Here is a 57,671-nt window from a genome sequence, read left to right as displayed (position 1 = left end):
AACCAAGCATCTAGTTCAATGTATAACGAGGAATTTCAAACCTTAAAAAATCTAGAAATTGCTAATGCCAATACAATGCATATTAGACTAAGCGTAATTAACTTAGTTGAAGCAAGAGACAAATCAAAGGTTTCTTCAACACAAGAAAATATTGCTTCATATAGACAAGAAAATAATAAAATTTTTGATGAATTTTCAAAGACCATCCTAACTGTTGATGAAAAGACCGAGTTTTCAAAATTAGAGAGTGAATTGTCAGATTATAGAGCAGCTTGTGATAAGATAATAGCTCTTGTATCAGAAGGAAAATATGATGAAGCAGCTACACTTAGTACAAGTTCTGCTGATATTAGAAATAAACTTACAACTTCTATAGAAAAATTAGTAAGTGATGTAGATAAAAGTGCTGTGATTAAAGAAACTAATAATAATACTATATATAAAAATTCTTTAATAACCGTAGTATCTATTTCAGTTGTAGCTATACTAATTGGAATCATACTTTCTACAACTTTAACACTCACAATCTCTCGCCAAATAAAGAGAATATTAAATTTCGCACACTATTTAGGCGAAGGCGACTTGTCTCATGCTATGACAATTGATAGTAAAGATGAATTTGGTAATCTTGCTGTTGAATTAAACAAAGCCAGCAGCAATGTGAAAGAATTAATCTCTAAGGTTATTAACGATTCAGAAACCTTAAGTGCATCTAGTGAAGAACTGGCGGCTTCAACACAAGAAATTTCTGCAGTAATGCAATCCATAAGTCAATCTACTGATGAAATAGCTAAAGGAGCTCAAAATCTCAGCATGGTATTTGAGACTGTAAGCTCTTCTTCTGAAGAAGTAACTGCAACTACAAATGAATTAGCAAATAGAGCTGAAGATTCTCTGAAATCAGTTAGAGAAATTGATAAAAGAGCGATTTCAATTAAAGAAACCGCTTCAAAAAACATTAAAGAAAGTGCAGAAATCTATGAAGAAAAAAAATCTGGGTTACTATCAGCTATTGAAGAAGGCAAGGTAGTTGAAAAAGTTAAAATTGCAGCTGATTCTATCGGAGCAATCGCAGAACAAACTAACCTTTTAGCCCTTAATGCTGCTATAGAAGCAGCAAGAGCAGGTGAGCAAGGCAAAGGCTTTGCCGTTGTTGCCGATGAAGTGAGAAAATTAGCAGAACAATCTTCAGAAGCTGTAGTCAGCATACAAGCTATGGTTAATCAAGTGCAATCAGCCTTCAGTAAACTTTCCGAAACAGGGTCAGGTATGTTAGATTACATGAACGATGTAGTAAAGCCAACTTATGAATTTCTAATGAGTACAGGTATCCAATATGAAAAAGATGCAGCTTTTGTAAATGATATGTCTGAAGAGATTGCCTCTTCCTCAAAACAAATGAATACAGTTATGGATCAGGTAAGTGAATCAATACAAAATCTTTCAGCTACAGCAGAAGAATCTGCTGCAAGCTCTGAGGAGATACTTAGCAGCATTACTGAAGTTACTGAATCAATTGACGATGTATCAACAGCAGTTCAGAATCAAGCAATATTAGTTCAAAACCTTAATAATATGGTTCAAAAATTTAAAATATAAAAATGTATTAATCTAAGAGTATTATATGGAGCATTAATTCCAGATAATACTCTTTCTTATTTATATAAATTTTAAAATCTTCACACTATTTTCTTTATTTTTTATGCATTTATTAGTAATAACTAGTAGATACTATGAAAGTACGCATATTCAGATCGATATTAAAGGAGGTACTTTCTGTGACTAAAGTTATGAAAACAATGGATGGAAATCAAGCTGCTGCTGAAGCATCTTATGCTTTTACAGACGTTGCAGCTATATATCCAATTACTCCATCAACACCTATGGCAGAAGGAGTTGATGAATGGGCTGCTCATGGAAAAAAGAACTTATTTGGTCAGCCAGTTAGAGTAGTGGAAATGCAATCAGAAGCTGGAGCTGCTGGAGCAGTACATGGTTCATTAGCTTCTGGAGCTTTAACCACTACATATACAGCTTCTCAAGGACTACTTCTAATGATACCTGTACTTTATAAAGTAGCTGGTGAATTATTACCTGGAGTATTTCATGTAACAGCTAGAGCTATAGCCACTCATGCTCTATCTATATTCGGTGATCATCAGGACGTAATGGCTGCTAGACAAACAGGGGTTGCATTACTCGCATCTTCAAATGTTCAAGAAGTTATGGATTTAACAAATGTATCGCATCTAGCCTCAATTAAAAGTAGAATTCCATTCTTACACTTTTTTGATGGATTTAGAACATCTCACGAATATCAAAAGATAGAACCAATAGCTTATGAGGATGTTGCGAAACTAGTTGATTACGACGCGATAAAGCAATTTAGATCTAGAGCTCTTAATCCTGAGCATCCAACAATAAGAGGAACTGCTCAAAATCCAGACATATACTTCCAAGAAAGAGAAGCTGCAAATAAATTCTACGAGCAAGTTCCTGATATAGTAGAAAACTATATGAGAGAAATAGAAAAAATTACTGGAAGAGCTTATCATCCATTTGATTATTATGGCGACCCTAATGCAGAAAACATAATAGTCGCTATGGGCTCAGTTTGCGATACCATAGAGGAAACAATTGACTATCTTAAAGAAAAAGGTGAAAAAGTAGGGGTTGTAAAAGTTCATCTTTATAGACCATTCTGTCAAAATTACTTTATGAATGCTGTTCCTAAAACCGTAAAGAAAATTTCAGTTTTAGATAGAACTAAAGAGCCAGGTGCTCCAGGTGAACCTTTATATCTTGATGTATGTAATATTTTCTATAACAATGATATGAAACCTACTATAGTTGGTGGTAGATATGGATTAGCATCAAAAGATACTACACCATCTCAAATACTGGCAGTATTCAATAACTTAAAACAAGATCAACCTAAAAATGGATTTACTATTGGTATAGTTGACGATGTCACAAACACTTCTCTTAAAGAAGAAGATATTATAGATACTACACCAGAAGGAACCATTAGCTGTAAATTCTGGGGCTTAGGCTCTGATGGTACTGTAGGTGCAAATAAAACTGCTGTAAAGATTATAGGAGATAATTCTGATTTATTTGCTCAAGCATATTTCTCATATGATAGTAAAAAATCCGGAGGAAGCACTATATCTCACTTAAGATTTGGAAAACAAAGAATCAAATCTCCATATCTTATATACAATGCTGACTATATTGCATGCCACAACAAATCATTTATATATAATTTTGATGTATTAAAAGGATTAAAAAAGAATGGTTCTTTCGTGCTTAATTGTCCATGGACTGGCGAAGAATTAGAAAAAAGATTACCTGCTACAATGAAAAAATACATAGCAGAAAACAATATAAACTTCTATGTTATAGATGCTATTGCTATCGCCCAATCAATAGGGCTAGGCGGAAGAATAAATATGATAATGCAATCTGCTTTCTTCAAACTAGCTAACGTAATTCCTGTAGAACAGGCTGTTGATTTACTAAAGAAATCAGTTGAAAAATCTTATGGCAAAAAAGGCGAAAAAGTAGTAAAAATGAATCAAGCTGCTATCGATCAAGGTATTGGAGCACTTAATAAAATTAATATTCCTGACTCTTGGAAGACAGCCACTGATGACTTAGGTCCTATAAAAGAGGAACCTGATTTTGTTAAGAACCTTCAAAGACCTATGGCTAGAAATGAAGGTGATTCGCTTCCTGTAAGTGCGTTTAAAGGTATGGAAGATGGAACCTTCCCTGTTGGGACTACTAAATATGAAAAACGTGGTATAGCCATTACTATTCCTGAATGGCAGATAGATAAGTGTATTCAATGTAATCAATGCGCTTATGTATGTCCTCATGCTGTAATAAGAGCTAGTCTTTTAGATGAAAATGAAAAGCAAAAAGCTTTAGATACCTTTGAGACCAAGAAGGCTGCAGGTAAAGGACTTGAAGGCTTAGAATTCCGTATACAGGTAAGTCCTCTTGATTGTACTGGTTGCGGAAACTGTGCAGATATTTGCCCTGCACCAGGAAAAGCATTAATTATGAAACCTGCTGATGAACAAATCAAAATGCAGTCTGAAAACTGGGAATTCTTTCTAACAGTTACAAGTAAAGAAGGCTTAATGGATAAAAAGACTGTAAAAGGAAGTCAATTTGTAAGACCTCTATTAGAATTCCATGGCGCATGCCCAGGTTGCGGAGAAACTCCATATATAAGACTTTTAACTCAATTGTTTGGTGATAGAATGATGATAGCAAATGCTACAGGATGCTCATCAATTTGGGGTGGAAGTGCTCCGGCAATGCCTTATACAACAAATGCTTTGGGAAAAGGTCCATCTTGGGGTAACTCCTTATTTGAAAATAATGCTGAATATGGTTTTGGTATGTATTTAGCTGTAAAACAAATGAGATCTAGAATAGCTCAACTTATGGATGAGTATTTAAAGAACGGAAAAAGTGAAAATATTAAGTCCTCTTTCAATGCTTGGTTAGAAGCAATGGAAGATGGTGATAAGTCTAGAGAAGTTTCAGAAAAGGTTCTAGAAGCTATAGGATCAGAAGACTTTAATAGCGATCCAGCACTTAAAGAAATCTTAGATAAAAAAGACTATCTGGTTAAAAAATCTCACTGGTTCATGGGCGGAGATGGATGGGCTTATGATATAGGTTATGGCGGTCTAGATCAAGTAATTTCTAGTGGTGAAGATGTTAATATATTTGTAATGGACACAGAAATTTACTCAAATACAGGAGGTCAATCTTCTAAGTCTACGCCAACTGGTGCAGTTGCTAAGTTCGCTGCTGGTGGAAAGAAATCTAAGAAAAAAGACCTTGGTGCAATGGCTATGACTTATGGTAACGTGTATGTAACACAAATAGCCATGGGTGCAAATATGAATCAAACTATAAAAGCTATAGCTGAAGCTGAAGCTTATAAAGGGCCTTCTCTTATAATAGCTTATGCCCCATGTATAAGTCATGGTATAAAGACAGGTATGGGAACAAGTATGGCTCAAGAGAAGAAAGCTGTCGAAGCAGGTTATTGGCATCTTTATAGATATAATCCTCTTCTCAAAGAAGATGGAAAAAATCCATTCGTATTGGATTCTAAAGAACCAACAAAACCTTACAAAGAATTCCTAAGTAGTGAAGTTCGTTATACATCATTGATGAGCGTATTCCCTGATGCTGTTGATCATGCATGGGAAACAGCTGAGAAGGATGCTAGAGAACGTTATGAGACTTATAAACGTTTAGCAGAGCAGACTTATTAAACGTCTTTAATAAATTAAGCTCTGATACCAATAAAATTAAAAAGAGAGAACCTTAGGTTCTCTCTTTTTAATTACTATTTTTGATTTGTATCTACCCACTCTTTAGCATTTCTAACATCTAATTCACTTGGAATTTCAACATTAGAAACTTCTTTAGTCTCTGCTATATTAGCCCATGCAGCTGTGTCATGTCTTTCTATAGGTTTTGCCATATCATGTTCCTTATATCTATTATCAGCCATATTAATCAATCCTCCTGTAAAGATTTAATTTTTAGACGCACTAACCTTAATTAATACGTCTATAAACATTGTTTTAATCTAACTTAGCTTAAGAAAGTTTTAAGTTATAATATATTTCAATATATTATATATTGTTGCTTAAAAAAAATTTAGTATTCATTTACGTATTGGCTACTTTACACGTAATTACCTATTACCACAATTTTAATTCTAAATTATTATTTCAAGAAACTTCCAATCCATAAAATTTACTCTATAAAACTATTAAAAGCCTTAATAAGAAACAGATACCTAGTCGAATGTTTCCACTTAAAATCAATAAAAAAAAGTTATCCATATCTTAGTATGAATAACCTTTTAACTAAAAAATTACATTTAATTTTAAAATAGTGTTTAAATATAAATTTAATAGAAACTATAACTAGTTTATTACTCTTCTTACTTTTCCAATCTTATTCCATGGTACATCTACGACTCTCACAAAGCTCTTAGAATTTGGAGCCTCAATCCATTTTCCGTCGCCCACATACATACCTACATGACTTATATCTGAATAGAATAATAAATCTCCAGGTTTAACCTCATCTTTGCTTACTTCTTTACCATCATTAATTTGATCGTAGGTGGTTCTTCCTATATTTATTCCTGCCTGTTTAAATCCCCATTGCATAAGCCCAGAACAATCAAAAGCTTTGTAACCTTTATTAATAAATTGCACCGGTATATTATCATATATTCCATTATCAGCCTGGCTAGGAAATGCTTTTTTTAGCAAGTCAATAAGACTTGAAGTAATTTCTTGTCCATAGCCTCCATATATATAAGGAGTTCCTATTTGAGTCTTTAATACATTATATACTTCTTGGAATGCATTACTTGTAGTTTCATTTCCTGATGTATTTGTTTCTGCTACTACCTTTACATAAGCCTTGCTTACATATCCAGTCTTTCCATTAAAATCTATATTGAACCAGTCACCTGAACTGCTTAATATCTTAAACGTCTGATTAGGAAGTATATATGCTATTGCACTTGAGTCACTGCTTGCTTTACTTCTTAATCTAAGATTTGTTGTAACATTATAAACCATACCAGTCTGGACTGTTACTTGCGGTGCTTGTGGTTGCTGTGTTGTAGGAACCTGAGTTGTTGGTTGTTGTACTACAGGTGTATTTTGAGAATCAGCTGGTTTTTGCTCAACAACACTATTAGAGGTCTCTGTAACTTTTACATACTGCTTACTTACATAACCAGTTCGGTTAGCAACCTGTATATAGTACCACTCTCCACTAATATCTTTAATATCAATAGCTTGTCCATTGTATAAATAGCCAATAATTGCTGAACTTGTGTTAGCGCTTTGTCTTATTCTTAGAGTAGTACTTATATTTATAACTTGTCCTTTAGAAGGTTTCTCTACAGTTTTTGTAGGTTGATTATTTTGTTGGTTTGTATTTGATTGATTAGCATTATTACTTGTATTTTGATTATTGCTAGTTGGTGTACTTGTCTCAGTAGAAGCACTAATTTCCTTAACATAATCTTTATGAACGTATCCAAGTTTATCATTAAACTTTATATAGTACCAATCTCCACTTTTTTCTTTTATATCAAATGTCTGACCATTACTCAAATAACCTATTACTGCTGAACCTATATTAGCTAACTGTCTTATTCTCAAACTAGTGCTTACATTTATAACTTGTCCTTTAGATTGAGTAGTAGTTGCCTGCACTGTTGAAGTTTGAGTAACTACTTGAGTACTGCTACTAGTAGAAGCTGGAGCCAATAATACAACAGTTGTACTTGGCGTTTCTTTTACATAATCCTTATGGATATATCCTACTTTTCCATTTATACTTATGTAGTACCAGTCACCTGCTATACCTTTTATATCAAATGTCTGACCGTTATTTAAATATGATATAACCGGAGAATCTGTCGAAGCGCTTTGCCTCATTCTAAGGTTAGTGCTTATATTTACAACTTGTCCTTTTTCTGAACCAGACTGCTTTATTTGAGTAATATTCGTACTACTTTTAGTTGTATTGCTTACTCCAATTGCTCTCTCAATAATAGAGTAAATTCTCTGACCATATGTATCTCCAGAACTTAATGCTTGATCAAAGGAACTGTAAGCTGTGGTATCATATCCTGGGTAAGCCCACTTACCACCTAGTTCTTCTAAACTCTTTGCGCTGCCTCTTGCAACAAGCTGGAACCTTGGATCTGCTTTTTCATTTTTTAATGGCTCTGTTGATGCATAAGCCTTTAGATGTTGAACTTGCGCTCTAAGTCCTTCTCTTACATCCTTGAACTTACTGCGACTTTGATCTATTCCTATAGCACCTATTCCAGCAAAATTATTATCTTCCGCAGTAACTATTCCTTTTCCATCATTATATCTAAAGTATCCAGTCTCTAAAAAAGCCTGCGATACTACTATATCTCCTCTTACACCTTCTGCTTGAGCTTCTTCGTACGCAATGTTAACAAAATCATCTATAGAAATAGATAATTGATAATTACTTATCTTCAAAGACTTAAAGTAATTTATCATTTGTTCTTTGCTTGCCTCTGAGCTTCCCATAATATTATGGTAGCTTACGGAATTAACTTGAGTTGTTTGAACTTGAGTTTGTTCTGTAGCATGAACGTATTGATTTGTAAATCCAATCGTAGATGCAATTGCAGATGTAGCTAATAACAACTGTAATATCTTTTTTCTATTCAACTGATTATCCCCCCACTAAAAACATTTATTACCCTTTATATATGTGCCAAAATACCACTAATTATGAAATTTTCGAGCATATATAAAGATAAATATGCTGCAAAACTATGATGAATTTTACTACTTCTTATTTAATTATAACTTATAAAAAAATATTTGTGTCCAATTTATGAAAAAAAGTAGTAAATTTAACCACAAAATTTCATATTTAACTTTAATCTTCATTAAAAAAGAACTCTTTATCAAGCTTAAATTTCTTTTTAACTTGTTTTAAGCTAATTTTATCAGCAATATTTACTTTATATAAGATATATTGAGCTAGTAGTATTTCAAAAGGTAACCAGCTTCCATGTGTCATAGGTAGTATATATCTAGATGCTCCCTTCATTTCTCTAAAAAGCGACATTCTGCTACCAATGGGAATAACTTCATCTAACAATGCATCTATAATAGTTACTCTTTCCTTTTTCAAATTGCTTGCATAAGACAATGGATCAATTTTAAAAAGCGGATGTATTTCATCATTGTTAATTAACTCATTTAAAGACATAGCTCTAACACTTGGCAATTGCCTTTCATAAGTTTCAAACAATCTTTCTTTATCATATAAATAGTGTATATCCCTATGATCCTCTTTAAATAATTTTCTTGCAAAACCAGCCGCTGGTGATTGATGTATTATCTTAGGAAAATACCCTCCCGTAGTCATAAACATAGCTTGATCTATTCTTTTGTCTAAGGAAGCTACAATTGATGAAAGCATTCCACCAAGACAATATCCCATTATACAATTATTTTTCGTCCACACCTTTTTTTGTTCGAGATAATCAATCGTACTCATAACATCCACTACAGCATGTTGCCAAAACTTATACATTACCCTTATCTCAGGATACAAAAAACTTCTTCCACTCACTGAATCATTTTCAACTCTTGTATAGTTTCCAGGTATTACTGGAATTGAGCAGTAAACACCTGCAGAGGCTAAATGAGCACCCATCCAAAGTAAAAACTTTATATTCCTGCTACCAAGTCCATGCAAAAGAATAGCAGATGCTTTAACTTCTTTCTTAGGCTCAAAATTATATACCTCTACAGTTTCTGTTCCAGGTGCTGGAGAACTATATAAAGTCCTAAATCTTGTATAGTTAGCTCTATAGTTACTTCCTTTTAATATATATCCTTCAACACATTTTATAGTTTTTTTATTATACTCAAAATCTATCCTCATAATAAAATCAACTCTGATTAACAAATATTCTACATACCATTTATATGAATGATCATGAAAATAGGTTCATTTATATGTGAATAAATGAGCCTATTTTTGATGAGCAAATATATTATTTAATTGCTATTATAGATGTACCACTTCGAACCGCAATCTATTTTTAAAACTCTCACGGGTTCTGGTGAGAGAATTTAAAAATAATAAGTTTTATTACGAAGTGGTACATCCTACGTGTCTTTAATAATGAACTCTTACTAGCCAGTATTTTATCTTTTTATCACTCCAGCCTAAATCCCAAGGAACATTGTTTCTATCGGTATTATGACAAGTGACCAAGGCATATCCTTTAGAATCAGCTCCAGTAACAACTGAAATGTGGTTTATGTCTCCCTTTTTCTCATATGCAACGAAATCTCCTGGAAGCAATTTATAAGATGCTTTATAAACTTTTTCATAACTTCCATAGGCTATAACTGAAGCTCTTCCGCTTCCAACCATATAGTTTTTAAACCCATCAGCATTCAACCAAGCCCTTGTAGCACCACTATTATCATATCCCCAAGCTCCATTCTTTTTAAACTTGCCACCTTCATATAGTATCTGTGATGCAAAGTTCGCACAATCTCCGCCTTCTGGGTTGTAGTCTCTATATTTTTTATTATATTTAAATTCAAAAGTTTCTTCACTTGCTGCTCCACAGTATCTAAATGCATACTCGATAGCACCTTTTCTTCTCTCATTCAGAGTGGAAAAATCTCTTGGGGGCTGGGAAAGTATATGTGTTTTTATAGAGTCTACTTTAAGCTTTTCTAAATCCAAAGAATCTCCAAAAGGATCCTTATACCATTCTTTATTTATAATCCACTTATCTTCCAACTTCGCTAAACTCATTATGTGATACGTCCCTATTCTAAAGCTATTTACTATATCAGGTTCATTGTCATAAATATATCTGTATTCAGTAGAACAAATAAAGTTAATAGAAGCTTTAGACTGATCACCTCTTACTTTTCTTACAACAACCTTAGGAACTATTTCTATAAATTTAGCGCCTTGTTTTTCTTGCCAATTGTGAAGGTATTGATCTTTCTTTTGCTCATACTCATAAGCCCAAGTTCCAAACTTGGTTTTTGTATCATATAATTCTTTAACTAAATTCATATTTCCATCTATTATTGCTTTGTTTCTATTATTAAAGATATCCTGTACTATTGTAGTAGCCTCTTCTTTTGTAATTGGCTTAGCACTCTCGTTAGCAATAGGCTCAGCATTAACTCGCTTTATATCAAAACAAGAACTAAGAATTGTAAGAATTAAAAATACGCTGGATATCTTTATAATCATTTGTTTTTCATAACATATTTTCTTTAGCATAATAAAACCACCTTTTGCACTAATATTTAAGTGATTTAAAAATATAGATTTATCATTCCGTCCTTAGTTCTTATCATAAGACTTGATGATACTTTTTATACATTGTAAAATACATTAATATACTTATAGGTTTTTTTCTATTGTATCTATGAAGGACTTTATGTTTTCATCACTAATTGGTACCTTGCCCCACCAGTTATCAAACTTCTCATCTTTATTACCAAAATATTTAGCTTTAATTATAATTTCTGGTCTATACTCGTAGTGAAGTATATCAAAATGTATCCATTTTCCTCCCCATATAAAATTGTTAGCTTCAAATACCTTAGGTATCTCTTTTGTATATCCTTTTATTCTCTTATCTCCTTGTTCTAAAGAAGCCCATTGCCAATAGTCTCTTGAGTCTCTGTTAAGGTCTATTGCAATACCAAAAGCATGAGGACTTAACCTTCCTGTTCCAGATATTATCCTATAATTATAAGTGCCATTGAATGGATATATATCCGAACCAGCCTTACCATTAGACTTTGTTAATTCATTAAGTGACTTTATAACTGTATTTAGATTGCCTGCAGCCGCATTTTGTCCATTAAACTGCATTCCTCCTGCCACTAACTTTAAGTTTTTTTCTATTTCACCTTTACTATGCCCATATACATCATGTAATAATTCATAAACTCTCATTCTTCCAGGGTCAAATTTATCTGCTACAACTCCATCTATTGATTCAAGAGGATAAATCTGTTCCAGCATATCTTGAAGATCTGGATTGGCTAACTTTTGTTCAAAAGTTTTTTGCTTTTTATCGTCATAAATTATTTTTTTTCCTGATTTCATAACGATATATACATTTTCATTATTTTTTTCCACTCCAGTTATATAAGAAGGATATGCCATCATAAGGGTTAATAAATCCTGTTTCATTGTTATATTGTAATCGGGTTCTTTTGTTTTAGCTCTAGCCTCATAAGAAAACATTAAACACATTATTAGTATTACTGGTATTACCTTTCTTTTCATAAGTATCATCACCCTTTACTAGTATTTAAAATAACCATAACAACTTTATTTAAGCTTATTTTTAAGAGTCTTATTGAAATATAGTCTTTACTACAAATAAGCTATTAAAATTCGTAAATATAGAAAAAAGCCTTAATGTTATAGTTTCTAACATTAAGACTTTCATTTATATATTTTCCACTTATTAAATTCGTATGTGTAGATATATTTACCACCACTTCCAACACCATATTTACAATTCTTTAAGCATTTAATTAAAGTATCAGATAGAGTGACATATAAACTTCAACATATTGTTAATTGAAGTTAATTATTTAAAAATTTATTTAAAATATTTATAGTATAATCTATATCTTCTTTTGAAACCCAATAATGAGTAACAAATCTTAGCTTTCCGCCTTCTTGTCCATTTATTTTTATATTGCTATCATTAAAATATTTAACTATTTTATCTGATATTTCTTCAACATTATCAATAGTAAAGAAAACCATATTTATATCTAAATTATCTCTATCAACCTTAATTCCTTCAATTTTCTCAAGCTCATCTGCTAGATACACAGCATTCACATGATCTTCACCAAGTCTTTTAGTCATATCCTTTAAAGCAATTAAACCAGCTGATGCTAAGAAACCAGCTTGTCTAAGTCCACCACCCATCAACTTTCTCTTTTTTCTAGCCTTATCTATAAATTCCTTACTACCTGCTAGCATAGATCCTACTGGCGCACAAAGACCTTTTGATAAACAGAACATTACTGAGTCACAATACTTTGTTATTTCTTTAGCTTCAACCCTCAAGAAGGAAGCTGCATTAAACAATCTAGCTCCATCTAGATGAACTTTAAGATTATTTTCTTTAGCTATATTACTTATCTCTCTCATATAATCTACGTCTACTACAGCTCCATTTGAATAAGCATTTTCAACGCAAATCAATGATGTTTCTGGAAAATGAATATCTTCAGTTCTTATAGTAGCTCTTATTTTATATAAATTCATTCTTCCTCTCTCTGTAGGAAGAGCTCTTAATTGAACACCTGCTATAACAGCTGCAGCTCCAACTTCATGAGCTACTATATGGCAATCCTCTCCGAGAATAACCTCTTCACCTCTTCTACAATGAGTAAAAAGTGCTAATTGATTACCAAAAGTTCCACTTGGTACAAATAATGCTGCTTCCATTCCTACTAGCTCTGCAGCATATTTTTCAAGCTCATTTATTGTAGGGTCATCACCATATACATCATCCCCAACCATTGCATTGAACATAGCCTCTCTCATTGCTTCTGTTGGCTGTGTTACTGTATCACTTCTTAAATCAATAAATCTCTTTGACATAACTTGCCTCCCCAAATACAAAATTAAATATTATTATAGCGTTTTTAAAGCGTTGTATAGAAATTAATTGTAGGTTTAAAGTTGTACATATTTAATAATAACACACTATAATATTGATAAAAACTTAAATAGAGAGGTATAATATATAAAAATTACTTATTAAGGTGGTGAAATTTTATGAGACCAGTACTATTTTTTATGATGAAGTCATGTCCTTACTGCAAACAAGCAATAAACTGGATGAAAGAGCTTGAACAAGAGAATCCAGCATATTCTGATATAGAAATAAAAACTATTGATGAAAACTTAGAGCCAGATGTAGCAGATCAGTACGATTATTATTATGTACCAACTTACTACATTAACGGAGAAAAGGTACATGAGGGCGTTGCTACAAAAGAAAAAATAAAGCAAGTATTCGATACTGCATTATTATAGAACATACGATTATCTTTATAAATGAAAAATTACCTTTCAGCAGAACAAGCTTGAAGGGTATTTTTTTATTGAAATCCATTAACCTATGGCTTCTAACTTAAACTTATATTTTCAAATTCTCCTTTTATAACCCAGAGAAGTTTTGAAAATAAATGTAGATTAAAGTGATACATCTTTAATCTACATTAGCATATGTAAAGTATATACTTTATATATTTATAATGGTATAATGTAAACATTATCAATATATCGTACATGTTTATAAAAAATTACTTTTTATAAAGATTCATATTAAAGGAGGAAAATTCATGGCACATACTCCATCAAACTCAAGATACAATAATATGAAATATAATAGATGTGGGAAAAGCGGTCTAAAGCTGCCTGCAATATCTCTTGGTTTATGGCATAACTTCGGTGGCGTAGACACCTTAGAAAACCAAAAAAGATTAATAACCACATCTTTTGACTTAGGAATAACACATTTTGATTTAGCAAACAACTACGGACCACCTCCAGGATCTGCAGAAGAGAACTTTGGAAGAATTCTTCACTCCGAGCTTTCTGGATATAGAGATGAACTAGTTATCTCTACAAAAGCAGGCTATGGAATGTGGCCAGGCCCTTATGGTGACTGGGGATCAAGAAAATATTTGATATCAAGCTTAGATCAAAGCTTGAAAAGAATGAATTTAGATTATGTAGATATATTCTATTCTCACAGACCAGATCCAAATACTCCTGTTGAAGAAACTATGATGGCTTTAGATCAAGTAGTTAGACAAGGTAAGGCATTATATGTAGGTATATCAAACTACAGTGCTGAACAAACAGCAAAGGCTTCTAAGATATTGAAGGAGCTTGGAACTCCTTGCCTTATTCATCAGCCAAGGTATTCAATGTTTGATAGATGGATTGAAGACGGACTTCAAGAAGTCTTAGAAGAAGAAGGAATAGGCTCTATAGCATTTTGCCCTCTTGCTCAAGGCTTACTAACAAATAAATATATCAATGGAGTTCCTCACGATTCTAGAGCCGCTAACCCAACTTCTCCTTTTCTAAATTCTGATGCAATAACAGTAGAAAAGGTTGAAAAGATAAAGAAGCTTAATGACATAGCACAAAATAGAAATCAATCTTTGGCTCAAATGTCACTTGCATGGGTTTTAAGAAATGGTAAAGTTACTTCTGCACTTATAGGTGCAAGTAAGGTTTCTCAAATTATAGAGAATGTTCAGGTAGTAAATAATCTAGATTTCTCTGAAGAAGAGCTTAGATTAATAGATGAAATCACTAAATAACTTATTTAAATAAGCTTTTATTTTTAATTATTATGGATATATTACTCCGTAATAGAATTTATATTAAAAGAACTCTGCTCACAACCCAGCAGAGTTCTTTTAATAACCTTAATACTTAGTTGCATATCTTTTACTATACCAATACAAATTACGCAATTCTCTTAACTTTAAAAGTTCCTGCAGTAAATAATACCAGTGAAAATAACACCACTATCAATGCATATTCTGGTTTCTGAGTGTTTATTGACTGCAATGCCCAGTATTGAGGAGTAAACTTAGAAAATGCAGTAACAGACTTAGGCAAAAAGTCATATGGCATAAAACTTCCACCTACAAAGCATGTCACTCCTACAATTATTTGTAATACTACATTGATATAGTTTTCCCTCTTTACTACCCTAGTAACTAGAATTCCAAGGCTTAATGATACTAGTGCCAAGCAACTTATATTTAGAATAGCTATAGGTGCTTTTGTAAGCATACTATGAGAATTTACTAGAGCACTTAATACATAAATCGAACTATAGGATAATGCAGATATTATAAATAGCGCCCCTAGTATAGCTCCTATTATAACGCCAGGTTTATTAGCTGTAGTAAAACTTCTCACAATTATATTTTGCTCATTTAGGTGAAATAGATCCATCGATATGCCAATAGAACTGAACAGTGCAAAACTTATTATCAAATTAAGTACCATAGCATCCCCAAAATTAGTCTTATCTTTTCCTATAACTGAAATGTTAGCTTCTTTATAACTTAAAGCTTTCAAGCTTATATCTTTTCCGTTACTTTTAAACTCATTTTTTAGTATCATATTATTTATAAGTGAATCAGCATTTAATTGAAAATTTCCTAAATCAGAATTACTTCCAAGCTTATAAGAAATTATTTGAGGCTTTTCACCCCTTCCGATTTTATCAGAGAAATCCTCAGGTATCTCATAAAACACACTTATATTTTTCTTTTTTAGCTTTTCTGTGGCCTTATCTTTATCATATATCTTAATATTAGTATTAGTTTGTATTTCTTGAATAAATTCATTACTATAACTTCCCTTATCACTGTTTACAATAACATTCTCATTATCAGACCCAATTAGATTGTTAAATAAAAATCCTAAGCCTAAAACTACAATAAATGGAACAATAATAGTTGCTATAACAGTGCTTTTACTTTTAGTCAGTCTCTTTAGATTACTTTTCAACAATATTAAAAAACTCATAGTTAATCCTCCCATGCAATATTAACTTTAACAAAGCTTACAACTAGAAACATCACCGCTACTAAAAGCATAAGCATAATTTGGTTTAAGGCACCATAACTGCCTTCAATTATAGCCAAGTTCTTATAAGAATTAAGTATCAATGAATTTGGAGAAAAATTAGATATTATTTTTAGTACACTAGCATCAGTCATATCAACGCTAAAGAAAACTCCTCCAATCATTAGCGGTAAAGCTGTAATAACGGTAATTATTGAGTTACTTACTTTCTCACTTTTTACAAAAGCTATTATCAAACCTATAACAGATGCTTGAAGCAAACTTTGAAAAACAACTGCAACTAATATCCATACTATTGAAGTAGTGAAAGCTATCCCTAATATTTTATTTACCATCACGTATACTATATTTATAAAAAATACTATTATGAAGGAGGAACTTAAATATCCTGCTAAGTAATTAATCTTTTTGTTAGGAGTGGAGAAGCTCCTTCTTAATATTCCAGCTCGCTTATCTTTGTAGAATAATTTTACTAAGGTAAGCATTATCATAACTGATGAGAAACTAAACATTGATATAGTGTAATATTCTCTTGCTCCTAATGATTTGTATCCTTCTATTACCTTTTCCTTAACGGAAGGCACCTTTTGTATCTCCTGAAGTTTTCCAACTACTTTACTAGTAAGTGATTTCTTTTGTTCATCATTTAAACTAATAGAATCTATATTTTTGTAGATAATTTTATATTGATTAATATTTTCAGTAAAAGTTCTCATAAATCCTTGAACCATATCTAAAGCACTATCAGACCCAGATACTTTCTCTATTGTTATATCATTAAAAGATTTATCTATTGTAACTCTACACTTTATATCATCTACAGCATCACTATTTATAAAATTCTTAACTTCTTTTGTATTTAACATTGCTTCTAAAGCTTTTCCTTCTTGTGAAGTTTTATCATATTTAAATTCAACTTTTACAGGTTCAAAGGAACTTTTACCAGAGAATACATCCTGCTGCATAACACCATAAACATAAGCCGCTATCATAGGACAAATTATAAATAACACAAATATTATTCTGTTCTGCCTAATAAAGGATATTAAGTTTTTTCTTATTTCTGTTACTAGATTCATTTTACTTCTCCTCATCCCTAAGATTTCTGCCTGTAAGTGTTAAGAACACTTCTTCTAGATTAGGTTCCTCTATTCCTATATTCCTCACTGCAACCTTGTACTCTGCTATAGCATCCAAGATTTCATTTATAGTAAGCGCTTCATTACATATAACTTTAATTTCATCATCTACAACTTCAGTACCTCTTATATTAGGAAGCTTTTTCATTTCAAAAGCTAATTCATCCAATCTTCCTTGAGCTTTTATCTTAATTACTCTATCACTAATTACCATTCTCTTTAATTCTTCTTTACTTCCGTATGCTACTTCCTTACCTAAATCTAATATAAGAATGTTATCGCAGAGAAGTTCAACTTCTTCCATATAGTGAGATGTATATATAATTGAAGTGCTATATTCTTTATTCATCCTCTTAACAACTTCAAAAATATGATTTCTTGATTGTGGGTCTACCCCTACAGTTGGCTCATCCATTATTAATACTTCTGGGTGGTGCATCATTGCTGCAGCTATATTTAATCTTCTCTTCATTCCTCCGGAATATTTTTTTACTGGATTCTTTAAATGATCCTTAAGTGCTGATATTTCTATAGCTTCATCTATTCTATCCTTAAGCACTTTTCCTCTTAACCCATAGAGACCTCCCCAGTATTCTAAGTTTTCTTTTGCATTTAAACCTTCAAATAATGCAATTTCCTGAGGAACTAATCCGATTCTTTGTTTTGCTTTAATTGTTTCTTTGCTTATATCATTACCGCCTATTATCACTTGCCCCTTATCCATCTTTAGTAGCCCAACCATCAAGTTTATTAATGTAGACTTTCCAGCTCCATTAGGTCCAAGGAGTCCAAATATTTCACCCTTTTTTATGTTAAATGAAACATTATCTAAAACAAGTTTATCGTTAAATCTCTTTGTTATATTATTTACCTCTACTATATTCATTTTATTATCCTCCTTATATTGAACAGTTAAGCCTTTTAATCCTTAAAAGTTAACTTAATTTAATTCTTATCTATGAGTTAATTATATACTGCTTCCTATTTATTACATATTAGCCTAAGTCACTATATTGAATGACTTAAGTCATTTATACTTATGCTTTTTGGTTTCTTTCAAACAATTACACCCCTATAATTAAAAATCTTATACTATAGATACCAGTTTTATTTGATAAAACCAATCTATGTATAATAAATTAATAAAAATAATTGAGGCCAGGAATTTCCTGACCTCAAAATTTTACTTGATTAGGTTGTTTTTGAAAGCAAATATAGCTATTTGAGTTCTATCTCTTAAAGCTAATTTGGAAAGTATAGTAGTTATATTATTCTTTATAGTTCCTTCCGTAAGATACATCTTTTCTCCAATTTCTTTATTCGATAGTCCATTTGCTATTTCTTCTACTATAGTTAATTCTCTCTCAGTGAGCCCTGTTTCTTCTTTTAATCTTTCCTTTATTAAAGAATCATCTCTATCATTTTCTTTAACTACAAGTTTAGATACTATATCCGGATGGACAACTATATTTCCTCCAAAAGCTGCTTTTATTCCTCCATATATTAAGTCGTAAGAACTATCCTTCAACAAATATCCAGATGCACCATTCTTAAGAGCTTCTTCAATATACTCGCTGTCTTTAAAGGTAGTTAGTATAAGTATCTTTATTTCAGCATTTAGTTTTTTTATAAGTTTTGTTCCCAAAACTCCATCACAATTATCCATTCTTATATCCATGAGCACTACATCGACTTTATTTGATTTACAGAATTCATATGCTATGTGTCCGTCTTCGCATAAAGCCAATACCTCTATATCTTCATAAGTTGAAAGTATTATCTTTAAACCTTCTCTTATCAACTTTTCATCATCCACTATAATTATTTTTATCTTATCCAAATATAAAACCTCCAACATATTTTATACTTCATCTAAACTCAGCTTACCTTTGTCCATAGTAACAATAAGTTCAAATCCTTTATTAATCTCAGTGAAGTATTCCAAAGTTCCTCCCCATACAGAAACTCTTTCTTTGATACTAGAAAGTCCAACACCAGGCACTACATCACTGCAGCCTTTGCCATTATCCTTTAAGTGTACCCTAAGATGATCACTTAGAAAGTTTAAGAACACCCTTATTTCTGTCGCTTTTCCATGTCTTACTGAGTTTGATAGAAACTCTTGGATTATTCTATATATAACCATGGTTTGATCTGAATTTAGTTTCCATACGTTGTCAGATACTCTAAACCTAACTTTTACCGCAGTAAGTTTCTCAAAGTTTTTGATCATTTCAGAAATAGCTATTACACCTTCATACTCTTCTAGCTCTCGTGGTTTCATGGCTCTTACTGCAGCTCGTACTCGTTCCAGACTTTCCTTAGCGAATTGGCCCAGACTTTTAGCCATTTGGCTAGCTGTTTTCCCGTCTTTATCTGATATCTTTTCTATTGCTCCAAGTTGAATTATTATAGTAGCTAATGCATGCCCAACATTATCATGAATTTCTCTTGATACTCTATTTCTTTCCCTTAAAAGGGTTATTTCTTCTATAGTATTTACGTAAGCTTCAAGCTCTTTATTAACCTTTTTTAATTCTTCATCTTTTTCCCTTAATTTATCATATAAATCCTGAGCTTCTATCTTTCTATACTCCTCACTTTTGACCTTATCTAAAATTATAATTAAGGGTACCGCTACTATAATCCATCCTAGTATTTTATCTAAGTTTTGGTTATATAATAAAGTAGTAACAAATAAAGCATAAAATATCCAATACACCTTTTTTAGATTATATATTATATCTAATAGTGGTAAAACAAATATAAACTCACCAAAAATACCGCCTAGACTATATAACTTATATGCCAACACAGTTTCAATAATAATAGAGCTCCAAATAAGTATAACTTTCCTAGGTAATATGAAATATCTTATTTGATTATTTATTATAAATAATAATAAAAATACTATGTCAAAAACATATACTCCTTCTCCATTATGCGAAAAGGCTAATATGAATATAAAAATATATATGTACCTTAAAAATATTATTGATTTTTCTTGTTCAAACTTACTAGACATATTCCCTCCCAAAATTTTCATATTATCTTTATATAGTACAACTTATTGAGGCTTATAACCAGTATGTTCCATTCACAATTTTTAAAAAACTTGCTATTATTAAATTAAATATAAAATTGTATTAATTACACTTTTATATAGGAGGTGTTTAATTTGATAAAGATATCTAATATTGAAGCTTACTTAAGAGAACATGGTATCAGTCCTTCCTATCAAAGAAAGAGAATTTTTGAATACTTAAATGAAAGACAAAATCATCCTAATGTAAATCAAATTTACGAAGAATTAGTTAAAGATATCCCAACGCTTTCAAAAACTACTGTATATAATACTTTAAATATGTTCGTTGAAAAAAAACTTGTAGAAGCTATTACAATAGAAGGTAATGAAATAAGATATGACTTATTTAATCCGGAAGCTCATGGACACTTTAAGTGTGAAAACTGTGGTACAGTTTATGATGTAGACATGGACATAAATCTTTCTAAAATAAAAAACTTAGAAGGTTTTCAAGTCAAAGAACAATCTTTTCATTTTAAAGGTATATGTAAAAATTGCTTATGTAATAAAAATAAATGATCAGGCCAGCTTTGGTCTGATCATTTATTTTGACTGCCTTTAAGCTTAACATCATCTTCCTATAGTATAAATATAATTTGATTCACTCACCATAATGATAATCTTTATCAATTAATTTAGTTTATCTATTGACAATAAATATAATTAATATTATTATAAAATTGTAATCATTACAATATAGTATTTACTTTAACTCAATTCTATATTGTGCAAATATTACGAGTATTAAATGGTTATACTTTATTATGAATTCATATAAAAAATATTAATTAATAAGGAGGCTTTTTTATGGGTAAAAATTATATCGGTTTAGAAAAAGATGGTTTAGAAATTGTAGTTAGAGAATTGAATAAGTATCTTGCGAACTTAAATATTATATATACTAAACTTCACAATCTTCATTGGAATGTAAAGGGACCTGCTTTCTTTGAACTTCATACAAAGTTTGAAGAGTATTATGATAAAGTGAATACAGATTTAGATGCCGTTGCAGAAAGAATATTAACTTTAGGTCATACTCCTGCTGCTTCTTTGAAAGAGTATCTAAGTCTATCTACAATAGCTGAAAGAGAGAGCAAAGATGCTACACCTGAAGATTCAATAGAAGTTATAAGAAAAGACTTTTCATCATTACTAGAAGCTTCAAGAAATATACTAACCCTTGCAGATGATGCAAACGACCAAGGTACCGTTGATCTTATGGCAGGATTTATATCTAAATATGAGAAAGATCTATGGATGTTAAGCGCATTTACTAAAAAATAGACTTCAGATTTAAGTGGTACATCCATATAATAAAAGCACTGCTATATCTATAAAAGATCTAGTAGTGCTTTTTACTGTATATCTTTAAAGTCTAGACTAGTTTTTAAAGACGTCTAGCTTAATAATATACAATTTTTGTTTAAATTATGAATATTTATTATCTTATTTATTCAAAAGCCTTAAATACATCCCTACTAGCACCACAAATTGGGCACTTTTCTACATTATCACCAATCTCAGTATAGCCACAGATTGGGCAAACATACATTGTAGCTATATCTAAATCTTTGCCTTGTTTTGCAGTATCTTGTGCGAATTCAAATATCTTTGCATGAACTTTTTCTGCCTCTAAAGCATAATTGAAAGATCTTTGAGCATCTTTTTCTTCTTGATATCTTGCTGTTTCAAGATAAACAGGATACATCTGCTTTACCTCATGTAATTCACCATCAATAGCACCTTGTAGATTCTCTATAATATTTGTGTGACCAAACACAGCACCTGCTACTACAGTATTATCTCCCACTTGTTCTTTTAATACATTAAAGTGGTTCTTTGCATGAGCCCATTCTGCATAAGCAACAGCTCTAAATAGCTTACCTATATTAGGATACCCATCCTTTTCAGCTGAATCTCCCCATATAAGATATCTCATATGAGCCATACTTTCTCCACCGTAGGCTGAACGTAAAAAGTCAGCAGTCATTGCATTGTTTACTGCCAATATAGACACATCCTCTCAAATTATAATTACATTGGTATTATTAACTACAAGAAAAAATATATACCTAACTATGCCATGCTAATTTGCAATATCCAAATTTATAGTTTCACTTATAACTTTCTATATAGTGGGTAATATATTAGAGATTAAATTTTATTAAGAGGTGATATTATGCCATATACTTTACCAAACCTACCTTATGCCTATGATGCACTAGAACCACATTATGATCAAGAAACTGTTAAAATTCATCACGATATACATCATAAAGCTTATGTAGACGGATTAAACAACGCAGAAACAAAACTAGCTGAAGCTAGAGAAAAAGGAGATTTTGCTTTAGTAAAACATTGGGAAAGAGAATATGCATTCCATGGTTCTGGTCATATTCTACATACGATGTTTTGGCAAAACATGTGTCCAAATGGTGGTGGAGAACCAACTGGAAATCTTGCAGACCAAATTAAAAAGGACTTTGGCAGTTATGATGCTTTTAAAAAACAGTTTAGTGCTGCAGCAGTAGCTGTAGAAGGTTCCGGTTGGACTGTTCTTTGCTGGAACAAACTTTTTAACAAACTAGTTGTTCTACAAGTAGAAAAACATCAAAACCTAACTCAATGGGAAGTATGTCCTCTTCTTATTGTTGATGTATGGGAACACGCTTATTACTTAAAATATCAAAACAAGAGAGCTGGCTTCGTGGAAGCTTGGTGGAATATAGTTAATTGGGAAGATGTTAATAGCAGATTTCAAGCTGCATTAAAGTAATAAAGATGAGCCACTTCGATCCCAAATCTATTTTTAAAACTCTCACGATTTCTGGTGAGAGAATTTAAAAATATAAATTTTATTACGAAGTGGCTCATCTATAAAAAGGAATTATTACAATATAAACAACATAGTTTATATGTGATAACTCCTTTTTTCATGCTTCTATCATTAATAGACATCTTTATAAAAGCTTACCATATAATGAATCAAATACATCTTAATTAACTTTTTAATCATTATTATATATTTAATTTATTTCTACATTACCAATATTAAAATATCCTTTTGGAACATTTTCTTTTACAGATTCATTTTGCAAAAACTTAAACTTTTTACCTAAATATTTAGATGCTATTGATAGATGACATAATCCAATTCCTATATCAATTTTATTCATCTTTTCCATTATGAGTGCTTTGATAGGATTAAGTTTTACACAATTAACATATAAATTATTTCCTTCTATATCAAAATGCCATGGCTGACTATTTGTAGCAGATGGTGCTATTCTCACAGCTTCTAATAACTCATCAAAATCAGCTTTATTTCTTATAGATTCTATTGAGTTTCTTTTGAATTCTGATCTGTCACTTCTATATAAGCTCTCAGCTGGTTTCCCAAAAGCTAACATTATAACAAATTCTAGCTCTGATTTACTTACTATGTCTTTTGCTGGTTTAGCCATACCTTGCCAACAGGCGCCTAAGCCATTAGCTGACAAATATAAATCTAGTTGTTGAAGCATAAAACCTATATTAGTTAAATACCCTTCTTTATTCTCAGAAAATACAACTACATAATGAGGTGCTTTTATAGACATAAAACTTTTAACATCATTTTGAGATATAACCTGTAGATCAGTTTTAATACCAGTTACTAAAGGATTTATTTCACTTATGAAGCTTTTTACATCATTTAAAGTTTTATCGTCTAAAGAGTTCATATCATATTTTCTTACAGATTTTCTTTTGTACATTGTCTCATAAAACTTTGCATTATCCATTTATATTACCTCTCAACAAAATATTTCTATACTACTAATAATAGCACTAATGCCTATTAATACTATTTATTTATATATAAATTTCATCTAATACAGATTCATAATAAATTATCTCTTCAACATATTAATTAACTATTAACGCTATAGTAGTATAACTTTCCATTCTCTACAGAAGAGTTAATCTCCCCTTTATTGTAAAGATACGATAAGAATGCTGACATTGATGAATAGTTTAAATGATATTGCCTAAAGTCAATCTCTAAGTCATTAAGTATTGTTAGGTTTTCTAATAATTCCTCTTTTGTTAAAGGCTTCTCTAATAGCTCTATCATCTGATTGCAGTAATCCTTTATATTCTCAATGTTTTTATCTACTAAATTTGGAATATCTTGTTTTCTAACAATATCTTCTGCATGGCTTATAACAAAATAGTCTGCATCTATTTCCTTTATCTTCTCTAAGGAAATAAGTGCACTGCCTACATCAAATAAATATGGAAAAGAATATTTTTCCAATATTGTTTCGCTATATAAAGCATCTCCTAAGAAACATACTTTATCTGAAGTCACTATTCCTATACTTTGAGGCGAATGGCCCCTTAACTCAAAAACTTCAAACTTATCATCATTTATCTTGGTATTACCTTGATCTAAAACATAGTCTACAGTTAAGTCTTTGCAGTCATCGGAAAGATTCTTAGGACTAGTAGCTGTATATAGCATATTTGTCCTTAGCTCCATGTTTTCCATATATAATTTCTCTTTTCCTGAGGTATAGACTATGCATCCAGTATAATTGTTCTTGAAATAATTGTTTCCACCACAATGATCCGGGTGACTGTGAGTGTTTACTATATACTTAACATGAAGATTATTTTCTTTTAATACTTCTTCAATCTTTCTTGCTGCAGAATTATTTATTCCAGTATCAATGAGAAGACAATTTTTATTTTTATAACTATAAACTCCAATATTAGTTGGAGCCTTTATATAATAGGTATTTCCGTTTATTTTAGTAAGCTCCATATATAAATTCGTCCCTTTCTACGTTTAAAAGTACCTTTATTTAAATAATCATTTAATTATATAATTATTAAATTAAATAATTATAAAAACATATAATCATATAAATATATAGTAAACATGCGGGTTTACATATATATTTACACAATTATATTGTTATAAAATCTAGTAAATAAAGTTTTTATATCTAAACCCAATCTTACTCTTTTAACTCTGGAACAATATTAGGTGCGGTTCCTTCTGTTAAAGCCTTGACAAGATTTTTAGCAGCTAATCTAGCCATATCAAGTCTTGTATCTTCATTAGCAGACCCTATATGTGGAAGAGTAACTACATTATCCATCTTTAATAATGGGTTATCAGCTTGCACTGGCTCAACATCAAATACATCCAAGCCTGCTGCTCTTATTTTTTTATTTTGAAGTGCTTTAATCAATGCTCTCTCATTTATAGTTTTTCCTCTTGAAGCATTAATAAATATTGCATTAGACTTCATTAAATTGAATTGCTCCTCATCTATAAGATGTAAAGTTTCTTCGGTCAATGGAGTCATGATAACTATGAAGTCCGATCTCTTTAAAAGCTCTTCCATAGTGCAATACTCTGCCCCTAACTTTTCTTCAACCTCTTTCTTTCTGCTTCTGTTATAATAAAGTACATTCATATCGAACCCTAAACTTGCTCTTTTGGCTACTGCCTCACCTATTCTTCCCATTCCAATAATACCAAGTGTTCTATGATGAACATTAGCGCCGTAAAGCTCCAAATCATCATCTCTATTCCACTTTCCTGCTTTTACATATCTATCTAATTCAGTTATTCTTCTTGCACAAGCAAGCATAAGCCCAAATATTAAATCAGCAACGGTATCATCAAGAGCCCCTGCTACATTTGTACCCATTATATTTCTATCTTTCATTGCTTTTAAATCAAAATTATTATAGCCTACAGACATATTACTAACTACTTTAAGGTTTGGGGCTTTTTCTAATAACTCTTCATCTATCTTAGTGCCAGATGTTAAAAGCCCATCTATATCCTTCAAATTTTCTAAAAGCTCTTCCCTAGTTATATCTTCATCTGAATCCCATTTTTCTAAATCACAATAATTATCTATATATTCCTCCACCTCTTGTGGAATAGGTTTTGCTATATATACTTTTGGTCTACTCATAATATACCCCCAATTTACTTTACATAAATTATTTATAGCTCGATTTATCATCTAGATAATATTTATCAACGTTATACCATACTCCAGAATACTTACGACATTACCTTGTAATATCAAAATTACAACTGGATTTCAATTGGTATACTCATAATTATACTCTTATTTAAAGTTAGTTAACAACAAAACTAAAGCCACATGGTACATTTTTCTTAAAATAAAAACCAGTCTCTAAAAATTGAGACTGGTTTAAACTAATCTTACTCTACTCTAGATTTTAGAGCCTCTGTCATAGAAACTCTATTGACCTTTCTTCTACTAATAGCCTTTGATACTTCATAGGTTAAGTATATTACTACAAATCCTATTAAAGTATAAATATAATTAATTCTTATAGGCATTGCTAAATTCATGCTTTTTGTAGCAGAGTTTATCATTTGATTAACTGAAGCTAAAAGCAGCGGTATTCCTATTAGATAACCTATCACCACAATAAAGGAAGAGCTGTTTAATATAAGTGAGTAAACTTCTTTTTTTCTATACCCTAGTACCTTCATGAGAGATATATTTTCCTTGTTCTCTTCTATTATCAGAGAAGTAACTACATATATAACTATAAGCCCTATAATAAATGCCATGAAGGATATTGCTCCAACATAAGCCTGCATTGGCTTAGTTAAGGAATCAAAGGCATTCTTAAATTCATCAAGAGTCGCAGTACTAAGGAGTTTCTCTTTAGATATATTTAGTGCTTCCTTACTCATAAGCCCCATGTAACTATCTTTAGGATAACCTAACATAGAGTTAAAATCAGTTATTGGTATATAAATATACTCACCAATATAGGTATCTGCAATACTATCCACGGTTATATCATACTCTTTTGAATCAAGCTTATTGATAAGTTTTACCTTATCACCGGCCTTAAGCTTTAAGTTGTCAGCTAAAGGTTTTGTAAAGACGATCTTGTTTGTATCAAGTTTATTGCCTTTCGAATCCTTAAGAATTATATACTTAGAATCACCTTCTATCCCATACACACTAAAGCTATGTTTTTCATCTGATTTTAAGCTAAAAGGTGATATAGAAAATCTTTCTGCATTGTCGCTTTTACCATTTTGAAGTGTATTGAATAAATACTGATATTGATATTTATATGTGCTCTCATAAGTATCTTTTATAAGGTAATCCATAGAACTCTTCATTACAAACCCCATTAGAAGAAGCATAGTTGCAAAAGCAATTCCAAGTAACAAAAAGCTACTTCTAGGTATACTTCTAAGTTGCTCCCTTATTTTAAACTTCGTTGAAAATGAGAGCTTATCAAGCTTTAGTCTTTTTTCAATGAATCCGACCTTATTTTTCTCTCTCCCACCTCTAATTAAATCTAATGGTGAATTTTTTAGAGCCTTATTAATTATGAAATATCCACATAGTCCTAAGAAGGTTATTGGAAGTAGTAAGCTTATAATAATATATTTAGGATCATACTTCATAGGTCCCATCGGCATATTAAAGTAGGCTAACATTACCTTAAGCATTGGTTTAACTGTAAGCGCTCCTAAAAAAGTACCGATAATTCCACCTACAACTGCAACTGCTAAAGGATAAGTTATATAATGTTTCATTATTTCTTTCTTTTTATATCCAAAGGAATAAAGAGTTCCTATTAATGCAAATTCTTTTTTTAACATTCTCCATATAACTATACCTGAGAGTATACATGTTAAAAGCAGTATAAATATAGGCATTGAAGTACTCATTTGCTCTATTCCATCTACCTTTGCAGTTTCATACGTAACCCTTGGATTCTCAGTTACATTACTCCATTTGAGAACTATTATATTTTGCTCTTTTAAATAACTCTTAAATTTTGCTATATTATCATCTATATTTTCTCTATTATTGAATCTTATTGCGTAGGAAATATTTCCCTCACCAGTATTCCTTAAGTCTTCTTTACTAATAACCGCTATACCAAAATTCTTCGGATCATTTAATAAGTCACTCTCTTGCTTTATAACATATATATAGTTAGGCATAGACATAAAACCAGAAACCTTAAAGTTTTTAGAAGCAATAGTTACGCTATCTCCGATCTTGATAGAATTAGCTTTTGCATATGAGGGATCTATAATTATATCTCCACCTTTTAAGGTAGTTCCTTCAATAGCGGCAGGCACATTTACCTTTTTATTTTCACTAAATATTCTAAGAGTCTTTCCTTCAGAAACGGTATAATCAAAAGTCTTTATTTCTTCCATACGGAGGTTAAACCTTGATTCTAAATCATCTATGTTTTTAATTTGTTTATCAGCAATAAAGCTAGCATCTTCTTGATAGTAATTACTTTCAAAAGCTGTTGAAGTATTCTTCATGCTTACAGTAAGCTGGTTAAACATCGTATAAAGCATACAACTTATAATGATTAATAATAATGATCCAATATACTGAGATTTATTTTCTAGCATGGTTCTCTTTATCTTATTATTTATAACCATTACCACTCAATCCTTTCTGCTGGTAAGATCACTTTATTTTCAAGCTGCTCTACTATTTCGCCGTTTCTAACTTTGTATACCTTATTTGCCATATCACTTATTGCATTATTATGAGTAATCATAAGTATTGTAGTTCCAAATTCTTTGTTTACCTTTTGTAATAGCTTCAATATATCTCTTGAGGTACTGAAATCTAGAGCACCTGTTGGTTCATCACATAAAAGAAGCTTTGGGTTTTTCACTACTGCCCTAGCTATAGCTACCCTTTGCTGCTCTCCTCCACTTAATTCCTTTGGAAATCTATACTTTTTCTCAAGCATTCCCACAGCTTTAAGTACCTCATCTGTATTTAGAGGGTTCTTGCTTATATTGGAAACAACCTCAATATTCTCTCCAACAGTCAAATTAGGAATTAGATTATAAAATTGAAATATGAAACCTATCTTTTCTCGTCTATAATCTGTAAGCTTATCATCATTAAGAGCTATGATATCTTCATCATCTACTATAACTCTTCCAGAATCACTACGATCTATACCCCCTATTATATTCAATAAAGTTGATTTCCCTGAACCTGAAGGACCAAGGATAACCCCTATTTCTCCTTTATTTAATTTCATACTAACACCTTTAAGCACCTGCGTTACAACATCCCCACTTATATAGCTCTTTTTTAAGCCAGAAATCTCTATAAACATAATTACCTCATGCCTCCCTCACCATTTATAATTTAGTGCCTAATCCATTCTTTAAAAGTTCAATCATACTCTTAATATCTTTCTCTACCACTCCAAAACTTTCATCCACTATATCTTCTCCTGCTGCTCTTGCTCTATTCATCATGCGCTCTTTAATCTTCATTGATACCCCAGTAATGAATAAAGCTATTATTTCATCATCTATATCAGTTCTTATACTCCCATTTCTCTTTCCATCCTGAACAATCTTTAATATATATTCATCCGAAACCTTCATAATATATTTCATCGATTCATTAGTTAAATGATTATACTTTCCTAAAAAAACATCCTGAATGAAAATAATCACTTCTCTTTCATCATTTATCTGAGACCACACATCCTTAGAACTTTCATATAAATAATCGAAAATATTTATATTGTCATCTGTTAACACTAAATATTTACCATACTTATTCATGACAAGTTCTAAGGACCATTGTAGCGAAAATAAGAATAACTCCTTTTTGTTCTCAAAATATTGATACATGCTACCTTTTGCTACAGAGGCATTCTTTGCAATATTTCCTATATTGGCATTTTCAAAACCATTATTAGAGAACTCGCTTACAGCCGTTCTCATTATCTTCTCTTGTTTTTCTTTATTTAGATTAAAAAAAGTATCCTTCGGCATATGCTCCCACCTTAAATTTAAGTTTAAAATAATGACTTACTAGTCATATGACTCTTTAGTCATAGTATATGACTGACAGGTCACCTTGTCAATACATTTTTGAGTCAAATAAATCTTGAAACATGTTTTGCAAAATTCCATGTTAGATTATAACAAAAACAAAAAGGAGATATTAATTATGTCCCTTGGGAAATTAATATCTCCTTTTACTATAAAAACTTAATCTATACTAGCATATCCTAGGTAGCTGTTCTCCTGATGGCATGTCTACAATTCTCTTACTTCCAATTATAGTCTCAACATAAACTCTATTTTTTATATCATCAGTTACCTTGCCTATAATACAAGCATCTTGTCCTAGCGGATGTTTCTTCATTGCCGATAGTATGCTTTCGGCATGATCTTCAGGAGCAAATACACATAACTTTCCTTCATTAGCTACATAAAGTGGGTCAAGACCAAGCATTTCACAAACTCCTCTAATTTCCTCTTTGACAGGAATGCTCTCTTCCTTAAGGACTATTGAAATCTTACTAGCTTCAGCGATTTCATTGAGTACAGCAGCCACGCCACCTCTTGTGGCATCTCTCATCACATGAATCTCCTTACATACATTGAGAACTTCATATACTAATGAATTTAACGATGCACAATCACTTTCAATATCCCCTTCCATTCCAAGGTTGTGTCTTTCACACATTATTGTTATTCCATGGTCAGCAAGGGTTCCATTAACTATAACAACATCTCCAGGTTTAGCATTATTTGCACTTATATATATTTCTTCATATATCAAGCCTATTCCCGTAGTGTTGATATATATGCCATCTACACTTCCTCTTTCCACTACCTTAGTATCTCCTGCTACAATCTGAACTCCAGCCTTTTCAGCTTCTAAAGCCATAGATTTTACTATTTCCTCTAACCTTTCCAATTCAAAACCTTCCTCTATAATAAATGCAGAACTTAGATATAGAGGTTTAGCTCCACTTACCGCTAGATCATTTACTGTGCCGCAGACAGCCAGCTTTCCAATGTTTCCGCCTTTAAAAAAAATAGGATTAACTACAAAAGAATCTGTAGTAAATGCAACTCTGTTGCCTTCCAGTATCAGTTGTGCGGCATCATTCATCTGGTTTAATACAGAATTATTAAAGTATTTTATAAAAATTTCATTTATTAGTCCGTTGGTCTGTCTTCCGCCACTACCATGACTAAGAAGTACCTTTCCAATCATCACAACCACCTCAAACATTGATATACAATTTATATTTCCTCTAGAATACTAGAAAACTTTAGGCTATGTTTAAGAATATTGTTGTAATTGATTGGTTATACAGGAGACGCTATATGAGTGAGCAACTAGAATTAAATGATTTTTTCAGATGGAATGGCGTTAAAAAACTGTACTGTTCTAACGTAGTGAGTTTACAGTTTTAGCCAAAGATGCAACACTTCAATCATTAAACTATTTTCAAAACTCTGCTGGTTTCTGAGCAGAGGATTTGAAAATATAAAATCAGTCATGAAGTGGTGCATCGGTGGAATATGAAAAAATCATATTAATTCTTTGGGTAAGCTCATTAAAGCGTCGTATGATTAGCCAATCAATTTCAACACGGTGCTTTAACAGCGCCACGTTTTAAAACTCGCTTTAGGCTTAAAGCTATATGTTTTTAACTATGATATTTATAGTAAGCTGAGCAGGTTCCTTCTGATGATACCATGCAGGAGCCAACTGGATTTTCTGGAGTGCAGCGTTTCTTAAAAAGAGGACATTCTAGTGGAGTAATTTTTCCCTTTAATATTTCTCCACATCTACAGCCGGAACTTCCATCATAATCCTTATACTTAATACCGAAATGTTTTAAGGCATCATAATCCTCGAACTCTTTTTTAAACACATATCCGCTGTTTGGAACATTTCCAATTCCTCTCCAACAAGTATCTACTATATCAAAAACCTGATTTAATTGTTCTTTAGCTCTTTCATTTCCTTCTGTTCTTACAATCCTTGTATATTTATTAATTACCTTGCATTCTTTCTTATCTATAAGTCCTAGTAAGGTATCAATTCCATGAAGTAAGTCTATAGGTTCAAAACCAGTTATTACCCCTGGTATATGGTATCTCTCACTCAAGAATTCATAAGGCTTGCTTCCTATAATTGCACTAACATGACCTGGGAGTAAAAAACCATGAATATTTAACTCTTTATCCTTAACTAAGGCCTCCATTATAGGGGGCACAATTTTGTGTGCTGTAAGAAAAAATAGATTGTTCACTTTGTTTTTCTTAGCTTCAATGGCTGTTATTACTGTCATTGGAGTAGTTGTTTCAAATCCCACAGAAAGAAATACAACTTTTTTATCTGTATTATTTTGAGCTACTTTTATAGCATCCATTGGTGAGTATACAACCCTGATGTCAGCACCTTCAGCTTTTTTACTTAGCAAAGAACCTCTTTTACCTGGTACCCTAATCATGTCTCCAAAGGTGGTTATGATAACATTATCCATTGAAGCAAGCTCAATAGCTATATCTATGTAGCTTTGTGGAGTTACACATACGGGGCATCCTGGTCCAGAGATAAGCTTAACATTGTCTGGAAGTATGTCTCTTATACCATACTTAAAAATAGCCATAGTGTGGGTACCACATACCTCCATAATATTAATAGGTTCACAGCTATATGTTCCTATTCTTTTCACCAGCCTTTTAGCTAGCTCTCCATCTCTGAATTCATCAATAAACTTCATCCTCTATCAGCTCCTTAATTATTTCTAAGGTTTGCTTTGCTTCTTCCTCATCTACAATCTGGATGGCACATCCAGCATGGACTAATACATATTGACCTAAGGAAACCTCAGGTACAAGATGTATATAAATTTCTCTTTTTACGTTTCCAACTTCTATAATTGCTTTATTACCATCGGTCTCTATTACTTTTCCAGGTACAGCAACACACATCTATATAGCCTCCTAATCTTTTTACTTAAAGACCTTACCAAGTTTACAAAATAAATCACCTTAATATTTCAGAATAAATCTCATCATTTATTTGAAGTATATAGGTTAATGTTTTAATTTAGCTTATACTCTATTCTCCTTCTATAGTCTCTATATTTAGTTCGTATCCACTTATAATATTATTACTGAATTTATTACACGCTGGACATAACTTATTGGAATAATCAATCTTAAAAATAGTGTTACAGGTATCACATTTTGCTCTAGCATCAACCTTAATAACTTCTAATTTTGAAGTTTCAGCTAAAGTCCCTTGACGAATAATACTAAATGCGAATACTAATGGATCTATCATTACACCTGAAAGTTCTCCTATCTTCAAGGTTATTTTATCTACTCTTTTCATGTTATTTTCAGCTGCTGTTTTTTGTGTTATATTCATCACTTCCTGTATTATTGAAATTTCATGCATACTATCCTCCACTTCAAACTTTCCTTGGATAAAAATATTAACTCTAAGCTTTATTAAAATTACTATTTTTTATTATCTCATTGGCTATACATAATTGACCTACTGATATTCCTCCATCATTACATGGTATAGAACTTTGAGTATAAACATTAAAATCGTTGTCCTTAAGCCTTTTTATGATATTTCTTAGAAGGTAGGAATTTTGAAAAACCCCTCCACTAAGAGCTACTTCTTTAAGTCCAGAGAAAGTGCTCACTTTCATACACATATCAACTGTAAAATTGATTATTGTATTGTGAAATTTAGCAGAAATAATACCCTTTGAAAGCCCTGAAATCATATCATCTAATATTTGAGTAATGATTGAATAAGTTTTTATAATGCTTAACTCTCCTTCTACTATTTCATAAGTATAAGAACCTTCTACACCTTCTTGTAAACAAGCTTCCAATTCCATAGACGCTTGTCCTTCGTAAGTAACAATATCTCTTATTTCAAGGATGCTTGCTACCGCATCAAAAAGTCTTCCCATACTTGAAGTTAGAGGAAAGCTAAAGCTTGAATTTAAAATTCTTAGCAAAGTTAACCCTCTCTCCCCAAAAATCTTATATATTGTAGATCTTATGCTATCAATAGAATCCTTACGGTTGATTTTGTGCTGAAATTTAAAGCTCTCAGTCAATGACTTATTGATATACGCTACTCCTATCCTCCAAGGTTCTCTAATAGCCTTGTCTCCTCCAGGTAATTTTACATAGTCTAAATGTGCTATTCTTTTAAATTCTTTCATATCACATATAAGAAACTCTCCACCCCAAATTTCACCATCAACCCCGTACCCAGTGCCATCAAAGCAAACCCCAATCACTGTACTTCTTAGATTATTTTCCATCATACAGCTAGCAATGTGGGCATGATGATGTTGCACTGCAATTTTTCTTACTGAATGCTTTAAAGCATATTGTGTAGATAAATAGGTAGGATGTAAATCATGTACTATATAACTAGGTTTAAAGGTAAAAATCTTTTTAAAATGTTCTATATTATTTTCATAATGATTAAGGGTTTGAACATTTTCTAGATCACCATTGTATTGGCTAACAAATAAAAAATTCTCCTTGGTAAAACTAAAGGTATTTTTCATATTAGAGCCGCATGCTAATATATTTTCTACTCCATTAAACCTAAATGGTTCTGGAACATATCCTCTCGCTCGTCTTATCATGCGAATCTTTCCATCTACGACTTGTACAACTGAGTCATCTACTGGAATATGTATCTCTCTATCATTCATTAAAAAATAATCTACAACATCCTTAAGACTATCTCTTGCACCTTGGTTATTGTATTCTATAGGAAGACCATTAGTATTGGCGCTTGTCATAATAAGCATATCTAGTTCATCATCAAAAAGAACCATATGTAATGGTGTATATGGAATCATTACTCCGAGGGTCTTTTGATAAGGTGCTATACTTTCAGGTAAATTATATTGATCATTTCTATTTAGAATAACTATAGGCTTAGTTATTCCTTCTAATATTTGTCGCTCAACTTCATCAACTTTACAGTATTTGCTTATAGTACTCATATCTTTTGCCATTGTAGCTAGAGGCTTATGCGGCCTTCTTTTTCTATGTCTTAATTTTTCAATAACTTCACCATTCTTTGCATCACATACAAGATGAAATCCTCCAACTCCCTTTATAGCAAATAAGTTACCTTCCTTTAACTTGTTCTGAGTCCACTTTATATGGTCTTTAGTATCTATGATATTTCCACATTTATCTTCTATCCATAGACTAGGTCCACAATCACTACAAGCATTAGGCTCAGCATGAAATCTTCTATCTTTTACATTTCTATATTCTCCCTCACATTGAGGGCACATTACGAAACTCTTCATGGTTGTTTTGTCTCTGTCATAGGGAATATCTTTGATTATGCTGAATCTCGGACCGCAATTAGTACAGTTAGTGAAAGGATATCTATATCTTCTGTTATCTCTATCAAGAAGCTCATCAGTACAATCTTTACATATTGAAACATCAGGAGAAATTAAAGTGATTTTTTCTTTAACTTTCTCGCTTTCCCTTACATCAAAAACTTCATAACCTATTAACGGCTTCTCCTGTGTACTTATGTTCTCAACTTTTGATAATGCAGGAGGGTTGTTTCTTAATTCTTTAAGGAACTGATAAATTGAGTCAGTATCACCTTCAATGTCTATATATACTCCTTCTGAATTATTATTAACCCAGCCTTTTAGTTCTAAATCTATGGCTTTCTTGTAAACGAAAGGTCTAAAACCTACGCCTTGAACTATACCTTGCACATTAATAAATACTCTTCTCATTGTTTATTTTATACTCCTCTCTACAGTAAAAAAGGCTGTCCTTAACATTTATGCTAAAGACAGCCTTACTATAACTAAGAGATAGCTTTTTGTACTCCAAACCTTTTTCTTCTTTCAATTTTAACATTCCTTCAATTTCATTATTATATATAAGGATGACTCAATAGTTGAAGTTGGAACCCTTGTATAATTATTAAACTGAAATCTTCATTGAAGCATCTTTCTTAAAATGCAACCACAACAACGCGCCTACTAAACAAGCTAATATTTCTGATGCAGTTAAGGACCATATCAATCCATGAAGCCCCCAAAAGACATTTGATAAAATCATTATAGGTATTACAATCAATCCTTTTGCTACAGACATAATTGCAGCTTCCTTCTCTCTTCCAACACCTTGGAATACTCCTACAAATAAACCAGAAAGACTTGTAAATAAAGAAGATAAGAGCATTGCCACAAAAATCAACGTTCCAATCGCAAGTACTTCACTATCCTTACTAAACAACTGGAAAACCTGAGTTCTAAATATCAGTAAGGTTCCAGAAATAATTCCAATTAAAATTACAATATAAGCTGCTGTAGTTCGAATTATTTCTAACATACGTTTTATATTTTTCGCCGAATAAGAATATGCTATGAGAGGTATTACCCCCATAAATAACCCCATACCTATAAAATCAGATAACTGTACAACTCTTTGTGATATACCAAAGCCTGCAACCACATAATCTCCATACTTAATAGAAAGATTGTTAAACAATAACCCTGAAACAATTAAAAATACATCCATTAGTAAAGAAGTAACCCCTATTTTGAAAATATCCTTAGTCATTGATGAAGTTGGAATAAATTCCTTAAAAGAAATACTTAATGCAGGACTTTTCTTTTGTATATAATAAATAAAATAAAATACAGCACAAAGATTTCCTAAAACAGTTCCTAAAGCTGCTCCCATAATATTTAAATGACAAGTGAAGATTAAGATTGGATCAAGTATAATATTTGCTATAACACTAATACCCATTCCATACATAGATACTGTAGAAGCACCTTCTGCACGGACAAGCTGTTCTAATACAAAATTTGCAATTATTATAGGACTTCCAATAGTAAAAACTAAAATTATACTTTTAGTAAATTCTATATTATTTCCTTCTGCTCCTAACAACTTCAATATTGGCTGAAGCATTAGTATAGAAAACATTATAAGTATCAAACCCGTAATTATACTAAAATAAAACGATACTGATGCAACCTTTTTAGATTCCAGAAGATTTTTTTCTCCTAAAAGTCTAGAGATAAAGGTTCCTCCTCCTGTTCCAAATAAATTTCCTAGTGCCATTAAAACTGTAATAAATGGTAATGCTAGAGTAATTGCTGACATCATCTCCGTATTGTTTAACTTCCCAATAAAATAAGCATCGATGATGTTATAAATTAAATTCAACGACATCCCAAGCATCATCGGTAATGACATATGTGCTATTGCCTTCCAAATAGGTGATTTTTCAAAATAATATGAATCAATTTGTTCTATTTCAACTTGTTCCATTTCCTTATCCTCCTTTAAAATGCTTAAACTATTAATCTTAATAAAGCAACAAATTTACTGTTTTTAACTATAAGGAATGGCTGTAAAACTCAGTTTATATAAGCTATTGAATTTATATAAACCTAGCATTATTATCTATTGTTAAAAGCTTATATTGTTATATTTTTTAAGAACTTATATTGTTAACAATTTATATTATTCTATTTTTAACGTTCACGTTGGTGATCTCTAAAGAAATCAGCTCCTCCAGGAAAATCCTGCTCTCCTCTAATGCCGTGATGCTCTTTACGTAATTCCTCAATATTTTCACCTGAACTTTGTTCAATTGAGTCAATTAGCTTACTCATTAGACTAGAAAGTTGATCCATTTCTTCTTCAGATAAACCTGAAAAAATATTATCAACTAACTGCATTCTAGCCTTCATTACTTCATTGGCTGACTTTCTACCATGCTCTGTGAGATATACATTGGAAACTCTTTTGTCCTTTTCATTTACTCGTCTCTCCACATAACCATTCTGTTGTAGTTTATCAACCAATTCTCCAAGAGAAGCAGGTCTTATCTGCAGCTGTGAACTTAATTCCTTTTGAGTTAAACCATCCTTCATTAATAATAATCCTAATAGATGCCCCTGAGCTCTACTAACCATCATCTCATTAGACTTAGAACTTGCATTATGTTGTTGTCGATTAACAAGATTAGTAAAATAATTTATTTGTTGCAACAATTTTTCTGAAGTTATATTATACATGTATTTATCTCCTTTAAAACTAGTAAGGTACCTTAATATATTCATCATATATCTATTTATTTTCATTGTCAACAAATTTATTAAGGTACCTTAGCTTATTTTTTGTATAGTCATTTCCCTTCTTGTATTTCCTAAATTTATAGAATATAATCTTTGTATTTCCACATATGAAATAATCTTAATAGCCTATAATTTGCTTATAAGTAAGTTCAGTAAAAAGAAAGTGAGGATACAAATGAAAATTTCAAAAAATAGACTTGAAGCCTTTAGTGATGGAGTAATCGCAATTATTGTTACTATAATAGTTTTAAATATCCCTACACCAAATACCTTTGACGCTGCTTCGATTTATGGATTAATTAATTCAATTGTTGTATATCTAGTCAGCTTCTTGGTTGTGGGAAACTTTTGGAACCAGCATAGAAGACTTTTTGATGAATTAGAACATGTTACTAATAGAGTTGTCTGGATAAACATAATATTCCTATTTTTCTTATCACTAGTGCCACTGTTTACAAAATGGGTTATTCAGAACCCTAATGCAGTTGCACCAGCAGTTGGGTATGCAATAGTTTTTTTATGTGTCAATTTTAGCATGACTTTTATGTTTTTACTTATAATACCTACTACACTATTTGAACATAAATATAAATTATATTCACGCATATTTATGATGCCAGTTATAAGCTCAATTATAATCCTAATTGCTTTCTATTATCCAAGGATATCAATAATACTGTTTATAGGGCTACCAGTTGCATCTTCTGTTTTAAATCTATTGTTTGAGGTAGACCCACAACATCATGAAAGACAAAAAAGAAGAAGACCTCATTTTCACCATAAAGATTAAGTTTATTTATTCCTTATAATATGACATGCTTATGTCGTGTTTAATTAGGTATACTTAATTTGTGCATTATAAAATTTTATTCTTATAAGGCATATTGTTTTAATTATACTGCCTACAAAATGTATGGATTTTAATTGATACTAAAAAACAATTTAAGCTATTAGTAATCCAGTATCACTGTGATAAATGGAGGTTAAAAATATGCCAAAAGAAATAGATGCTAAGATGTTGCTTTCTACAACTAAAAATCCAAGTAGTTGGTTTGGTACTAATTATACATTTAACATTTATAGAGGCTGTGAACATCATTGTATATATTGCGACTCAAGAAGCTTATGCTACAGAATAGATAACTTTGATGAACTAATAGTCAAAAGAAACGCTATAGAAATTTTAAATAAGGAACTTAAGAATAAAAGAAAAAAAGGGGTAATAGGCACTGGTGCTATGAGTGATCCTTATACTAGATCAGAGATGCACTATCAATTAACCCGTGGATGTCTTGAGGCAATTGCGCAATATAGATTTCCAATTCACATCACAACCAAAAGTAATCTAATTCTTAGGGATATAGATCTTCTTCAGGAAATAAATAAAATTTATGCTTCTGTAGCTATAACTATAACAACTACTGATGATAAGCTTGCAAAGATAGTAGAGCCAGGTGCTCCTTCTTCTACAGATCGACTTAAAGCACTTGGAGTTCTCTCTGAACTTGGAATTCATACAAGCATAACAATGATGCCTATTTTACCTTTTGTTGAAGATACTGAGGAAAACATTTTAGACATAGTAAATAAAGCAAATTACTATGGTGTTAAAAACATTGTTCCTTGGCTTGGAATGTCACTACGAGATAGACAAAGAGATTATTATTATAAAAAGCTAGATAAACATTTCCCAGGAATTCGTGAAAAATATGAAAAGAGTTATGGCGATAGCTATAGTTGTTCTACTAAAAATATAAAAAAGCTAAGTTATGCTCTATCAAATGCATGTAGTAAGTATGGCATTAGCCTTAAGATGCCTACTTATCAAAGTGAGGTAAATGCTGTACAGTTGAGCTTTTTAAATAATAAATAAGCACAAAGGTGTAAAGATATCTTTACACTTTTAAACTAATTACCGTTCAACATTTTCATTAATTAGCTCCATAAATACTTTTGGATTGACTACTCTAACTCTTGGATTTTTCTCTAGCATACTTATAGCATTTTTGACGTCATTCAAATCCTTACTCCAAACATGAACATACACAAAAGTATATGCTTCGGCTTTTTTTACATCTGTCTGTCCTTGCCCTATTCTAAAATTAATAGTTTTAGCTAGTTGCTCTTCATCTTCTAACCCATTCCATAGTAAATCTCTACAGGATACTATTGGCTTGCCATTTGACCAAACTATTTCTCCTTTATAATTATCATGTTTGTGGTAGTCCAAGTAAAACAATCCCTTTATATTCGGCTGAATCGTAAATTTACTCCAAAGCTCAGCATCATGAAAGCTTGAGTCATCAATCACAGCTAAGTATCTTTCATCAGTTTGTTTCATATAATCATTCAATTGATTTATATATGGTGAAAGCCTTTCTTTATCAAACTTACTTGGATATATATAACCACTACCCGAAGGAGGTATTATAAAATAATCACTATACTTTCCTTTAGATGCACTTTCGTAATATCTATCAAAAACTGTTGGAGCTAAGTAATACATAGATGGACTTATTCCCCAACCTAAATTAAAATCTCCTCTATAACTTGACCCATACCATTTCTGTGAGCTGTAGTTTGTGCCAAGATTCCACTGCTGATTATCTCCATCTGACATAACAAAAGTTACATAATGCACATTGTCCTCTTTAGTCATATCTTTAGGTATATACCATTGCCTAACAGATGCTGTGTCAAATGCACTTAAAACTGTCAGATTATAAGACCAATCAGCCGCTACCATACTTACACCATGTTTTGATGCTGTACTTATATTAGTAAATTCATCCGGTCCCCAACCCATACAAATCTTGTTTCCATCCATTGATGAAAATATCTTATCTCTAAGATAAGTGTTTTTTATATCACTTTCATAAAATACTAGAGCTTTACTCATAATTGCGTAATCTCTAAGTGCAGAACTTTTATTAGGTTCTAATTGTATTACAATTGAATGGTTTAGCCCTTTGCTCCATAAATTATCGTATGCCCAACTTTCTTCTGTATTTCTGCAATCCCCTGTCATTTTTGTTATTCCATGAAGCTTTGCTTTATATTCAATACTAGTATCTACTGCTATTGAATTTTTCAAAGAACAAAGGGAGCAAGCATTATTTATTGATGGATTATTGCCTTCATCATATAGAACATATCCATCTATATGATCTTTAAAACCATAAACTAATTCCCACGGATCTGAAATTTTTTTATAAGTTACTCCATAGTTATTCTTTAAATCCTCTAACCATATTTGATAATCTGGTTGATCAGAATTTAATATATATATTTGATTGTAGGATTTATTATTGACTACTCCTTGAAGTGTAGATATCAATGTTTTTTCACTTTCACTCATATTATCTTGTGAAATAACATATAGAAAAGTTGGTTTTATGATATTTTTTATATACATGGAAAAAGGACTATTACTTGCAGTAATAGTCTTCTTCCACTCAATCCAACTAGTATTAAAATTATCTTTATTTTCATTACAATACTTATAGAAGTTTTGTAAGAAACTAATTCTTTCATTGTTATAGAATGATTTAATTTCTTGTTCATTAAATCCAACTAAGGCTAGTTGTCTCTTCATAATATTATCAAACGTAACCTGTTTAGAATTCTTAACCATATCATACATTATCATAAATGTAGTTGTTCTTCCTATTCCCTCTTTGCAGTGAAAATGTAACCATGTATTTTTAGGTTGTTTTTTTACTACCTGCATAAAATAATCAACCATTTCATCTGTAGGTATCTTTCCATCAGTAACAGGAATACGGATGTATTCAAGTTTATTATCCTTAACTAATTGTTCTTCATCCTGAACCTTCGTCGGAATTATTGTGTCATTTGGATGATTTGTAAGTGTAATAGGAACATTCAATTTAATACTTTTAAGCTTACTTTGCTCATCCGCTAATACTTGTTCTTTTGTAAGTCCCATATTAGCATCATTTTTCTCATTCTTCCAACTTACTGGAATGTTATTTATAAAACCATGAGCTTCTTGTCTCAAGTCTATTACTGTTGTAGACATCTTCGTATTTATACTATTTATTACAAGAGGTAAATTAAAACCTGAAAACTGCTGACTTCCAGATATATTTAAATTATTTAATCCTTTTAAATCTAGGGTCTTATCTTTGTCAACATTACTTAAATCAGAAGTTTTTCTAAAATTCTTTGGCATACCTTGATAATTTGATGTATCCATAACCAATGACACAACACCATTATCAACAGTAGTTCTAGCTAAACTTACAAACTTATTTTTATCCTGAATAGTGCAGGAGCAAAATAAACTTATTGTTATTAATACCAGAAAACTAGCTATATATTTTTTAAAATTTCTCCACAAACTTATCACCTCATAACCTAATAGTTTTTATTAACCATATATAAGATCAACATCATTACAATTAGAAATTTAGTTTCTTTATATACCTTTTACTATTAAAGCTATCTTTATGATATTTACATGCTGGTTTATATTCATTAATTTTCCACCAAATTATAAGAGAAGGTGAGTATATCATATTGACTTCCTCACCTTCTCTTTGAAAGTTTCTATTCACTTAAGTCTATTTTAACAGTAATCCTTGTTCCCTTTCCTTCTTCACTTACTACTTCAATTATTCCCCCATGAACATCTGCAATCCATTTGGCAATTGATAAACCAAGCCCAGTTCCTCCTTTTTCTTTGGATCTAGACTTATCTGCTGTATAAAATCTATCAAATACATTTTGAATATCTTCCTTTGGTATACCTATTCCTGTATCTGAAACACTTATATATATCGATTTATTTCTCAATATAGAATTTATAGTTATTACGCCTTCATAGGGTGTGAATTTAATACTATTATCAATAAATATTCTTAACATTTGCTTTATAAGCTTATAATCCCCATATATATCAATATCTTCATTCTCTTCGCTAAATATATTATGTTTTTTATCTATTAGTTTTGTTTCCTCTAGCACTTCATATATCAATTCATTTAAATGAAATTCTTTTTTTTCCACTACTTGGTTTAGTGCATCTCCTTTGGCTAGAAATAATAGCTTTTCTACTAAATTAGCCATATTTTCAGCTTCAAGCTTTATACCATAAATTGATTTTTCTAAAGCTTCCTTGTCATTTTTTCCCCATCTATCCAATAGGTTTGCATATCCTTGAATAACTGCAATTGGAGTTCTAAGTTCATGAGATGCATCTGATACAAACTGACTCTGGCTATCGAAGGCTTTTTGTAATCTATCTATCATATTGTTAAGAGTACCTGCTAGTCTTTTTAGCTCATCATCAGCATCATTAACTTCAATTCTTTCTTTGAGATTGTTAACACTAATATTTTCAGCAGTTCTAGTTATATTATCTATAGGATTGAGCATTTTTTTACTTATGATATATCCCACTACGATTGATGCTACCATTCCAATAAAATCTGCAATGGCCAAGAATACAAATAATATCTTTATGAAACTATATTCATTTTCTAAATCCTTTACTACCTGTATATATACTACTCCATAATTTTTACTATATAGTTTGGTCTCTAAGTACATTAGATGTTTTTCTTTTTGCTCTAAATGTTTTGCCCTACCATTAGTCTCCTTAAGCTTTATATCGTAATTAAAGCCCTGTGATTGATTTATAGTATTACTACTATCCAATATCCTTATTGATATATTCTCTTTTGAAGGCAAATCAGCTAAAAAATCCTTATTATATAGACTTACCTCTCCTGTTTCATCATTTATCTTGTTTGTTAATACCGTACTTATATCATTAACTTGTTTATCAGCTTGCTTATATAAAAAATACTTAGTGCCATATAGAGTTACCGTGCTTAATATAAGTAATACTAAAGAAAACATAAAAGCGTATATCAAAGTTAGCTTTACGGATATTTTAGCATTTTTAATTATTGATAAATTCATATTATTCACCTTTTATTACATAGCCAACACCTCTCACTGTTGCTATGAGTTTTTGATTAAAGCCATCATCAATTTTGCTTCTCAAATATCTTATAAATACATCTACAACATTCGTATCTCCCAGATAATCGTAACCCCACACACTCTCAATTAATTGTTCTCTTGTAAGCACCACATTCTTATTAATCAATAACATCTCTAAAAGCTGGTATTCTTTCTTTGTTAACTCTATTTCTTGACCATCCCTAAAGACTCTATGTGCTTTCCTATCCATAACAATATCAGCTACTTTTATATCACTAATATCTTTAGTTAAGTCATTACTTCTTGTATATACCCTTATTCTCGCTAAAAGTTCTTCTATGGCAAAAGGTTTCGTTAAATAGTCGTTTGCTCCAGCATCTAGTCCTAAAACTTTATCGGAAACTTCACTTTTTGCTGTCAGCATGATTATTGGAATACTTGAAAATTGTCTAATTCTTCTGCAAACCTCAGTTCCGTTAATTCCAGGAATCATTAAATCTAACAGAATAAGATTATAGTCATTATTCTGAGTTTTATTTAATGCATCTATTCCATCATAAGCAACATCTACTTTATATCCTTCATGAGAAAGTTCCATCTCAATAAACATTGACATCTGTTTTTCATCTTCAACTAAAAGTATCTTAAATTCCTTCAAGGTATCATCTCCTAAAAAATAATGTTCTATAGGGTTCCAACTTCAACTATTAAGTTTTCGTAATGGAACCCTATATAATCCACCTTAATATTAATATATAATATTTTTTTAGTCACCATTATTATTGTTTGCATAGCTTTTCTTATTTACGCTTTTATCTTTGTTTGAATTACTTTTTATATCTGAATCGAAGTGGTACATCTTTATTTATGCTACTTCATTTCAATTAAAAATAACATTAAAATCAGATTAAATTTATTAAACAAGAATATATTTATATACCACTAAATATCTATTAAGTAATGTTAAAATACTATTAAATACTTTTATATGTTTAAATTTCTATCATTTAGTATTAATATAGATATATAGGGGGTGTTGTTTTGGATAATAACATATTAAACATTGAGCAAGCAGTTGAATTCTTAGGTGTAAGTGAAAAAACATTAATAAAGCTTCTAAGAGAAGAGCATATTCCTGCTAGAAAAATCGGCAGGGAATGGAGATTTAGTAAACAAGCTCTTATCAATTGGTTATCTACCGGCGATTCCACTAACTACATTAATAAAAACGAGCTTTATCAAGTTTCTAAAGATGAGTTAGGAACTAGGCAGGATATATTGGATAGTATCTGCGAAAAGATATCAAATTTAAAAGAGTCAAATAGTGTAGAAAAGTTTTTAACACTTGAAAAAAACATCAGCATACCAGACAATGCTAATCTTAGAGTTAGCTATAAACAGCAAAGAGATGTAGAAAAACTTGAATTTAAGATTTATTGGACTCAAAGAGATGAATATAAGATTTTATAAAAAGATTATTGAGGTAATATTTACTTGTTTTTTATGAAATAATAAGGGGATGTTAATTAATGAATAGTGTATGGTTTATATGTGCTATGCTTTCAGCAATATTTGCGGCTCTAGTAGGTATATTTGGTAAAGTAGGTTTAAAATCAGTAGATGCCAATACTGCAACCGCTGTAAGGGCTGTAATAATGGCCGCATTTCTTTTTTTAGTTGTAGTTTTCCAAGGGAAACTGAGCAAGATACCTGAAGTTATCGCGGATAAAAAAACTTTTTCCTTCATCATATTTAGTGGTTTAGCAGGAGCTCTTTCTTGGCTATTTTACTTCTTAGCTTTGAAATATGGAAAGGTATCTCAAGTTGCTCCTATAGACAAGTTTAGTGTAGTTCTCGCAACTATCTTAGCAGTTGCATTTTTAGGGGAAAAGATAAGCAAAATGAATGGAATAGGTGTGGGCCTAATAGCCATCGGAGCTATTATAGTTGCTTTAAGTTAGGCACACAATAAAGGAACCATGAAATCTTATATTTCCATGGCTCCTTTTGTTATTTTTACTTACATGGTTTTATAATAAACTCAAAGTTCATATCTTTAGAAGAATCTATTAGGTACTCCTTATGGACAGGTGCACCCCAACTGTCATCTCCTCCTACTCCCATTTGTTTTCCTGCTATTGTTACAACAGTATAATTAACTAGAGGAAGTTCATAGTAGTGCAGTGCATTTTGAAGTTCAAAAGCTGTGTATGGTGATACTCCAAGCTCAAAGGAATCATTAACAGCTGCAAACTCTATTCCGAAGCCATCTTTATCTTTTATCTTTGCCCATCTTACACCAATGTGATTGCCACTTTCTTGAGGTACTAAGTATCTTGAAACATTGTCCTTAACTAATCTTTCATAAATACCTAATCTAGCACCATGTACCCTATCTATATAATTTTCTTCAGGTCCCATACCGTAGAATTTAAAATTATCATAATCAGCTGATAATCTAAAAGCTAATCCGAATATAGGTATCTCAGATAGTCCTTCAATACCCTTATAGTCACATTTAACTTTAATGTCCCCGTCTTCATAAGCAGTATAAGCTACTTTGACCTCAGTTGGCACACTCAAAGGCAAAGAATAAGTATATTGAACTGTAACACTATATTCATGTTCAAAAACTTGTACATCAGTGCACTTTTGGAACAAACTTGCTTGAAGCCACTGTGCACATCTAAAGCCGTGTTTATTTCCATTATCATTATCTGTTGTTGCCCTCCAATATATAGGCATAGGAGTTCTTGTAATCAATTCTTTTCCATTATATCTTAGTGATACAATTCCCCCCTCTTGCTTTGAAAATAATACACTAAAATCTCTGCTTTTAACTCCTATATTTACATCTCCATGGATGACTTTAACTTTATTTAATTCTTTTAAATCTTCTCTTTCTTCCTCTATAGAGTATACATATTGATCAAAAGCTATCTCGTGACCAGCTTTTGCCCAAGTAGTATCATTCTTAAGTTTGAAAGAAACATTTACGGCATACTCTCCACTATTATTTACTTTAGGTAAATCAAACTCATAGTATTCTTCTTCACCTGCTTTTACTATAGCATCCAACCTGTCTTTATATTGTTCTTCTCCGTTATAACTCAAGCTATACTCTAATATATAACTAGAGGTATCTACAAATAAGTTTTCATTTCTAACCTTAACACCATTTTTATCTGCATATAGCTTTAGATTTTGATATAGCTTTTTAACTTCTTGTACCTTTGGAGATATTGTTCTATCAGCATATACTATTCCATCACCACAGAAATTATAATCTGTTGCTCTATCATCAAAATCTCCACCGTAGGCAAAGAATTCATTCCCATATCTATCTTTCTTCATAACTGCTTGATCTATATAATCCCAGATGAAACCTCCTTGATAAAGCTCATACTTATCTTCTAATTCTGTATACTTGTGCATTGCTCCACAGGAATTGCCCATAGCATGCATGTATTCACAACTTATATAAGGTTTCTGTGGATTATTATTTAAATACTCCTCAATTTCATGAGGCTTTGCATACATCCTACTTTCCATATCACTAGTTTCATTGAAGCGTCTATCATGAAAAATCCCTTCATAGTGCACTAATCTTGATGGGTCTTTCTTTCTATAGTACTCAGACATCTTATAGATATTTTTCCCTCCAAAAGATTCATTTCCACAAGACCATATTAAAATAGATGGATGATTTTTATCCCTCTCTACCATTGACTTAGCTCTATCCAATACAATATCAAGCCACTCTGGTTTACTGTCTGGAATAACCCAATCAGGAATTACTTGTCCCATCTTCATCCAGGATCCGTGAGTTTCTAGATTTGCTTCATCTATTAAGTAAATTCCATATTCATCACAAAGCTCATACCAAAGACTTTGATTAGGATAGTGAGAAGTTCTCACAGCATTTATATTGTTCTGTTTAAAAAATCTTATATCCCAAAACATATCTTCTTTAGTTATAGATCTTCCTCTTCGGCAATTAAACTCATGTCTATTTATGCCTTTGAAAACTATACGTTTTCCATTTATATGCATAACCTTATTTATCATTTCAAAGCTTCTAAAACCTACCTTTTGCGGCACAAGCTCTACTATATTATCTTTTTCATCTCTTACAGTAATATAAAGAGTATACAAATATGGATCTTCAGCACTCCAAAGTCTTACGTTATTTACATCTAGCTTTAAAGTTAGTTCATTTTTAAACTTATTGCCCTTAATACTAGCTAAAATCAAGCCTTCACTATCTTTTAGTTCTAAGTCTAGAGTTCCAGTGGTAGCTCCTACAATTTTCATTTCAGATTCTAGGACTGCATTTTTGTATTCACTATCTAGTATAGTTTTAACAAAAAGGTCTTGAATATGAATCTTAGGAATCGAATATAGATATACTTCTCTAAAAATCCCCGAAAACCTCCAAAAATCCTGATCTTCGAGCCAGCTCCCAGTAGATCTCTTATAAACTTCAACTGAAAGCTTATTTTCCCCTTCTCTGATATATTGAGTTAATTCAAATTCTGATGGAGTAAAACTATCTTCACTATATCCAACAAAATTCCCATTTAACCAAACATAGAAAGCACTCTCTACCCCTTGAAAGGATATATATATAGGAGTATTTTTCATAGTTTCATCTAAATTAAAATACTTAACATAACTTCCAACTGGATTATATTCTTCAGATACCTGTGGTGGCCTCAATTCACTGTGCCCATCCCAAGGATACATAGTATTTATATATTGAATCTTATCATATCCTTGAAGTTGTATATGTCCAGGAACATCTATATCCTTCCATGAATTGCAATCAAAGTCTAGATTATAAAAATCCTTAATTCTCGAACTAGGATTTATAGCAAAGCTAAACTTCCAGTTTCCATTTAAGCTTTGTCTTAGTCTCATATCTCCAGAGTTCATTTCTTCCTCTGTTATATAGTATTTATGGTCTGAATGCGCTTCAATTCTATTTACTGCAAAAATTGAAGTATCAGAAAGCCAATCTGTGCTAGGAACCTTAAACCCCATAGTAATTCCTCCAACCCTTTTATTATAAAAATTAATGTAAACCTATACTTATATTTTCTACTATTCATAGAATGTTTTCAATATATTTTTAGTAAAAATATCAATACTTTTACTAAGCTTTTACCTATCTCAATAATATTAGTGAATATAACTATCAATAATTGATTTTTTTGAGCATCTGCCTTTCCGGATGTATATGAGGAAACTTACAAGCTGATAATCTCCACTCTTTTACTTTATGTCCATAAAAATCTTCTAAAATCATTGAAGTATATAGCTTTAGTACTATAAAAGCTTTATATTTTTCTTTACAGTAAAAAAGAAACCCAAGTCCTTAGAACGAACATAGGCTCCTTTTTACAATATATATAATATATTAACCACCTTAATATATTATAAAAACTATTTATACATATATCTTTATTTGAACTGAAATTGTTCATAATGCATATTTATATTATTAAAATTGCTCTTTTTAAATTGAGTCTTTAAGCTTTCTCTCATTCCCTTAGGGCCACAAAAGTACACATCTTCAACCTGATTAAGTTCAGTATAATTTTTCATTTGTTCTACTGATAAAAATCCTTTATCTTTGAAGTTAAATAAGTGCAACCTCACATTTGAATCAAGTGTAAGCTTTTCTAATTCTTCTAAATATGCTCCATCTTGTTCACTATTGTAAGCATAAAAAAAGTCTATAGAATAATCTTCTCTTACCTTAGCTTGCAAAAAGCTCCTGAATGGTGTAACCCCTATACCTCCAGCAATCCAAATCTGATTCTTACTACCTTCTTTATAATCAAAATTTCCATGAGGTCCTTCTACTGCAAATTTATCTCCAAGTTTTAATGTTTCTAATAAAACCTTAGTATCATCACCAAGTGACTTAATTGTAAATTGAATCTCTCTTTCCGTAGGAGCTGCACTTATTGTGAATGGATGTGAAGCAAACTTACTATCCTTTCCTATCAGTTTGATAAAAGCAAACTGTCCTGGTTTAAATTCTATATTACGGCCTAAAGCCTTTCCTGTAATCTCTAATGTACCATCTGATACAACTTTAAGTTTGCTAACTTTAAATCTAAACTTAAATGCTGTTTTTTCATAAAACAATACACTGTATAATATTGAAATAACTCCTATGAAGTTAACTATATTTAGCCATATACTAAATGGATCTAGAGATAATACTGGGTAAGTAGAACTTCCGTAATAATGATATACCCCCATCATATACGCAACTATCATAAATTTATGGATAACCTTCCATCTTTCATAATTTAGCTTTTTCGCTACAATTGCAGTTATTATAAGTATTACGAATAGATATAGACTAAAGCTACCATACATTGCATACGGATCTCTAGGTATTGGTATTCCAGCTTTAATCTCAGCCCTCTTTCCTATTTCAATTGTTATATTATGAATAACAACTAAAAGCAACGCTGATATACTTAAATATTTATGATATACATAAGACTTATCTAGTCCATTGAATATATAATCTAAAATCTTATTCCGTGTTGAAATAAAATTTACTAAAGCAAAAGCAACCAAAGCAAATGCCGCTATCAACTGCGAATATTCACTTGCTATAGATATCTCTCTAGTTGAGCTGACGAATAACCATGTTACAAAAGTTATTAACATACTCAATATAATAAATAAAAAACCTAACTTCTTTTTCATCTTAACACCTCTCAATTAAATTCTATCAACTCTTTCTATCTTCTAGCCTTGTCATATTTTAATGAGGCCATAATAAAACAACTCTTTATTCTCTCATAAGAAGAATATAATCCTGCCAAGAATGTAGAATAAAGTAATACACTAACTATATGAATTGTATTGCTTCCATTAAATAAACTTAAAAAACATACTATACCTGGGATTAAGAAAAATATAGCTGAAACTGTTCTCCCAACTCTATCAAAAATAAATGGATGTTCCGATGAAGTTTTATAAAGCTTAATAAAATTAGAAGTTGCAACGAATTCTAAAAACTTAATACAAACAAACACTAAATACCATAAAGGTAATACATGCGTACTTATTAGTGCTGCATAAGAAGAAACTATATATAACAAATCTGCTAATACGTCTAATTTAGCACCAAGAACGGTAGCTACTCCTAATCTTCTTGCAATCTTACCATCAAAGAAATCCGAAACACATATCATTATAAATAAACTTATTAATGCAGTGTTATAATCTTGTCCATATAGAAATTGCTTAAAAATAAGAAAATCAAATAAAAATGTCATAATTATTCTTGCTATAGTCATACCATTGGGTATACTTCTTAAAACTCTATCCATATCCATCTCCCCTAAACTCTCTTAATTCCTTATCTATCTTAAATATAAACTAGTTAAATTAACAAAACCTTAAAACTAGCTGAGAATTAGCTGAGAATTACGTAAAAACTATACTTTTTTTGTGCTGTATCTTACAGCGGATAAAATACCTAGTTATAAGCAAAAATATAACCTATCTACATTAAATCTAAAATTATAATTAGGAGGTTCATAAATGCTTAAAAAATCATCTAACATCTTTACATTAATAACTGCTAATATTCTTATAGCAACTTTTTTATTAATAGGATGTACAAGTACTGGAAATAGTAGCATTTTATCAATTAATAAAATTTCAAGCAGAACAACGTTTGAGAATAAAACTGCTGATTCTCAAATGTACATAAGACCAGACAATGTTAGTATAGATCAGGCAAAACAACTTTTGATAGAAGGTAATAAAAGATATGTTGATAATAAAGTACTAACACATGATATAAGCGATGCTAGACGTAAGAAACTTTCTACAGATGGTCAGAAGCCTTTTGCAGTTGTGTTAAGTTGCTCAGACTCTAGAGTTCCACCTGAATTAGTGTTTGATCAAGGACTAGGTGATTTATTTGTTGTTAGAAATGCCGGAAATATAATTGATCCTATTGCATTAGGAAGCATAGAATATGGAGCTGAACATCTAGGTGCCCCATTAATAATTGTTCTAGGTCATGAAAAATGTGGTGCAGTAAAAGCTGCAATTGAAGGTGGTACAACATCTGAAAATATTACAGCTATAATATATCAAATAAAACCATCTTATAATAAAACTAAAAATAAGAGTCAAAACGCAAATGAAATTTATAATCTAACAATTGATGAAAATATAAAAAATTCTATGAATTTGATTAATAAAAGCTTAGTTATTCAAAAGTTAACTACCGAAAGGAAAATAAATGTAGTTGGAGCCAAGTATCATATGGATACAGGTAAAGTAACCTTTGATATACAGTAGCATTTTTCACAAAAAAGTGCAGCCTTTTAATTAATAAAGGCTGCTAAAGATTTTAATTATATAATATACTCCTTTAATATTTTCTCAATACTGGCTGCAAAATTATCCGCAGCGCCCCAATCAAACTTAAAAAGCCAGCCTTCTGAGCTGCCTGTAGCTATAGCCCTTACATCTGTGTATCCTTTAATATTATCTATTATTACAACTAGTGCAGCCCTATTGCTAGTTCTCATGTAGTATTTTTCATAAACTAATGTTCCTGTACACACTCCATTTTCTAACTCAAAGAACTCTTCGTGTACTAAATCTGCACTTTGGCTATTCTTTACTAACGAAAATACTTTATTTGGGGTAATATTAACCTTAAAATTATATTTACTCATAAATCTCCCTCCTTTATTAAAAACAATATATCTATTACCTTATATAAATATTACTAATATATCTACTCTATAATAATCACTTGTCACTAGCACATAATTTTACACACCAGTATAAACCAGGTTTTAACAGTACCCTCTGTATTGTTTATTTACGCTCTATATAGTAAAATTATCATATTAGATATAAAAGAGTAAACTTATTAGTATATATGCTATATTACTTTAAAGTTAAATTTATATAGTTATATTTTTAGTGGTTTTCTAACTATATATCTAAAAAAATTAAAAAGTGAAAAAGGCAAACCATGGGAAACCATGAGACGCAAAGCCAAGGGCCTGTACCACATTTTATTTTGTGGATGGCAGCCGGTTACCACGGGGAATACTAATTTCAATTCTATAGACCTACTTAAGGTCTGTCTTTTCCCTATTTCCCTTTTTCACAAAGAAAGGTAGGGTCAAAATGAAAAAACTTTTATGCAGCAGTTTTCTATTTTTAGCATCACTGCTACTATTCTTCCAACTGGCACCCCCAGTGGAAAAAGTCTATGCGTTAACAAATAACAATGCGTTACCACCAAGCAACCTGTCAGTCCAACTTACTACCCCAAGTGACGCGAAACTCTCTTGGAGCTCTGTTTATGGAGCTACCGGTTATAATGTTTATGGAATAACTGATGGTCAGCTTAAGTTAGTTGGTACAACAACGTCAACCTCTTATTCTTTTAATAACATTCCTGAAGGAGATTATAGTTATGTTGTATCAACATTAAGTACAGATGGAGAGTCAGGACCTTGTGCCCCTGTTACTTTTAATGTTACTTATCCAAATATGACAGCTCCAACTGCATTAACCAGTAAAATTCAAAATGGTAACGATATAGTTTTAACTTGGACAAGTTCTCAGTATGCTAAAACATATAATATTTACCAAATTGCTTCTGATGGTCAAAAGACATTAGTTAATACATCAATTACACCAACTTATACCATAACTAATGCTCCTGCTGGAAGTTATACTTATGCAGTTTCAGCAGTAAATCCACTTTATGGTGAGTCTTCACCATCAGCTTCAACTAATTTAGATATTGTGTTACCAGTTATGACCACACCAGGTAATTTTACTTATTCGATATTAAATGGTAATGATATATCTCTAAAATGGAATGCTGTTAGTTATGCTACAAGCTATAAGGTTTATCAAATTGTTGATGGACAAAAAACTTTAAAAAGTACTACTACTGCTACTAGTATTTCATATACTAATATGACTGGCGGTGACTATGTGTATGAAGTTCACTCTTATAGCGATAGATTTGGTGAATCTCAAGATGGATCTACAGTTACATTTACTCTGACACTTCCAGTAATGCAGACACCAAGTGGATTAACATACAGTATCGCAAACGGTAATGATATTACCTTAAAATGGGCAGCTGTTCCATATGCAACTAATTATACAGTTTATCAAATAATTGATGGAGTAAAGGTTTTAAAAAGTACGTTAACAGGAACAACTGTTACCTACTCTAATATGCCTGGAAATGACTATATTTATGAAGTTCATTCTTATTCAACTCGTTTTGGAGAATCACAGGATGGAAGCCAAATAAGCTTTAATTTAACTTTACCATCAATGGAAGCTCCAAGTTCCTTAACATATTCTATAGCAAATGGTAATGATATAACTTTAAAGTGGGCCTCAGTTCCATATGCAACCAATTATAGAGTGTACCAAATAGTTAATGGACAAAAAGTTTTAAAAAGTACATTAACTGGAACTAGTATAACTTATACTAATATGGCTGGTGGAGATTACACTTACGAAGTTCACTCTTATAGTGACAGATTTGGAGAATCAACTGAAGGAAATACTCTTTCCTTTACATTAGCTCTGCCAATTATGGCGCCACCAACAGATGTAGTGCAAACTATTAAAAATGCTACAGACTTCACATTGAATTGGACCGCATCTCCTTATGCTACAAGCTATAAGATATATCAAATAGTTAACGGTCAGAAGGTGTTAAAAAGTACAGTTACAAGTACTACTGTTTCTTATACTAATATGGCTTCTGGTGATTATAGCTTTGAGATTCATTCTTATTCAACTCGTTTTGGAGAGTCTTCAGATGGAAGTACTATAATTGTTACACTGAATGGACAAACAATGCAGGCTCCAACTAACTTAACATATAGTATTACAAATGGAAATGATATAACTTTAAAATGGACTGCTTCACCATATGCAACAAGCTACAAAATATATCAAGTAATTGACGGACAAGCAGTTTTACAAAAAACTGTAACTACTACTAGTGCTAGTTTTACCAACATGGCTGGTGGTAATTATGATTACCTCATAAATTCTGTATCTACAATTTTAGGTGAATCTCCAGTAGGAGCAGAAACTGCCTTTACTTTAGTTTTACCGACAATGACTGCCCCAGCTAACCTGGCATACAAGATACAGAACGGAAATGATGTAGTTTTAACTTGGTCAGCAGTGACATATGCTAATAATTACAAAGTTTATGAATTAGTCGATGGTCAATTAATTCTAAAAACTACTGTAACATCTTTAACTGCTACACTAAGCAATGTACCAGAAGGTGATCATACTTATGTAGTTAATTCAGTAAGCACACGTTTTGGTGAATCACAAGATGGTAGCAATACATCACTTTCACTAACATTCCCTACAATGCTTGCACCTGGAAACTTTACTTATAGCATTGCAAACGGAAATGATATAACTTTAAAATGGAATTCAGTAACCTACGCAACTGGGTATAACATCTATCAACTAATTAATGGTCAAAGGGTATTAAAACAAACAGTTACTGGTACAAGCGTTACATTTACTAATATGCCTGAAGGTGACTATAACTTTGAGATTCATTCTTATAGTACACGTTTTGGTGAATCTCAAGATAGTAGCCAAACTAACTTCACTTTAGTTTTCCCAGTAATGCAGGCTCCAAGTAATTTCACTTACAGTATTGTAAATGGTAACGACATAACTTTAAAATGGGGAAGTACATTATATACAACAAACTATAGAATCTATCAGATTATAAATGGACAAAAAACTTTAAAACAAACAGTTACTGGTACTAGCGTTACATTTACTAACATGCCTGAAGGTGACTATAACTTCGAGATTGACTCATACAGCACTCGTTTTGGTGAATCACAAGATGGTAGTCAAACTAGCTTCACTTTAGTCTTCCCAGTAATGCAAGCACCTGCTAACTTAACTAATACAATCGTTAACGGAAATGATATCACTTTAAAGTGGAATGCATCTTCTTATGCAACAGCTTATAGAGTATATCAAATTGTAAACGGACAAAGAGTATTAAAACAAACAGTTACTACTACTAGTGCTACATTTACGAATATGCCTGAAGGTGATTATAGCTATGAAGTTAATTCTTATAGCAGCCGTTTTGGAGAATCACCAGTAGCAAGTCCAATAAATCTTTCATTAATCTGGCCAGTAGTACAGGCTCCAAGTTTAGTTGGAACTATATCAAACATTAATAATATAACTTTTTCTTGGCAGTCAGTAAGCTGGGCAAATGAATATAGAATATATGAAACTACTGATGGCAATAAACAACTATTATACAAAGGAACTGCTTTAAGTTATAAAGTGTTCAATTTATCAGAAGGTACACATAGTTATCAAATCACAGCATATAGTACAAGATTTGGTGAATCACAACTTTCTACAGCATTAACAGAAACTATTGTTTATCCTGATATGCAGTCACCAGTTGCCACTTTAAAGGTTTTAGATCAATCAAGTGCTCTAATATCCTGGAACTTTGTCACTTATGCTAATGGATATAACATATATGAAATTATAGATGGTAATGCAGTATTAGTAGCAAAAAATATAAATAATTTATCTTATACACTAACTAATCTTCCATATGCAAACCATCTATACTATGTTACTTCATACAGTAATTCGTTTGGTGAGTCTCAACCATCTAATACTGTTTTAGCGAAGCTTATAGTTGATACTGAACCACCTATTACTAATATTGATGCTTTAAGTAATTGGACAAATCAATCAGATGTACTGGTTAATTTATCTGCAACAGATAAGGATACTGGTATTGCAGCAACTTATTATTCTATAGATGATGGAGCCTTTGTATCTGGAACATCATTTAAGATAAGTAAAGAAGGCATTACTAAGATCTCCTTCTATTCTGTCGACAAGGTAGGAAATATTGAATCAATTAAGACAGCTTATGTGAAAATTGATAAAACTGCATCAGTTACTACTTCTAATATATCTGACATTTGGTCAAATAATGCTGTAACTGTAAACTTAAATGCTACTGACTCACAAAGTGGGGTTGCTAGAACCTTTTACTCAATTGATGGTTCTGATTACATCGAAGGTACTTCATTTACAATACAAACCGAAGGAATTCATACAGTTTC

General features: G+C 31.4%; 45 protein-coding genes and 1 riboswitch (1 of these 46 running past the window's edge). Of the genes, 13 read left to right on the top strand and 32 right to left on the bottom strand.

Going from position 1 to position 57,671, the window contains the following annotated elements; genetic code table 11:
* Nucleotides 1–1,599, top strand: the 3' portion of a protein-coding gene (locus tag OCU55_RS13700) for a methyl-accepting chemotaxis protein (RefSeq protein WP_261852874.1). 114 nt of this gene lie to the left of the window's left edge; 1,599 of the gene's 1,713 nt are visible here — the last part of the coding sequence; its start codon lies beyond the left edge, outside the window; its stop codon occupies nucleotides 1,597–1,599.
* Between the two features lie 179 nt (nucleotides 1,600–1,778).
* Nucleotides 1,779–5,303 (top strand): pyruvate:ferredoxin (flavodoxin) oxidoreductase, encoded by a 3,525-nt coding sequence (nifJ, locus tag OCU55_RS13695; protein WP_261852873.1) that lies wholly within the window; start codon nucleotides 1,779–1,781, stop codon nucleotides 5,301–5,303.
* Nucleotides 5,304–5,377: 74 nt separating this feature from the next.
* On the opposite strand, the gene OCU55_RS13690 is transcribed toward nifJ, so the two are convergent.
* From OCU55_RS13690 to ltaE, 6 genes are all read right to left on the bottom strand, one after another.
* Nucleotides 5,378–5,545, bottom strand: coding sequence for a CDIF630_02480 family spore surface protein (locus OCU55_RS13690; RefSeq protein WP_183279468.1), 168 nt, complete (start codon nucleotides 5,543–5,545; stop codon nucleotides 5,378–5,380).
* A gap of 421 nt (nucleotides 5,546–5,966) precedes the next feature.
* A complete protein-coding gene (locus tag OCU55_RS13685) occupies nucleotides 5,967–8,279 on the bottom strand; it encodes an SH3 domain-containing protein (protein WP_261852872.1) in 2,313 nt (770 codons plus the stop codon).
* 214 nt (nucleotides 8,280–8,493) lie between these two features.
* A complete protein-coding gene (locus OCU55_RS13680) occupies nucleotides 8,494–9,510 on the bottom strand; it encodes a dienelactone hydrolase family protein (RefSeq protein ID WP_261852871.1) in 1,017 nt (338 codons plus the stop codon).
* 237 nt (nucleotides 9,511–9,747) lie between these two features.
* Complete coding sequence (locus OCU55_RS13675; RefSeq protein ID WP_261852870.1) at nucleotides 9,748–10,884, bottom strand: amidase domain-containing protein; 1,137 nt, start codon at nucleotides 10,882–10,884, stop codon at nucleotides 9,748–9,750.
* A gap of 123 nt (nucleotides 10,885–11,007) precedes the next feature.
* Nucleotides 11,008–11,904: a M15 family metallopeptidase gene (locus tag OCU55_RS13670; RefSeq protein WP_427847054.1), complete on the bottom strand. Its 897-nt coding sequence runs from the start codon at nucleotides 11,902–11,904 to the stop codon at nucleotides 11,008–11,010.
* 306 nt (nucleotides 11,905–12,210) lie between these two features.
* Nucleotides 12,211–13,245: a low-specificity L-threonine aldolase gene (ltaE, locus tag OCU55_RS13665; protein WP_261852869.1), complete on the bottom strand. Its 1,035-nt coding sequence runs from the start codon at nucleotides 13,243–13,245 to the stop codon at nucleotides 12,211–12,213.
* A gap of 177 nt (nucleotides 13,246–13,422) precedes the next feature.
* Between ltaE and OCU55_RS13660 the strand changes: the two genes are divergently transcribed.
* Together OCU55_RS13660 and mgrA are read left to right on the top strand one after the other, a co-directional pair.
* The gene (locus OCU55_RS13660) at nucleotides 13,423–13,683 is read left to right on the top strand and encodes a glutaredoxin (protein ID WP_261852868.1); all 261 of its coding nucleotides are present in this window, start codon (nucleotides 13,423–13,425) and stop codon (nucleotides 13,681–13,683) included.
* A gap of 308 nt (nucleotides 13,684–13,991) precedes the next feature.
* Entirely contained in the window at nucleotides 13,992–14,984 is a 993-nt protein-coding gene (gene mgrA, locus OCU55_RS13655; RefSeq protein WP_261852867.1) for an L-glyceraldehyde 3-phosphate reductase, read from the top strand.
* 148 nt (nucleotides 14,985–15,132) lie between these two features.
* On the opposite strand, the gene OCU55_RS13650 is transcribed toward mgrA, so the two are convergent.
* From OCU55_RS13650 to OCU55_RS13630, 5 genes are all read right to left on the bottom strand, one after another.
* Complete coding sequence (locus tag OCU55_RS13650) at nucleotides 15,133–16,209, bottom strand: ABC transporter permease (protein ID WP_261852866.1); 1,077 nt, start codon at nucleotides 16,207–16,209, stop codon at nucleotides 15,133–15,135.
* A gap of 2 nt (nucleotides 16,210–16,211) precedes the next feature.
* Nucleotides 16,212–17,348, bottom strand: coding sequence for an ABC transporter permease (locus OCU55_RS13645; protein ID WP_261852865.1), 1,137 nt, complete (start codon nucleotides 17,346–17,348; stop codon nucleotides 16,212–16,214).
* A 1-nt stretch (nucleotide 17,349) separates the two neighbouring features.
* Nucleotides 17,350–18,294: an ABC transporter ATP-binding protein gene (locus OCU55_RS13640; RefSeq protein ID WP_261852864.1), complete on the bottom strand. Its 945-nt coding sequence runs from the start codon at nucleotides 18,292–18,294 to the stop codon at nucleotides 17,350–17,352.
* A 297-nt stretch (nucleotides 18,295–18,591) separates the two neighbouring features.
* Complete coding sequence (locus tag OCU55_RS13635) at nucleotides 18,592–19,248, bottom strand: response regulator transcription factor (RefSeq protein ID WP_261852863.1); 657 nt, start codon at nucleotides 19,246–19,248, stop codon at nucleotides 18,592–18,594.
* A 21-nt stretch (nucleotides 19,249–19,269) separates the two neighbouring features.
* Nucleotides 19,270–20,433, bottom strand: a complete 1,164-nt coding sequence (locus tag OCU55_RS13630) for a sensor histidine kinase (protein WP_261852862.1) — start codon at nucleotides 20,431–20,433, stop codon at nucleotides 19,270–19,272.
* Between the two features lie 153 nt (nucleotides 20,434–20,586).
* On the opposite strand from OCU55_RS13630, the gene OCU55_RS13625 reads away from it, so the two are divergent.
* Together OCU55_RS13625 and OCU55_RS13620 are read left to right on the top strand one after the other, a co-directional pair.
* The gene (locus OCU55_RS13625) at nucleotides 20,587–21,012 is read left to right on the top strand and encodes a Fur family transcriptional regulator (RefSeq protein ID WP_261852861.1); all 426 of its coding nucleotides are present in this window, start codon (nucleotides 20,587–20,589) and stop codon (nucleotides 21,010–21,012) included.
* A gap of 288 nt (nucleotides 21,013–21,300) precedes the next feature.
* Complete coding sequence (locus tag OCU55_RS13620; protein ID WP_261852860.1) at nucleotides 21,301–21,777, top strand: Dps family protein; 477 nt, start codon at nucleotides 21,301–21,303, stop codon at nucleotides 21,775–21,777.
* 166 nt (nucleotides 21,778–21,943) lie between these two features.
* On the opposite strand, the gene OCU55_RS13615 is transcribed toward OCU55_RS13620, so the two are convergent.
* The gene (locus OCU55_RS13615) at nucleotides 21,944–22,501 is read right to left on the bottom strand and encodes a rubrerythrin family protein (protein WP_261852859.1); all 558 of its coding nucleotides are present in this window, start codon (nucleotides 22,499–22,501) and stop codon (nucleotides 21,944–21,946) included.
* 171 nt (nucleotides 22,502–22,672) lie between these two features.
* On the opposite strand from OCU55_RS13615, the gene OCU55_RS13610 reads away from it, so the two are divergent.
* The gene (locus OCU55_RS13610; protein ID WP_261852858.1) at nucleotides 22,673–23,269 is read left to right on the top strand and encodes a superoxide dismutase; all 597 of its coding nucleotides are present in this window, start codon (nucleotides 22,673–22,675) and stop codon (nucleotides 23,267–23,269) included.
* A 250-nt stretch (nucleotides 23,270–23,519) separates the two neighbouring features.
* Here OCU55_RS13610 and OCU55_RS13605 read toward each other — a convergent pair whose 3' ends face one another.
* The 13 genes from OCU55_RS13605 to OCU55_RS13545 all read right to left on the bottom strand — a co-directional run bounded on the left by OCU55_RS13605 (nucleotide 23,520) and on the right by OCU55_RS13545 (nucleotide 38,445).
* Nucleotides 23,520–24,275, bottom strand: coding sequence for a nitroreductase family protein (locus tag OCU55_RS13605; protein ID WP_261852857.1), 756 nt, complete (start codon nucleotides 24,273–24,275; stop codon nucleotides 23,520–23,522).
* A 128-nt stretch (nucleotides 24,276–24,403) separates the two neighbouring features.
* Nucleotides 24,404–25,300, bottom strand: coding sequence for an MBL fold metallo-hydrolase (locus OCU55_RS13600; protein WP_261852856.1), 897 nt, complete (start codon nucleotides 25,298–25,300; stop codon nucleotides 24,404–24,406).
* A 196-nt stretch (nucleotides 25,301–25,496) separates the two neighbouring features.
* Entirely contained in the window at nucleotides 25,497–26,471 is a 975-nt protein-coding gene (locus OCU55_RS13595; RefSeq protein WP_261852855.1) for a 2-hydroxyacid dehydrogenase, read from the bottom strand.
* Between the two features lie 257 nt (nucleotides 26,472–26,728).
* Nucleotides 26,729–28,969, bottom strand: a complete 2,241-nt coding sequence (locus tag OCU55_RS13590) for an ABC transporter permease (protein ID WP_261852854.1) — start codon at nucleotides 28,967–28,969, stop codon at nucleotides 26,729–26,731.
* Complete coding sequence (locus OCU55_RS13585) at nucleotides 28,969–29,667, bottom strand: ABC transporter ATP-binding protein (protein WP_261852853.1); 699 nt, start codon at nucleotides 29,665–29,667, stop codon at nucleotides 28,969–28,971. Before OCU55_RS13585 ends, OCU55_RS13590 begins: the two co-directional genes overlap by 1 nt.
* A 25-nt stretch (nucleotides 29,668–29,692) precedes the next feature.
* Nucleotides 29,693–30,340 carry a TetR/AcrR family transcriptional regulator gene (locus OCU55_RS13580; protein ID WP_261852852.1) on the bottom strand — a complete coding sequence of 216 codons (648 nt, stop codon included), beginning with the start codon at nucleotides 30,338–30,340 and terminating at the stop codon, nucleotides 29,693–29,695.
* Nucleotides 30,341–30,569: 229 nt separating this feature from the next.
* Nucleotides 30,570–31,577 (bottom strand): hydrogenase expression/formation protein HypE, encoded by a 1,008-nt coding sequence (gene hypE / locus OCU55_RS13575; RefSeq protein ID WP_261852851.1) that lies wholly within the window; start codon nucleotides 31,575–31,577, stop codon nucleotides 30,570–30,572.
* A 439-nt stretch (nucleotides 31,578–32,016) separates the two neighbouring features.
* Nucleotides 32,017–33,099, bottom strand: a complete 1,083-nt coding sequence (hypD, locus tag OCU55_RS13570; protein ID WP_261852850.1) for a hydrogenase formation protein HypD — start codon at nucleotides 33,097–33,099, stop codon at nucleotides 32,017–32,019.
* Nucleotides 33,086–33,310 carry a HypC/HybG/HupF family hydrogenase formation chaperone gene (locus OCU55_RS13565; RefSeq protein WP_261852849.1) on the bottom strand — a complete coding sequence of 75 codons (225 nt, stop codon included), beginning with the start codon at nucleotides 33,308–33,310 and terminating at the stop codon, nucleotides 33,086–33,088. The genes hypD and OCU55_RS13565 overlap by 14 nt, the downstream gene beginning before the upstream one ends.
* 130 nt (nucleotides 33,311–33,440) lie before the next feature.
* On the bottom strand, nucleotides 33,441–33,782 hold the full coding sequence (gene hypA / locus OCU55_RS13560; protein WP_261852848.1) for a hydrogenase maturation nickel metallochaperone HypA: 342 nt from the start codon (nucleotides 33,780–33,782) through the stop codon (nucleotides 33,441–33,443).
* 43 nt (nucleotides 33,783–33,825) lie between these two features.
* Entirely contained in the window at nucleotides 33,826–36,138 is a 2,313-nt protein-coding gene (gene hypF, locus OCU55_RS13555) for a carbamoyltransferase HypF (RefSeq protein ID WP_261852847.1), read from the bottom strand.
* A gap of 193 nt (nucleotides 36,139–36,331) precedes the next feature.
* Nucleotides 36,332–37,693 (bottom strand): MATE family efflux transporter, encoded by a 1,362-nt coding sequence (locus tag OCU55_RS13550; RefSeq protein WP_261852846.1) that lies wholly within the window; start codon nucleotides 37,691–37,693, stop codon nucleotides 36,332–36,334.
* A gap of 206 nt (nucleotides 37,694–37,899) precedes the next feature.
* The gene (locus OCU55_RS13545) at nucleotides 37,900–38,445 is read right to left on the bottom strand and encodes a MarR family winged helix-turn-helix transcriptional regulator (protein ID WP_261852845.1); all 546 of its coding nucleotides are present in this window, start codon (nucleotides 38,443–38,445) and stop codon (nucleotides 37,900–37,902) included.
* A gap of 235 nt (nucleotides 38,446–38,680) precedes the next feature.
* On the opposite strand from OCU55_RS13545, the gene OCU55_RS13540 reads away from it, so the two are divergent.
* Nucleotides 38,681–39,295 (top strand): TMEM175 family protein, encoded by a 615-nt coding sequence (locus tag OCU55_RS13540; RefSeq protein WP_261852844.1) that lies wholly within the window; start codon nucleotides 38,681–38,683, stop codon nucleotides 39,293–39,295.
* 201 nt (nucleotides 39,296–39,496) lie between these two features.
* Nucleotides 39,497–40,378, top strand: coding sequence for an SPL family radical SAM protein (locus OCU55_RS13535; protein ID WP_261852843.1), 882 nt, complete (start codon nucleotides 39,497–39,499; stop codon nucleotides 40,376–40,378).
* A 39-nt stretch (nucleotides 40,379–40,417) separates the two neighbouring features.
* Here the strand turns inward: OCU55_RS13535 and OCU55_RS13530 are convergent, their stop codons facing one another.
* The 3 genes from OCU55_RS13530 to OCU55_RS13520 form a co-directional block, all read right to left on the bottom strand.
* Nucleotides 40,418–42,868, bottom strand: a complete 2,451-nt coding sequence (locus OCU55_RS13530; RefSeq protein ID WP_261852842.1) for a GxGYxYP domain-containing protein — start codon at nucleotides 42,866–42,868, stop codon at nucleotides 40,418–40,420.
* A gap of 209 nt (nucleotides 42,869–43,077) precedes the next feature.
* Complete coding sequence (locus tag OCU55_RS13525; protein ID WP_261852841.1) at nucleotides 43,078–44,454, bottom strand: sensor histidine kinase; 1,377 nt, start codon at nucleotides 44,452–44,454, stop codon at nucleotides 43,078–43,080.
* A 1-nt stretch (nucleotide 44,455) separates the two neighbouring features.
* Entirely contained in the window at nucleotides 44,456–45,136 is a 681-nt protein-coding gene (locus OCU55_RS13520; protein WP_261852840.1) for a response regulator transcription factor, read from the bottom strand.
* A 383-nt stretch (nucleotides 45,137–45,519) separates the two neighbouring features.
* On the opposite strand from OCU55_RS13520, the gene OCU55_RS13515 reads away from it, so the two are divergent.
* Both OCU55_RS13515 and OCU55_RS13510 read left to right on the top strand, forming a co-directional pair.
* A complete protein-coding gene (locus OCU55_RS13515) occupies nucleotides 45,520–45,948 on the top strand; it encodes a helix-turn-helix domain-containing protein (protein ID WP_261852839.1) in 429 nt (142 codons plus the stop codon).
* A gap of 59 nt (nucleotides 45,949–46,007) precedes the next feature.
* Nucleotides 46,008–46,439 (top strand): EamA family transporter, encoded by a 432-nt coding sequence (locus tag OCU55_RS13510; protein ID WP_261852838.1) that lies wholly within the window; start codon nucleotides 46,008–46,010, stop codon nucleotides 46,437–46,439.
* Nucleotides 46,440–46,494: 55 nt separating this feature from the next.
* Here the strand turns inward: OCU55_RS13510 and lacZ are convergent, their stop codons facing one another.
* The 3 genes from lacZ to OCU55_RS13495 form a co-directional block, all read right to left on the bottom strand.
* Nucleotides 46,495–49,521 carry a beta-galactosidase, LacZ type gene (gene lacZ, locus OCU55_RS13505; protein ID WP_261852837.1) on the bottom strand — a complete coding sequence of 1,009 codons (3,027 nt, stop codon included), beginning with the start codon at nucleotides 49,519–49,521 and terminating at the stop codon, nucleotides 46,495–46,497.
* A 420-nt stretch (nucleotides 49,522–49,941) separates the two neighbouring features.
* On the bottom strand, nucleotides 49,942–51,210 hold the full coding sequence (locus tag OCU55_RS13500; RefSeq protein ID WP_261852836.1) for a ferredoxin reductase family protein: 1,269 nt from the start codon (nucleotides 51,208–51,210) through the stop codon (nucleotides 49,942–49,944).
* Nucleotides 51,211–51,245: 35 nt separating this feature from the next.
* Complete coding sequence (locus OCU55_RS13495; RefSeq protein ID WP_261852835.1) at nucleotides 51,246–51,839, bottom strand: CDP-alcohol phosphatidyltransferase family protein; 594 nt, start codon at nucleotides 51,837–51,839, stop codon at nucleotides 51,246–51,248.
* Nucleotides 51,840–52,053: 214 nt separating this feature from the next.
* Between OCU55_RS13495 and OCU55_RS13490 the strand changes: the two genes are divergently transcribed.
* Complete coding sequence (locus OCU55_RS13490) at nucleotides 52,054–52,824, top strand: carbonic anhydrase (protein WP_261852834.1); 771 nt, start codon at nucleotides 52,054–52,056, stop codon at nucleotides 52,822–52,824.
* A gap of 56 nt (nucleotides 52,825–52,880) precedes the next feature.
* On the opposite strand, the gene OCU55_RS13485 is transcribed toward OCU55_RS13490, so the two are convergent.
* Nucleotides 52,881–53,207: a DUF6054 family protein gene (locus tag OCU55_RS13485; protein WP_261852833.1), complete on the bottom strand. Its 327-nt coding sequence runs from the start codon at nucleotides 53,205–53,207 to the stop codon at nucleotides 52,881–52,883.
* 287 nt (nucleotides 53,208–53,494) lie between these two features.
* A riboswitch (cyclic di-GMP riboswitch) is annotated at nucleotides 53,495–53,585 on the top strand.
* 85 nt (nucleotides 53,586–53,670) lie between these two features.
* Between OCU55_RS13485 and OCU55_RS13480 the strand changes: the two genes are divergently transcribed.
* Nucleotides 53,671–57,671: OmpL47-type beta-barrel domain-containing protein (locus tag OCU55_RS13480; protein ID WP_261853080.1), on the top strand; the 4,001-nt coding region annotated here is incomplete at its 3' end.

The organism is Clostridium folliculivorans (assembly GCF_024341905.1).
GTDB lineage: Bacteria > Bacillota > Clostridia > Clostridiales > Clostridiaceae > Clostridium_AR > Clostridium_AR folliculivorans.
Note: the sequence above shows the minus strand (reverse complement) of the source record. Positions and strands in the feature narration are given on the sequence as shown.

Bases quoted from the DNA above. Each gene is read 5' to 3' on its own strand.
- OCU55_RS13690 (WP_183279468.1), bottom strand. From the start codon at position 5,545: ATGGCTGATAATAGATATAAGGAACATGATATGGCAAAACCTATAGAA.
- OCU55_RS13680 (WP_261852871.1), bottom strand. From the start codon at position 9,510: ATGAGGATAGATTTTGAGTATAATAAAAAAACTATAAAATGTGTTGAA.
- OCU55_RS13675 (WP_261852870.1), bottom strand. From the start codon at position 10,884: ATGCTAAAGAAAATATGTTATGAAAAACAAATGATTATAAAGATATCC.
- OCU55_RS13670 (WP_427847054.1), bottom strand. From the start codon at position 11,904: ATGAAAAGAAAGGTAATACCAGTAATACTAATAATGTGTTTAATGTTT.
- ltaE (WP_261852869.1), bottom strand. From the start codon at position 13,245: ATGTCAAAGAGATTTATTGATTTAAGAAGTGATACAGTAACACAGCCA.
- OCU55_RS13660 (WP_261852868.1), top strand. From the start codon at position 13,423: ATGAGACCAGTACTATTTTTTATGATGAAGTCATGTCCTTACTGCAAA.
- mgrA (WP_261852867.1), top strand. From the start codon at position 13,992: ATGGCACATACTCCATCAAACTCAAGATACAATAATATGAAATATAAT.
- OCU55_RS13650 (WP_261852866.1), bottom strand. From the start codon at position 16,209: ATGAGTTTTTTAATATTGTTGAAAAGTAATCTAAAGAGACTGACTAAA.
- OCU55_RS13645 (WP_261852865.1), bottom strand. From the start codon at position 17,348: ATGAATCTAGTAACAGAAATAAGAAAAAACTTAATATCCTTTATTAGG.
- OCU55_RS13640 (WP_261852864.1), bottom strand. From the start codon at position 18,294: ATGAATATAGTAGAGGTAAATAATATAACAAAGAGATTTAACGATAAA.
- OCU55_RS13630 (WP_261852862.1), bottom strand. From the start codon at position 20,433: ATGTCTAGTAAGTTTGAACAAGAAAAATCAATAATATTTTTAAGGTAC.
- OCU55_RS13620 (WP_261852860.1), top strand. From the start codon at position 21,301: ATGGGTAAAAATTATATCGGTTTAGAAAAAGATGGTTTAGAAATTGTA.
- OCU55_RS13610 (WP_261852858.1), top strand. From the start codon at position 22,673: ATGCCATATACTTTACCAAACCTACCTTATGCCTATGATGCACTAGAA.
- OCU55_RS13605 (WP_261852857.1), bottom strand. From the start codon at position 24,275: ATGGATAATGCAAAGTTTTATGAGACAATGTACAAAAGAAAATCTGTA.
- OCU55_RS13600 (WP_261852856.1), bottom strand. From the start codon at position 25,300: ATGGAGCTTACTAAAATAAACGGAAATACCTATTATATAAAGGCTCCA.
- OCU55_RS13595 (WP_261852855.1), bottom strand. From the start codon at position 26,471: ATGAGTAGACCAAAAGTATATATAGCAAAACCTATTCCACAAGAGGTG.
- OCU55_RS13590 (WP_261852854.1), bottom strand. From the start codon at position 28,969: ATGGTTATAAATAATAAGATAAAGAGAACCATGCTAGAAAATAAATCT.
- OCU55_RS13585 (WP_261852853.1), bottom strand. From the start codon at position 29,667: ATGTTTATAGAGATTTCTGGCTTAAAAAAGAGCTATATAAGTGGGGAT.
- OCU55_RS13580 (WP_261852852.1), bottom strand. From the start codon at position 30,340: ATGCCGAAGGATACTTTTTTTAATCTAAATAAAGAAAAACAAGAGAAG.
- hypE (WP_261852851.1), bottom strand. From the start codon at position 31,577: ATGATTGGAAAGGTACTTCTTAGTCATGGTAGTGGCGGAAGACAGACC.
- hypD (WP_261852850.1), bottom strand. From the start codon at position 33,099: ATGAAGTTTATTGATGAATTCAGAGATGGAGAGCTAGCTAAAAGGCTG.
- OCU55_RS13565 (WP_261852849.1), bottom strand. From the start codon at position 33,310: ATGTGTGTTGCTGTACCTGGAAAAGTAATAGAGACCGATGGTAATAAA.
- hypA (WP_261852848.1), bottom strand. From the start codon at position 33,782: ATGCATGAAATTTCAATAATACAGGAAGTGATGAATATAACACAAAAA.
- hypF (WP_261852847.1), bottom strand. From the start codon at position 36,138: ATGAGAAGAGTATTTATTAATGTGCAAGGTATAGTTCAAGGCGTAGGT.
- OCU55_RS13550 (WP_261852846.1), bottom strand. From the start codon at position 37,693: ATGGAACAAGTTGAAATAGAACAAATTGATTCATATTATTTTGAAAAA.
- OCU55_RS13545 (WP_261852845.1), bottom strand. From the start codon at position 38,445: ATGTATAATATAACTTCAGAAAAATTGTTGCAACAAATAAATTATTTT.
- OCU55_RS13540 (WP_261852844.1), top strand. From the start codon at position 38,681: ATGAAAATTTCAAAAAATAGACTTGAAGCCTTTAGTGATGGAGTAATC.
- OCU55_RS13535 (WP_261852843.1), top strand. From the start codon at position 39,497: ATGCCAAAAGAAATAGATGCTAAGATGTTGCTTTCTACAACTAAAAAT.
- OCU55_RS13525 (WP_261852841.1), bottom strand. From the start codon at position 44,454: ATGAATTTATCAATAATTAAAAATGCTAAAATATCCGTAAAGCTAACT.
- OCU55_RS13510 (WP_261852838.1), top strand. From the start codon at position 46,008: ATGAATAGTGTATGGTTTATATGTGCTATGCTTTCAGCAATATTTGCG.
- lacZ (WP_261852837.1), bottom strand. From the start codon at position 49,521: ATGGGGTTTAAGGTTCCTAGCACAGATTGGCTTTCTGATACTTCAATT.
- OCU55_RS13500 (WP_261852836.1), bottom strand. From the start codon at position 51,210: ATGAAAAAGAAGTTAGGTTTTTTATTTATTATATTGAGTATGTTAATA.
- OCU55_RS13495 (WP_261852835.1), bottom strand. From the start codon at position 51,839: ATGGATAGAGTTTTAAGAAGTATACCCAATGGTATGACTATAGCAAGA.
- OCU55_RS13490 (WP_261852834.1), top strand. From the start codon at position 52,054: ATGCTTAAAAAATCATCTAACATCTTTACATTAATAACTGCTAATATT.
- OCU55_RS13485 (WP_261852833.1), bottom strand. From the start codon at position 53,207: ATGAGTAAATATAATTTTAAGGTTAATATTACCCCAAATAAAGTATTT.